Annotated in this window: 49 protein-coding genes and 1 tRNA gene (1 of these 50 running past the window's edge); 42 read left to right on the forward strand and 8 right to left on the reverse strand. The window is 45.7% G+C overall.

Annotated features, from left to right (window positions below):
• The first annotated feature begins 256 nt into the window (after positions 1 to 256).
• From NE665_RS08110 to NE665_RS08130, 5 genes are all read left to right on the forward strand, one after another.
• Positions 257 to 2,575 carry an Ig-like domain-containing protein gene (locus NE665_RS08110; protein ID WP_117442652.1) on the forward strand — a complete coding sequence of 773 codons (2,319 nt, stop codon included), beginning with the start codon at positions 257 to 259 and terminating at the stop codon, positions 2,573 to 2,575.
• 491 nt (positions 2,576 to 3,066) lie between these two features.
• Complete coding sequence (locus NE665_RS08115) at positions 3,067 to 3,909, forward strand: HAD family hydrolase (protein ID WP_117442653.1); 843 nt, start codon at positions 3,067 to 3,069, stop codon at positions 3,907 to 3,909.
• Between the two features lie 239 nt (positions 3,910 to 4,148).
• Positions 4,149 to 4,616, forward strand: coding sequence for a GNAT family N-acetyltransferase (locus NE665_RS08120; protein WP_117442695.1), 468 nt, complete (start codon positions 4,149 to 4,151; stop codon positions 4,614 to 4,616).
• Between the two features lie 146 nt (positions 4,617 to 4,762).
• Entirely contained in the window at positions 4,763 to 5,515 is a 753-nt protein-coding gene (gpmA, locus tag NE665_RS08125; RefSeq protein WP_117442654.1) for a 2,3-diphosphoglycerate-dependent phosphoglycerate mutase, read from the forward strand.
• A 155-nt stretch (positions 5,516 to 5,670) separates the two neighbouring features.
• The gene (locus NE665_RS08130; RefSeq protein WP_117442655.1) at positions 5,671 to 6,156 is read left to right on the forward strand and encodes a VOC family protein; all 486 of its coding nucleotides are present in this window, start codon (positions 5,671 to 5,673) and stop codon (positions 6,154 to 6,156) included.
• A gap of 697 nt (positions 6,157 to 6,853) precedes the next feature.
• Here NE665_RS08130 and NE665_RS08135 read toward each other — a convergent pair.
• Complete coding sequence (locus NE665_RS08135) at positions 6,854 to 7,660, reverse strand: HAD family hydrolase (protein WP_117442656.1); 807 nt, start codon at positions 7,658 to 7,660, stop codon at positions 6,854 to 6,856.
• Between the two features lie 187 nt (positions 7,661 to 7,847).
• Here NE665_RS08135 and NE665_RS08140 point away from each other — a divergent pair, with 187 nt between their 5' ends.
• The 7 genes from NE665_RS08140 (at position 7,848) to ald (ending at position 15,721) form a co-directional block, all read left to right on the forward strand.
• Positions 7,848 to 10,292 (forward strand): excinuclease ABC subunit UvrA, encoded by a 2,445-nt coding sequence (locus tag NE665_RS08140; RefSeq protein WP_178759983.1) that lies wholly within the window; start codon positions 7,848 to 7,850, stop codon positions 10,290 to 10,292.
• Positions 10,279 to 10,737: a helix-turn-helix transcriptional regulator gene (locus NE665_RS08145; RefSeq protein WP_117442658.1), complete on the forward strand. Its 459-nt coding sequence runs from the start codon at positions 10,279 to 10,281 to the stop codon at positions 10,735 to 10,737. The genes NE665_RS08140 and NE665_RS08145 overlap by 14 nt, the downstream gene beginning before the upstream one ends.
• 115 nt (positions 10,738 to 10,852) lie before the next feature.
• The gene (locus NE665_RS08150; protein ID WP_256302525.1) at positions 10,853 to 10,987 is read left to right on the forward strand and encodes a hypothetical protein; all 135 of its coding nucleotides are present in this window, start codon (positions 10,853 to 10,855) and stop codon (positions 10,985 to 10,987) included.
• A gap of 252 nt (positions 10,988 to 11,239) precedes the next feature.
• Positions 11,240 to 13,147: a DUF4118 domain-containing protein gene (locus NE665_RS08155; RefSeq protein WP_117442660.1), complete on the forward strand. Its 1,908-nt coding sequence runs from the start codon at positions 11,240 to 11,242 to the stop codon at positions 13,145 to 13,147.
• A 640-nt stretch (positions 13,148 to 13,787) separates the two neighbouring features.
• Positions 13,788 to 14,150 (forward strand): DUF1232 domain-containing protein, encoded by a 363-nt coding sequence (locus NE665_RS08160; protein WP_117442661.1) that lies wholly within the window; start codon positions 13,788 to 13,790, stop codon positions 14,148 to 14,150.
• A gap of 66 nt (positions 14,151 to 14,216) precedes the next feature.
• Positions 14,217 to 14,405 (forward strand): hypothetical protein, encoded by a 189-nt coding sequence (locus NE665_RS08165; protein ID WP_178759982.1) that lies wholly within the window; start codon positions 14,217 to 14,219, stop codon positions 14,403 to 14,405.
• A gap of 206 nt (positions 14,406 to 14,611) precedes the next feature.
• Positions 14,612 to 15,721, forward strand: coding sequence for an alanine dehydrogenase (gene ald / locus NE665_RS08170; RefSeq protein ID WP_117442662.1), 1,110 nt, complete (start codon positions 14,612 to 14,614; stop codon positions 15,719 to 15,721).
• Between the two features lie 336 nt (positions 15,722 to 16,057).
• On the opposite strand, the gene NE665_RS08175 is transcribed toward ald, so the two are convergent.
• Both NE665_RS08175 and NE665_RS08180 read right to left on the reverse strand, forming a co-directional pair.
• Positions 16,058 to 16,888: a creatininase family protein gene (locus tag NE665_RS08175; protein ID WP_117442663.1), complete on the reverse strand. Its 831-nt coding sequence runs from the start codon at positions 16,886 to 16,888 to the stop codon at positions 16,058 to 16,060.
• 61 nt (positions 16,889 to 16,949) lie between these two features.
• Positions 16,950 to 17,750, reverse strand: a complete 801-nt coding sequence (locus tag NE665_RS08180; protein WP_117442664.1) for a MerR family transcriptional regulator — start codon at positions 17,748 to 17,750, stop codon at positions 16,950 to 16,952.
• A gap of 413 nt (positions 17,751 to 18,163) precedes the next feature.
• Between NE665_RS08180 and NE665_RS08185 the strand changes: the two genes are divergently transcribed.
• The 7 genes from NE665_RS08185 (at position 18,164) to NE665_RS08215 (ending at position 25,893) form a co-directional block, all read left to right on the forward strand.
• Positions 18,164 to 18,457: an NAD-binding protein gene (locus NE665_RS08185; RefSeq protein WP_117442665.1), complete on the forward strand. Its 294-nt coding sequence runs from the start codon at positions 18,164 to 18,166 to the stop codon at positions 18,455 to 18,457.
• Positions 18,458 to 18,492: 35 nt separating this feature from the next.
• On the forward strand, positions 18,493 to 20,001 hold the full coding sequence (locus NE665_RS08190) for a DUF4118 domain-containing protein (protein ID WP_233104576.1): 1,509 nt from the start codon (positions 18,493 to 18,495) through the stop codon (positions 19,999 to 20,001).
• Positions 19,994 to 20,677, forward strand: coding sequence for a response regulator transcription factor (locus NE665_RS08195; RefSeq protein WP_117442667.1), 684 nt, complete (start codon positions 19,994 to 19,996; stop codon positions 20,675 to 20,677). The genes NE665_RS08190 and NE665_RS08195 overlap by 8 nt, the downstream gene beginning before the upstream one ends.
• A gap of 618 nt (positions 20,678 to 21,295) precedes the next feature.
• The gene (gene kdpA, locus NE665_RS08200; RefSeq protein ID WP_117442668.1) at positions 21,296 to 23,014 is read left to right on the forward strand and encodes a potassium-transporting ATPase subunit KdpA; all 1,719 of its coding nucleotides are present in this window, start codon (positions 21,296 to 21,298) and stop codon (positions 23,012 to 23,014) included.
• A gap of 18 nt (positions 23,015 to 23,032) precedes the next feature.
• Positions 23,033 to 25,090 carry a potassium-transporting ATPase subunit KdpB gene (gene kdpB, locus NE665_RS08205; RefSeq protein WP_117442669.1) on the forward strand — a complete coding sequence of 686 codons (2,058 nt, stop codon included), beginning with the start codon at positions 23,033 to 23,035 and terminating at the stop codon, positions 25,088 to 25,090.
• A gap of 11 nt (positions 25,091 to 25,101) precedes the next feature.
• Positions 25,102 to 25,677 (forward strand): potassium-transporting ATPase subunit C, encoded by a 576-nt coding sequence (locus tag NE665_RS08210; protein WP_117442670.1) that lies wholly within the window; start codon positions 25,102 to 25,104, stop codon positions 25,675 to 25,677.
• A 93-nt stretch (positions 25,678 to 25,770) separates the two neighbouring features.
• Positions 25,771 to 25,893 carry a hypothetical protein gene (locus NE665_RS08215; RefSeq protein ID WP_009587526.1) on the forward strand — a complete coding sequence of 41 codons (123 nt, stop codon included), beginning with the start codon at positions 25,771 to 25,773 and terminating at the stop codon, positions 25,891 to 25,893.
• Positions 25,894 to 26,465: 572 nt separating this feature from the next.
• Here the strand turns inward: NE665_RS08215 and NE665_RS08220 are convergent.
• Positions 26,466 to 27,506 carry an FUSC family protein gene (locus NE665_RS08220; protein ID WP_117442672.1) on the reverse strand — a complete coding sequence of 347 codons (1,041 nt, stop codon included), beginning with the start codon at positions 27,504 to 27,506 and terminating at the stop codon, positions 26,466 to 26,468.
• A 156-nt stretch (positions 27,507 to 27,662) separates the two neighbouring features.
• Here NE665_RS08220 and NE665_RS08225 point away from each other — a divergent pair, with 156 nt between their 5' ends.
• Positions 27,663 to 28,100, forward strand: coding sequence for a MarR family transcriptional regulator (locus NE665_RS08225; protein WP_178759980.1), 438 nt, complete (start codon positions 27,663 to 27,665; stop codon positions 28,098 to 28,100).
• Between the two features lie 356 nt (positions 28,101 to 28,456).
• On the opposite strand, the gene NE665_RS08230 is transcribed toward NE665_RS08225, so the two are convergent.
• Positions 28,457 to 29,233, reverse strand: a complete 777-nt coding sequence (locus NE665_RS08230; RefSeq protein WP_117442674.1) for an HAD family hydrolase — start codon at positions 29,231 to 29,233, stop codon at positions 28,457 to 28,459.
• A 194-nt stretch (positions 29,234 to 29,427) separates the two neighbouring features.
• Here NE665_RS08230 and uvsE point away from each other — a divergent pair, with 194 nt between their 5' ends.
• The 10 genes from uvsE (at position 29,428) to NE665_RS08280 (ending at position 40,427) form a co-directional block, all read left to right on the forward strand.
• On the forward strand, positions 29,428 to 30,681 hold the full coding sequence (uvsE, locus tag NE665_RS08235; protein WP_117442675.1) for a UV DNA damage repair endonuclease UvsE: 1,254 nt from the start codon (positions 29,428 to 29,430) through the stop codon (positions 30,679 to 30,681).
• A gap of 44 nt (positions 30,682 to 30,725) precedes the next feature.
• Complete coding sequence (locus NE665_RS08240) at positions 30,726 to 31,355, forward strand: hypothetical protein (protein ID WP_117442676.1); 630 nt, start codon at positions 30,726 to 30,728, stop codon at positions 31,353 to 31,355.
• Positions 31,356 to 31,635: 280 nt separating this feature from the next.
• Positions 31,636 to 31,992 carry an ankyrin repeat domain-containing protein gene (locus NE665_RS08245; protein WP_233104575.1) on the forward strand — a complete coding sequence of 119 codons (357 nt, stop codon included), beginning with the start codon at positions 31,636 to 31,638 and terminating at the stop codon, positions 31,990 to 31,992.
• 12 nt (positions 31,993 to 32,004) lie between these two features.
• Entirely contained in the window at positions 32,005 to 32,946 is a 942-nt protein-coding gene (locus NE665_RS08250) for a transcriptional regulator (protein WP_117442678.1), read from the forward strand.
• Positions 32,947 to 32,995: 49 nt separating this feature from the next.
• A complete protein-coding gene (locus NE665_RS08255) occupies positions 32,996 to 34,459 on the forward strand; it encodes a DUF2779 domain-containing protein (protein WP_117442679.1) in 1,464 nt (487 codons plus the stop codon).
• Positions 34,452 to 35,303, forward strand: a complete 852-nt coding sequence (locus NE665_RS08260) for an EamA family transporter (RefSeq protein WP_117442680.1) — start codon at positions 34,452 to 34,454, stop codon at positions 35,301 to 35,303. The genes NE665_RS08255 and NE665_RS08260 overlap by 8 nt, the downstream gene beginning before the upstream one ends.
• Positions 35,304 to 35,643: 340 nt before the next feature.
• Positions 35,644 to 36,564 (forward strand): CorA family divalent cation transporter, encoded by a 921-nt coding sequence (locus NE665_RS08265; RefSeq protein WP_117442681.1) that lies wholly within the window; start codon positions 35,644 to 35,646, stop codon positions 36,562 to 36,564.
• 925 nt (positions 36,565 to 37,489) lie between these two features.
• Complete coding sequence (locus tag NE665_RS08270; RefSeq protein WP_117442682.1) at positions 37,490 to 39,379, forward strand: YgiQ family radical SAM protein; 1,890 nt, start codon at positions 37,490 to 37,492, stop codon at positions 39,377 to 39,379.
• Complete coding sequence (locus tag NE665_RS08275) at positions 39,376 to 39,729, forward strand: CidA/LrgA family protein (protein ID WP_117442683.1); 354 nt, start codon at positions 39,376 to 39,378, stop codon at positions 39,727 to 39,729. The genes NE665_RS08270 and NE665_RS08275 overlap by 4 nt, the downstream gene beginning before the upstream one ends.
• Positions 39,726 to 40,427: an LrgB family protein gene (locus NE665_RS08280; RefSeq protein WP_117442684.1), complete on the forward strand. Its 702-nt coding sequence runs from the start codon at positions 39,726 to 39,728 to the stop codon at positions 40,425 to 40,427. The genes NE665_RS08275 and NE665_RS08280 overlap by 4 nt, the downstream gene beginning before the upstream one ends.
• Positions 40,428 to 40,511: 84 nt before the next feature.
• Here the strand turns inward: NE665_RS08280 and NE665_RS08285 are convergent, their stop codons facing one another.
• Positions 40,512 to 41,630: a hypothetical protein gene (locus NE665_RS08285; protein ID WP_233104573.1), complete on the reverse strand. Its 1,119-nt coding sequence runs from the start codon at positions 41,628 to 41,630 to the stop codon at positions 40,512 to 40,514.
• Positions 41,631 to 42,330: 700 nt separating this feature from the next.
• Between NE665_RS08285 and ftsH the strand changes: the two genes are divergently transcribed.
• The 4 genes from ftsH to NE665_RS08305 all read left to right on the forward strand — a co-directional run bounded on the left by ftsH (position 42,331) and on the right by NE665_RS08305 (position 46,832).
• Complete coding sequence (ftsH, locus tag NE665_RS08290) at positions 42,331 to 44,184, forward strand: ATP-dependent zinc metalloprotease FtsH (RefSeq protein ID WP_117442685.1); 1,854 nt, start codon at positions 42,331 to 42,333, stop codon at positions 44,182 to 44,184.
• Positions 44,185 to 44,284: 100 nt separating this feature from the next.
• Positions 44,285 to 45,259, forward strand: coding sequence for a zinc dependent phospholipase C family protein (locus NE665_RS08295; protein WP_117442686.1), 975 nt, complete (start codon positions 44,285 to 44,287; stop codon positions 45,257 to 45,259).
• A 110-nt stretch (positions 45,260 to 45,369) separates the two neighbouring features.
• Positions 45,370 to 46,299, forward strand: coding sequence for a membrane dipeptidase (locus NE665_RS08300; protein WP_117442687.1), 930 nt, complete (start codon positions 45,370 to 45,372; stop codon positions 46,297 to 46,299).
• Positions 46,300 to 46,553: 254 nt separating this feature from the next.
• Positions 46,554 to 46,832 (forward strand): hypothetical protein, encoded by a 279-nt coding sequence (locus tag NE665_RS08305; RefSeq protein ID WP_117442688.1) that lies wholly within the window; start codon positions 46,554 to 46,556, stop codon positions 46,830 to 46,832.
• 205 nt (positions 46,833 to 47,037) lie between these two features.
• Here NE665_RS08305 and NE665_RS08310 read toward each other — a convergent pair whose 3' ends face one another.
• Positions 47,038 to 47,457 (reverse strand): DUF1893 domain-containing protein, encoded by a 420-nt coding sequence (locus NE665_RS08310; protein WP_117442689.1) that lies wholly within the window; start codon positions 47,455 to 47,457, stop codon positions 47,038 to 47,040.
• Positions 47,458 to 47,660: 203 nt separating this feature from the next.
• Here NE665_RS08310 and raiA point away from each other — a divergent pair, with 203 nt between their 5' ends.
• The 5 genes from raiA (at position 47,661) to NE665_RS08335 (ending at position 53,424) form a co-directional block, all read left to right on the forward strand.
• Positions 47,661 to 48,197, forward strand: a complete 537-nt coding sequence (raiA, locus tag NE665_RS08315) for a ribosome-associated translation inhibitor RaiA (protein WP_002608556.1) — start codon at positions 47,661 to 47,663, stop codon at positions 48,195 to 48,197.
• A gap of 608 nt (positions 48,198 to 48,805) precedes the next feature.
• Positions 48,806 to 49,666 (forward strand): helix-turn-helix transcriptional regulator, encoded by an 861-nt coding sequence (locus NE665_RS08320; RefSeq protein ID WP_117442690.1) that lies wholly within the window; start codon positions 48,806 to 48,808, stop codon positions 49,664 to 49,666.
• Complete coding sequence (locus NE665_RS08325; protein ID WP_117442691.1) at positions 49,659 to 51,350, forward strand: ABC transporter ATP-binding protein; 1,692 nt, start codon at positions 49,659 to 49,661, stop codon at positions 51,348 to 51,350. Before NE665_RS08320 ends, NE665_RS08325 begins: the two co-directional genes overlap by 8 nt.
• A 107-nt stretch (positions 51,351 to 51,457) precedes the next feature.
• Positions 51,458 to 51,534 (forward strand) — tRNA-Arg (locus NE665_RS08330).
• Positions 51,535 to 51,813: 279 nt separating this feature from the next.
• On the forward strand, positions 51,814 to 53,424 hold the full coding sequence (locus tag NE665_RS08335) for a tetratricopeptide repeat-containing diguanylate cyclase (protein WP_117443988.1): 1,611 nt from the start codon (positions 51,814 to 51,816) through the stop codon (positions 53,422 to 53,424).
• A gap of 287 nt (positions 53,425 to 53,711) precedes the next feature.
• Here the strand turns inward: NE665_RS08335 and NE665_RS08340 are convergent, their stop codons facing one another.
• Positions 53,712 to 54,983 carry an EAL domain-containing protein gene (locus tag NE665_RS08340; protein WP_117443987.1) on the reverse strand — a complete coding sequence of 424 codons (1,272 nt, stop codon included), beginning with the start codon at positions 54,981 to 54,983 and terminating at the stop codon, positions 53,712 to 53,714.
• Between the two features lie 509 nt (positions 54,984 to 55,492).
• Between NE665_RS08340 and NE665_RS08345 the strand changes: the two genes are divergently transcribed.
• The 3 genes from NE665_RS08345 to NE665_RS08355 all read left to right on the forward strand — a co-directional run.
• On the forward strand, positions 55,493 to 56,107 hold the full coding sequence (locus NE665_RS08345) for a recombinase family protein (protein WP_117443986.1): 615 nt from the start codon (positions 55,493 to 55,495) through the stop codon (positions 56,105 to 56,107).
• A gap of 410 nt (positions 56,108 to 56,517) precedes the next feature.
• The gene (locus tag NE665_RS24760; RefSeq protein ID WP_117443985.1) at positions 56,518 to 56,973 is read left to right on the forward strand and encodes a prepilin-type N-terminal cleavage/methylation domain-containing protein; all 456 of its coding nucleotides are present in this window, start codon (positions 56,518 to 56,520) and stop codon (positions 56,971 to 56,973) included.
• Positions 56,974 to 57,344: 371 nt separating this feature from the next.
• Positions 57,345 to 57,671 carry the start of a type II secretion system F family protein gene (locus tag NE665_RS08355; RefSeq protein WP_117443984.1) on the forward strand. 870 nt of this gene lie beyond the right edge of the window, so 327 of the gene's 1,197 nt are visible here — the first part of the coding sequence; its start codon is at positions 57,345 to 57,347; the stop codon falls past the right edge of the window.

Consider the following 57,671-nt stretch of genomic DNA (forward strand, 5'->3'; position numbering starts at 1 on the left):
GTCATCAAAAAATTCAATATATCCTTCAAAATATACAAAAAAAGACAATTTCATTTCGAAAATTGCCTATATACAATAAAAAGCCTATGTCCTTACGAAAAGGTATAGGCTTTTGTCAACAATCTGAGGTGGTTTTTTAAATAACCACCTACTATTTACAAAGGTATACGTATTGATACGGATTGAGGTGATAGGGGAAAAATCAGAGGTTAAGAAGAACATTTCATGATTGAGATATGAAGGAGGGAATTTAACAATGAAAAAGTTTATAACAGCTCTGGCATCGCTCGCATTGATGCTTGGATGTTTAACGCCTACTCAGCTGCTCGCAGCTGATTCAAAATCGGAAGACAAGTTAACTGAGAATACAGTAAGTGGAAAACGCTATGTATTTGCAAATGGAAACGATGTCGTTATCGAGCAGGATACAGATGGCAATACCTACGCAGCTTTAAAAAACGATAAGAATAAACGCATCGTTGTAGACAAGGATACCTTTCTGTTCGCAGGAGCAGAGGAAAATGGCAGCTATGATGAGGTAACCATTGAAATGAAGAGTGGCGTCATTGGTACAATCATCGGTTCAAATAAGGGACCGGGAAGTATTGGTACCTCCAATATTATTATTGACAATGGAACAATTGGCATGGCAATTGGAAATCAGGGGGCAAAGGCAAAGGATATAGTCTCCGGTGGTGGGGCTGCATCGTATGAAAAAAGAAAAGAGCATACCGTTCATACAGTAAATATTACGATGAATGGCGGCTCTGCTCAGGCGCTTGTTCCTGGCAGCTATGGCAATACCTATGTAGAGAATGCGAATGTTACGGTAAATGGAGGTGCAATTGCAGCTACTACATCTCCGATGCAGGCTGGTGTTTTGGGTGGAACGAATGGAGAAATTGGTCAGCTGACAATCAATTTTAATGGAGGAACCACCAAAGATATTGCTCTTATGCAGAGAACGATGGTTACAGGAAAAGCAACCGTGAATGTCAATGGCGGCGTTGTTGGCAATATTTATGCAGGCTCCTACTATGATGACAATGATAACGCATTAGGAACCGCAAATTGGAATAACTGGGGTGCAGGAGATGTGAATTACGGGCAGGCTGCAGCAATTGATGTTAATATCGGAAGTAATGCAGCGTATGACAATATATTCTCCGGATTTCAATATGTTGATAAGAGTGTTTTCGTAAACAAATATAAGAACTGGATTTCTACCTTGGATGGCTCTGAGTCTGCATCACTTACCATTCATATGAATGCGGAGCCTTCATTGGAAAGAGGTGCGACTACACAGAAAGCAACCAGTGTATTTGATTTACAGGGTGATTTTATCCGGATCCCTGTTACCTCCGTTCATATGGATAAAACAGAGCTGAAGCTACAGACTGGTGAAGCAGCAACCTTACATGCCGAAGCTGCTCCAAGCCTTGCAAAAGATAAGAATCTTGTTTGGACATCCAGTGATCCTACGATTGCTACATTTGATGGGGATACAAATAGGGTTTTAGCGCTACGTCCGGGAACAGCGGTGATAACAGCAGCTGCTGGAAATGTGAGTGCAAGCTGTACAGTTACAGTGGATGAAGTGACAGCGGTGATACCGCCGCTCGATACAACAAAGCCTGCGGAAAGGGTAGAAGCTGGACTGAATGATAAAACTGTTATAGAAAAGCTCAATAAAAGTATTGATGTGCTTGCAGAAAGCATTTTGGCAGGAAGAGAAACTTCAATGGTAAGCGAAGAAACAGCTGCTAAAATTAAAAAAGGGCTGGAGGATGGAAAAGCGTTAACGGTTGAGGTTGTATCCCAACGCACAGAAGCATCTGAAATCAGTAAGGAGGAAGCTTCACAGATTGGTGATACGCTAGAACAGCTTTCTGCCAAAAATAATTCCAGCACGGGAATCGCTCAATATCTTGACCTACGGATTGTACTGAAGGTTGGCGGAGCTGTTGTTGGAAATATGCAGGAAGCATCCTCACCACTGGTGTATTCAATTATACTTCCAGAGAATCTGATGAAGGAGGGAAGAATTTTCCATGTTGTCCGCATACATAATGGAAAAGCAGAAATTCTAACTACAAAGCAGAATGAGCATATTTTAAATTTTGAAACCGATAAATTTTCAACCTATGCTGTTATATACGAGGATAAAAAGGCGGATAACGGTGGTACTACCACAAATCCGACACCGGATACCACAATCTATGATGTCGTTTTCGTTGATCACACCGGCGCTGTTTTGAAAGTAGATAAAGTAGAGGCTGGTGCTTCAGCAACTGCTCCACAGGCCCCTGAGCTTGAAAATTATCGCTTTGTAAAATGGGATACAGATTTCACAAAGGTAAGTAAAAATCTTCTTGTAAAACCGATTTATGAAAAAATAACAGAGGATGCAGTAAATACTACTCCAACAGAAGGGGAAAAGGACGATAAGGAGCATAGCTCTCCAGATACCGGTGATACTACCGCAGCAGGCTTATTTTCTGCATTTGCTTTGCTTGGTCTTGTATCCATGGCTATTGTTGTAACAGTTCGTAAAAAAAGCAGCTTGCATAAGTAAGCGGCTATGAATTGAAAAGAAGACGGATTCCGTCTTCTTTTGCGTTGCGGTGGACAATAAAAATAAGGCTGGTATTCAATACGGAGAAGGTGTGCAAGGATAATCTTACGAAGGAATAAGGCTGTAGAGGCTTTTTAAATACTTATCATGCTCTTTCAGTATATAGAGTAGTCTGCTTTCTTTCCTTAATGCATGATAAAAATACAGTAGAGATAGAATCGTGTTTATTTGCAAAACTGTTCTTACAGGCAGTGTACGAGAAGGTTATATACGTGTTAAAACACAGTTGACGATGATTTCCGCATCCGCTATAATCAAACCATACAGAAGGCAGGCAAATCATAATGGCATAGCCAATAAAAGCCAACGATTCTTTGGTTTCTTCTCATCACAGCACTATTTGTTTGATCAGACTTTATCATTGGCGCTTGATGTAAGTGTGCAGGTGTTATGAAGACAATACAGCTCAATACTATGAGGAGGGAATAACGATGTATAATTTAGAAAAAAAGGTCATTCTGATCGATGTGGATGGAACGCTGGTGGATTATGAAAATCATCTGCCGCCTTCTGCAGTCGAAGCGATACGTATGGCCAGAGCGCAAGGACATCTGGTTTACATCTGTACCGGTAGAAGCCGCAGTGAGGTATATGATGAAATATGGAATATCGGTCTGGATGGGATGATTGGCGCAAATGGCGGATATATCGAGCATCATGGAGACATATTATTTCATGCACATTTAAAAAAAGAACAATGCAGTGCAATCGTAGACTGGCTGCATAGCCGTAATCTGGAATTTTATCTGGAAAGCAATACGGGGCTGTACGCAAGTGAACATTTTGAAGAAGCAGGAGAACCTGTCATGCAGAAATACATGCAGCGCAAGGGGAAAGCGCAGGAGAATATCCATATACGTACACAGTTTCCGAATATGGTGTTTGGAGAAAATCTGTATCGAAAGGATGTTAATAAAATCAGCTTTATTTTAAATTCCTATGCGGATGTGACTGCCGCAAGGCAATACTTTCCGGATTTAAAAATCAGTACCTGGGGTGGTAAGGGGGAAACAGCTCTTTTTGGTGATATTGGAATACAGGATATTGACAAGGCGACAGCGATCTCTCTTCTGCTGAATTATCTTCATATGGAGCAAAAGGATACGATTGCTTTTGGGGATGCGGCAGTGGATATTCCTATGCTGGAATATTGTGCGCTGGGAATCGCTATGGATAGTGGAGGTAAGGAAATCAAAGCTATGGCGGATGATATCACTGCTGCCGTGGATCAGGATGGACTATATAAGGCATTTTTGAAATACAAATTGCTTTGATGCGCTTGCAATTCCGATATTGCATCACAAGGCAAACGCGATATGCTAGCGCAGTAAGAATGAGAAGCAGCAGATTTATCATTTTCCGAATCGTTGATTACAAGGCCGTAAGCCTATAGTGTAGGATTCTTGGGATGCAGGAAGCGCATGTGACACCGCGTGAAATAATTCCATACTGTCTTGCAGCCCTGAGAAATACACGAAGCGAAAAGCTTCAGATGGAAGAAGGAGTGGGAAGAATGGAACTTACCTATAGAAAAGCAACAACGGATGATGCGGAGTTACTGCTGGATATTTATAATGCTTCGTTCTATGATGATTACATACGATATGGAGAATGTCCCGGTTACGGGAAAACTAAGGCGGAAATGGAGGCAGCTATCGAAACCTCTAGCAAATATATCGTGTTGTATGATACGGATTTTGTCGGAGTAATTTCTGTGATTGAAAAGGAAAAAGAAATGTATGAGCTTAACTGTCTATGTGTACTTCCAGCATATCAGGGAATGGGAATCGGCACGCAGGCATTTCAATATATGCTAACAGTTTGTCCCAACTGGAAACAAATTACGCTCGTCACTCCTGCTGACAAAGAACAGAATATCAACTTCTATACAAAGAAATGCGGGTTTCATCTGGGCAGAAAAACGATGGATGGTAATGTGGAAATTGTAAGCTTTTATAGGAATCGATTTACTGACTCTTGAGGGCTTCCTATTTCTGTGTGACGATTTGCCGGGATTTGGACCTTTTCATGACAGTGTGGGCAAATGCATTGACAGCACTCCTTTACAAGCATATACTGTTATTAGTTAGATAGAGATAACTTTTAACACCTAAGGAGAAGTCACAAATGAAGCTTGTATTGATTCGTCACGGAGAGAGTGAATGGAATAAATTAAACCTGTTTACCGGATGGACAGATGTTGATCTGAGTGAAAAAGGACATGAAGAAGCCAAGGCGGCAGGAAGAGTGCTGAAGCAGGAAGGATTGGATTTTGATATCTGCTATACTTCCTATTTAAAAAGAGCGGTGCATACGCTGGATCACATTCTGGATGAAATGGATCGCACCTGGCTTCCAGTTGTGAAGTCATGGAAGCTGAATGAGCGTCACTATGGAGCTTTGCAGGGCTTGAATAAAGCGGAAACCGCTGAAAAATACGGAGAAGAGCAGGTCAGGGAGTGGCGGCGCTCCTACGATATCCTCCCACCGGCATTGAACCCAAACGATGCGCGGAGTGCTGTTGCACAGATAATGTATCGGGATGTGGATCCGGATGAGCTGCCGAGCTGTGAGAGCTTGGAAACGACGGTTGCACGGGTGGTACCGTATTTCAACAAGGTCATCAAAAAGGATATGATGGCAGGGAAACGCGTCATCATTGCGGCACATGGAAATTCTCTGCGTGCATTGGTGAAATATTTTGATAAGCTCAGTGAGGAGGATATCGTGAATGTGAATATTCCAACGGGCATTCCGCTGCTATACGAATTCGATGCACAGGGCAATCCTTTGCACCATAGATATCTTGGTGATCCGCAGCTTTTGAAGCAGAAAATGGAGGCTGTTGCCAATCAGGGAAAAAAAGCAATCGGCGTGTAAAGGAAAACGGTTTGATCCTATGCATCGGAAAACAGGGCATTTCGCTTTATATACCATGGAACATAAAATCGCTCAATTCCAACGGATGTCTTCTTTTTACAATTCCTATTGACGGCCCTCTGGTATAATGGCTGTATTCACAGGGAGGCAGCGATATGAAATACATGGGAAGCTTATATGCAGTAGATGATAAAGAACGCACGATTGCTTTTTATAAGGAGGTGTGCGGTCTTCGCGTGATACAGGATTTTGGTACAAATTTCACGATGACAGGAGGTATATCCTTTCAGATAAGAGAAAGCTGGGCGGATTTTCTGGAGAAGGAGCCTATGGATGTTCATTACGGCGGCAATGATGCGGAGCTGTATTTGGAATGTGAGGATCTGGACGCTTTTGTAAAGCTGTTAAACAGTCGTACGGATATCGTGCAGCTTCATCCGGTAAAGGAGCATGACTGGGGACAAAGAGGCATTCGTTTTTACGATCCGGACATGCACATCATCGAGGTCAGTGAACCACTGCCTGTTGTCGTCAGCCGCTTCACACAGCAGGGGATGAGCCTTTCACAGATTTCTGAGAAAATGGGATTGTCTGAACGCATGGTGAACCGTATGCTGAAAAGGAACGAAAAAAATTTATAGTACAAGGGCTGTCCTGCGGCAGTCTTTTTTACATAAGAAAAACAAAGCTCGTCCGAAGGTTCAGGCTTGCGTATTTTGTATAATCGCATCAACTTCGTCTCGTGTATCAGCTTTTTATTGACCTCCCTGCGCCTGTGCTATGGGGTACGCACTGCGGGCGAGGTATCATGAAAAAAGATAGATATAGGCGAGCGATGACGTTAAAAATACTAGTAGGAAATAGCACGCTGTGATTTGACAGCGCTGGACTATGTGCATACGCAGTAAGGGATACAGCACGGGAAACAGCAGGTGCATCTTCCTTATATTATATGCAAATATAAGCAAAGCAGGATGGAACATCATGCATATTCGGGGATTCCTTGTCACAATAAAGGAGGACAAGGTATGCGCCCTGTGTGCATCGTAAAGCCTTCCTGTGGAAGCTGTCCTGTTTGCGAATTGCAGGTAACCAGAAATGCAGGAAATAAAATACAGGACAACGGGAATAGCTGTATGAAAAGGGATATATGAACGTCATATACATAGGGTGACAAGTGCATGAGGATAGCATGATCGTACAAGGGATTGGCAGGTTCAAAGAAATAAAGCGAGAAAACAAAAAAGCCGATGCTGCAGGTATATCACCTGCCGTATTGGCTTTTTCATTCCCTCTGTTACGTATTCACAGGAATTCACGCGGTAGATTGCGGACTTGTTATCTGGCTAGAATATGCTTTTCCAGATACCAGGCCACACCGTCCTCCTCATTGGAAATTGTCTGGGCGTCCGCATGGGCAAAGGTATCCATGGTCCCGTTGCTCATCCATACGCCGTGTCCGACTTCCTTCAACATCTCGTTGTCATTGCTCGTATCACCAAAGGCGAGCACCTCATCCATCGCGATACCAATATCCGCACACAGGTGTCGAAGCCCGCTTGCCTTATTCACCCGCTTATCCACAAACTCAAACAGGGTAGGATCGGAACGAAAGGCTGCACAGGTCGTAAGATTCAGCTTTTTTGCACGCTGCTCTACCATATCCATATCCTTCGGCTGACATTCTACAATCAGCTTTTGTCTTGGTCGGTCACAGAGCGCATACAAATCTGTGATCTGTTCATCCTCATGATACAGAGCAGCCTTGGCACGGGTTGCCGCAGTTCCCGTATTCACATAGCGCTTTTCCTTTTCAAAGATCCAGAAGCGCACGGGCATATCCTGATATTGATCCATGATATGCTTCAGCAGCTCTCCGTCTATGGTATAAAAGTTCTTCTGCGTATCCTTTGCTTTATCATAAATGCATCCGCCATTCATACCGAGTACATAATCCACGAGCTCCTCCATTTCCCATTGCTTTATGAGGGAGAGAATCGGATACAGCGGTCTTCCACTGGCGATTGCAAAGGACATTCCCTGTTTCCTTGCCTTGCGGATTGCTTCCTTATTTATACTGCTTACAAATTTTTGCTCGTTTAACAGCGTCCCATCTAAATCACTTACCATTAGCTTATATTTCATATCATCACCTGCGGGAATCATACCATAAAATAAGAAGCAGGAAAAGATGACAAAGCAGCTCTATTGTTATATCCGCCTGAAGGGCAGCGCGTTCTTTGTTATGTTTGGTTGACAAAATGCTGTCTTGCGTTGATAGCATTTCCTTCTGCATTCCTGTATAGTATAGGTATATGATGAGGTGATGAGGATGAAGGATATCGTGATAACACATGCCACACAGGGAAATCTGAAAAATGTCAGTGTATGTATACCGCATGGGAAGCTGACAGGAGTCATCGGTGTTTCCGGTTCAGGAAAATCAACACTCGTAATCGATGTTTTGTATCAGGAATGTCAGCGGCAGTATCTGGAGGCGATTTCCTATCAGGGAATTGCTAAGCCAAGGGTGGAATCCATACAGCATGCGGCTGCGGCAATCGTGATATCTCAGGATTATAAAAATATGAATCCAAGATCCTCTCTTGGTACCATGACGGATATGTATACAGATCTTCGTATGCTGTTTGAAAAGCTGTCTGTCTATCCATGTCCCTGCTGTCACATGCCTGTCCATGCGCCTATGCTCAGCGAGGAGCTGGTTAAGGAGCATGAGGAATATAGTGTTTATACCATATGTCCACATTGTAAAAAACGCTTTGAAAAGCTGACGCGAACACATTTTTCATTTAATACCGCAAGAGGAGCCTGTCCCCACTGTGAGGGGATGGGGACGGTTTTTGCGCTGGATATGAACCGCCTGATACAGCCGCAGCTGTCGCTGCAGGAAGGAGCGATAACCCTGTGGCAGCACCGATATCTGGACTATCGCCTGCAGCTGCTTGCGAAGGTGCTGCAGCCGGTTTCCCTTTCTGTCCGACCGGATGTACCATTTGCTTCGCTGCATCCGGATGTGCAGAAAATATTGATACATGGCAGTGCAGCGGTAAAGGAGCGCTATCCAAGCCTTGCGGAATTTGAAGGAGCCGTTCCAAATTTCTGGCGGAGATACAAGGAATCGGAGGGAAGCTTTTCGGGAAAGCGTCTTCTTGTGTCAAAGGAATGCCCGCATTGTCACGGAGAGCGTCTGCAGAAACGAAGCAGAGAGGCTGTCCTCTGTGGGAAAACACTGCCGCAGCTGGCACAGCTGTCCCTGCAGGAGCTGCTGGATTGGGTGGAAGTCTTCTTTACAGAGCAAAAGCAGCTATCGCAGGATGCGCAATCCTATCTGCTGGATTTGAAAACGAAGTGCTCCCGATTGCTTCGCATCGGACTGGGCTATCTGCATCTGGATCGTACGATGATGAGCTTATCCGGTGGAGAAAAGCAGCGTGTTCGTCTGGCAGCGAGTCTGGACAGCTCTCTGACGGGGATGATCTATATACTGGATGAGCCGACACTCGGTTTGCATCCCAGAGATAACGAGGGAATCATTACAGTTATGAAGCAGCTGCGTGATCAGGGCAATACGGTCATCGTTATCGAGCATGATAAACATGTGATTCAGGCATGCGACTATCTGCTTGAGGTAGGCCCCGGCGCTGGGATGCTTGGCGGGGAGATATTGTGCTCGGGAAGCATGACAGAAGTATTGAAAAATCCCAAATCCCTGTATGCAGCGGCCTTGCGGCGACGACATGGGAAGCTACCTCATACAATATCCAGTATCCAGACCTTTGGTATCCGGCATGCCAGTATGCATAATCTGAAAAATCAGAATGCCGTCTTTTTAAAGCAGGCGGTAAATGCTGTCAGCGGGGTATCCGGCTCAGGGAAGAGCACACTGCTGTTTGATTGCCTGTTGCAGGATGATACCAATATGCAATGCAACGATATGCAGCGCTTTGGATTTGAAGGCATTCAGGATATTGTAATGGTACAGCAGCAGCCGTTGCACACTATGAAGCGCTCTGTGGTCGCCACATTTACGGACGTCTGGGATGAAATACGAAGGCTGTTTGCTAAAACTGAAGACAGTAAACAGCTGCATCTGCAGGCGCAGGATTTCTCCTTCAATAAGGGAAGCGGCCGCTGTCCGCGCTGTGAGGGATTAGGAACAATTACCAGCAGCATGCTGTTTTTTGAGGATGTTGAGCTGCCCTGTCCAATTTGTAATGGCAGGCGATTTCAGGATTCTGTTTTACAGGTACGCGTACAGGGGCAGACGGTGGATGACATTCTCTGTATGCCGGTAGCTCAGGCGGCAGTTCTGTTTCAAGAGCATCATAAGCTGACCAGAATTTTGACACTGCTTCAGGAAATCGGTCTGGGTCATCTGTGTTTGGGACAGCGGCTAACAACCTTGTCAACCGGCGAACAGATGCGGCTGAAGCTGGCAAGGGAGCTGCTGCGCAATACAAAGGCAGAGGCTCTTTATGTGCTGGATGAACCTACGGCGGGACTGCACCCGCAGGATGTGGAGCAGCTTATGATGATATTGCGGAAAATGGCAGCGGAAAAGAATACCATAATCGTAATTGAACATGATTTGCAGGTGCTGCGTCAGGCGGACTGGATCGTTGATCTGGGAGTCGGAGGAGGCGCTGCCGGTGGAGAGGTATTATGCTGCGGTCCTGTGAAGGATATCATTTCCTGCACACGCTCAATAACCGGGAAATATTTGAAAAAGGAGATGGAAGTATATGGAGATGTCTGAGAAGCTATATCAGCTGCGCAAAGAAAGAGGCTGGTCACAGGAAGAAGTGGCAGTTGAGCTACAAGTGAGCCGGCAGACGGTTTCAAAATGGGAGAGCGGCGCGACGATGCCAGATACAAAACGGTTAAAACAGTTAAGCGATCTTTATGGTATTGGTGTGGAGAGTCTGCTGAAAGGAAGCGCGCTGCCAAATGCACAGCAGCCCTTTGATACTGCCAGTGACCTAATTGACTGGACATCTGCATGGGCAAAGAAATATCCTATCCTACAGGAATATAAAACGATGGAGGATATACATAAGCATCAGGAAAAAATAGATATATGGTTTCAGCGCTTCCAACAAGTATATGGTACGAATGATCTGGACACCTTTCTAATATTAAAGGATATGCTGTATCAGAGTTATCTTAAAAGAAATGAAAAAAATAAAGCTGATAGGGAATAGAAGCCTTTACTTCTTTGAGCTTGTTAGGAATACATTTACATGCTGATGCATCTTTTGCTTTCCATGCTGGTGTATCCTATTCATTTTTGTAGAGGGTACCGCAAAGCAGCTGTTTATGGAGCACTATGAAAATCTTGAAAAATTATCCAAAATAGAAAAATACCGCCAGCGGAATCCCTCTACCTACTATGAAACAGAATGGAGTAAGGTATTGCTGCATAGAAATCATGAGGAAGACAAGGAAGTCTGAGCTTTTACACATCGTCTTTTATTCTTCCGGCAGAGGTTGTGTGCAATGTATGTTCGGCTGCTTTCACGAAGGAATTCTAAAACAGCATTCCCTACTTATGAAAGGCTCCTGTATCCTTCAAGTACATATGCAGAGCCGCTTCTATAAGCTACTGTTTGGATTTCATAAAGATAGGTATATATTTCGTAAATATGATATATATGGAAGGAAGAGCTTCTGCAATCGCTGTTATACTGATACAGGGTGATGGCAATGAAACAGGGTAAAATGAAAATATTCTTCGGATATTGTGCAGGTGTGGGAAAAACCTATGCCATGCTGGAAGCTGCCCATGAGCGGAGACGGGAAGGCATGGATGTGGTTATCGGCTACATCGAAAAGCATGATCGATCAGATACGATTGCATTGATGCAGGGACTGGAGTGTATACCGTTAAAAGCGATTATGTATCATGGTATTACACTGGAGGAATTTGATTTGGATCAGGCATTGCAGCGACATCCGCAGCTGATACTGGTAGATGAGCTTGCGCATACCAATGCACATGAATCGCGGCACCCTAAGCGCTATAGTGATATTCAGGAGCTGCTGCATGCGGGAATCGATGTGTATACGACTGTGAATGTACAGCATTTGGAAAGTCTGCAGGATGTGGTTGCAGGTATTACGAGAGTGCAGGTACAGGAGCGTATTCCGGATGCTGTATTTGATGAAGCAGATCAGGTGGAGCTGGTGGATATAGAACCGGATGAGCTGCTTGAACGTCTGAAAAGAGGGAAAATCTATCATAAGACCGCCGCACAGAAGGCGATGCATAATTTTTTTGTGAGAGATAATCTCATCGCACTGCGTGAAATAGCCTTGCGTCGTTGTGCGGATCGGGTAAATATGCGCGTCAGCCTGAAGGATCGCAAGTCCACACGGGAGCATATCCTTCTCTGTCTGAGCCCGTCCCGCAGCAATGCGCTGGTTATTCGTACCGCTGCACGCATGGCAAGTGCTTTTTTCGCAGAGTTCACGGCACTGTATGTAGAAAATGTAAACGAGGAGCCGCTTTGTCGTGAGGATTTGGAACAGCTGGAACAAAACCGACGTCTTGCGCAGCATTTTCATGCGAATATCGTATCTGTGGCAGGAGAGAATATTGCACAGCAGATCAGTGAATATGCCAAAATCAGCGGTGTTTCCAAGATTGTTATCGGCCGTACCTCTCCCCGTCCGCACTTCCGTGCAAAAACACTGATCGATCAGCTCACTCTGCTGGCTCCCGATCTTGATATCTATATCATTCCGGACGCTAATGTGAAGCCTGTGAAAAAGAAAAGGCGAAGGCGGATACAGCCCCATGTATTCCATCATCGTGACTTCATGCTTGCAGTATTCTTGTTTCTGGGAGCGACCGGAATCAATTTGCTCATGTATCATTTTCAGCTGCCGGAAGCAAATATCATCATGGTATATCTTTTGGCAATCGTTTTGATTTCCTATAGCACCAGCTCCCGCGTTTATGGATTGAGTGTTTCTCTGCTGATTGTCGCCGTATTCAATTTCTTTTTTACAGCACCCCGCTTTTCCATGGAGGCATACGATCCTGCATATGCAATGACCTTTGCCGTCCTGTTTATCGTTTCCTTTATCATCAGTACCCTGACCCGAACAATGCGCATGCAGCTTAAGGTAAATGCCATGCAGGCACATCGCATGGAGCTGTTGCTGGAAACCTCACAGCAGCTGCAGCTGGCAGAGAACATGGCACAGCTGGGTGAGGAGGCAGTCCGACAGCTGTATAAGCTGCTGAACCGTACCATCATCATATACAGTGTAAGGAATAAAACCCTACAGGAGCCAATCATTTATCATGAGCATTTAAGTGAGGAAGAGGAACAGAAATATCTTACGGATAACGAGCGTGCTGTTGCACAATGGGTGTTAAAAAACAATCGCAAGGCCGGGGTTTCAACCAGTACGCTGCCCTATGCAAAGGCCCTGTATTATTCCATCCGAAAGAGGGAACAGGTCTATGCTGTTATTGGAATAGCTCTGCAGCAAAAGGAGGTATTGTCACCGTTTGAGCGCAGTATGCTGGCAACCATGCTGAATGAGATTGCTTTGGCAATGGATTCTATGCGCAAGCAGAATCGCAGAAGTACGAATCATTAAGAGCTATATGGAACAACAGGGCAAAGAATATCTGTTATCGGCTCCTTGCTTTCGGAAGGAAAGGGGAGGCTTACAATAGACCTCCTTTTTATATCCGGGCTTTGCATAAGCCCTGTGCAATCCATGCTATGAACTTACGGGAAAGCATGGAAAAGGCATGACGCAGCTTACCTGGGATGATATAATAGGCATAGAATGCTTGCAATACATACTGTGGATTGCCGGTATATTACATAGGAGGCGGTAGCTGTACATGCATCCGTGTTGCCACCGCTGCGCATAATAAGAGGATGCAGTATACTTTACAGCAAGAGGGTTTCAACCTTGCGGTGTGATTTCTTAAATAGTCCCAAGCTTGCCTATAAGCTAATGCTTTCGGAAGAACGGATGTTTTTAACATAATTGTATGAAACTGAGCAGAGAGTGCAGTATACAGAAGGGATGAGAAAGCATGCGGAAAAATTCAGAAGCTCTGTGCCTGCATTCGGGTGTGCTGGGCGCTGTATGAATCCGAATTTAAGGATATCCGCCCTATCGTGTGAGCGGGTACACAAAAGCTTACAAGCAATGGGGTTCTGTGGAGAAAATCGCGAAGAAGCGTAAGGCAGGGTGAAGGAAATTGAAAGAGAATTCGTTACGTATGGTTTTGAAAAAAAGGGCAAGACAGCTGAAGCAGGATTTGCCGATTATTTATCTGGTATGGAAGGATAGGGATACGCCGATGTTAGCGAAGGTGCTTGCGGCTATGACGGCAGTATATGCACTTTCACCGATTGATTTGATTCCTGATTTTATACCGGTGCTCGGCTTGCTGGATGATGTGATTTTGTTACCGGCGCTGATTGTATTGACGTGTAAACTGATTCCTGATGAAATCTGGAAGCGAAATCGCCGGCAATGCGAAGAAAACCAGGAGAAGAAGCAAAAGAAATGGTATTATGCGGTTCCGATTGTCGTTATATGGCTGCTGATTATCTGCCTCATTGTTAAAGCGGTGTTGTAGGGATAGCTTCTGGATTGGATATAGAAAAATTGCGGATACCTGAGAAATGAAAAAGGAGAATGAAGGATGTACAGTGGTTTTGAGGATACACAGGAAGCGGTGATTAACCCGTGGGATATTGTAAAAAGAAGAGAGGATTGTCCAAAGGTTGCTGTGACCTGCTTTGCACATAATCTGATTGCATATGCAACTGAAAAATATCAAGCGCAGGTTTATGACTATTTGCATACAACAAACGGTGATAAGCCTATTTAACAGGCAGCAGCTCATATTTATATAGAATACAGGAAAACACGTATAAATGATACAGATTCCGGATTAAGAATAGTATGAGAAAAAAGGCTGGTCATTTTTACAATTCATGAAAGATGTTACAGAAAACTTTGTGATTCAGGAAGACAGAGCATGGAAACCTTTACCAAAAAGTGTTATAATGAAGCACATAAGGAGTGTGAATCATTATGAAGATTGGAATCCCTAAAGAAATAAAAAACAACGAAAATCGTGTATCCTGTACACCTGCTGGTGTATTTGCATTATGCAAGGCGGGACATGAAGTTTATGTGGAAACAAATGCCGGAGCAGGAAGCGGTTTTCCGGATAAGGAATATGAAGAAGCCGGTGCACAGATCAAAGCGGCCGATGAAGTATTTGCTTTGGCTGATCTGATTGTGAAGGTCAAGGAATATCTGCCACAGGAATATCATTATCTGCGTGAGGATCAGATGGTTTTCACGTATCTGCATATCGCAAATGATGAAGCCTTTGCGAATGCATTGCTGGAATCAAAGACAACCTCCATTGCCTATGAAACAGTACGTGACAGAAAAGGCGGACTTCCACTGCTGACACCGATGAGCGAGGTTGCGGGACGCATGGCTGTTCAGGTCGGAGCAACGATGCTGCAGAAAAACAATGGTGGACGCGGCTTGCTGCTGGGGGGAGTTCCCGGTGTGTTCCCGGCAGAGGTTGTGGTGATCGGCGGAGGTACTGTTGGTCTGAATGCGGCAAAAATTGCCTGCGGCTTAGGTGCAATCGTAACAATATTCGATATCAGTGCAGAGCGTATGGGCTATATCGATGATATTTCCGGAGGAACGATTCATACAGCCTACAACAATGAATATAATCTGCGCAGAGCGCTGCGTACAGCGGATCTCGTTATCGGAGCAGTGCTTGTGCCTGGCGCAAAGGCACCGAAAATCGTAACTGAGGATATGGTCAAAACAATGAAGCCGGGAAGTGCGATTGTCGATGTGGCGATTGATCAGGGTGGCTGTATTGAAACAAGTGATCATATCACAACACATGATGATCCGTATTTTGAACGCCATGGTGTTATGCATTATTCTGTAGCTAATATGCCGGGGGCGGTACCTCGTACCTCAACGATGGCGCTTTCCAATGCTACGCTTCCATATATCTTAAAGCTGGCGGAAAAGGGAATGGATGCTTTGAAGGAGGATGCAGGCTTTTTAGCAGGATTGAACACATGCCAAGGGCATATCACCTATCAGGGAGTCAGCGATGCCCTGCGATTGCCGTTTACTGATCCCAAGGAGCTGCTGTAGGCCCTGCAAGCGATAAAAAAGCATTCCCGATATTGCTGAAACGGTTGTAATAGTATATCGTAGCTTCACAAATAGCAGATAGTATAAAATAGGAGAATTCAACTCTGAGCATAGAATTGAAATTCTCCTTTTTTGTGGAACTATGACAGGAATAGAGGAAGGTTTTATAAGTCTTCACTTTATGCTGTAAAAGGAATACAGACATATATTTCGTGAAATCCTTCAAAGGTCAGTATAATCAAACAGAGGAAGAATTTCAGATAATATCCATTTTCTGCATACTTTGATTACAACGGTAGCGTGAGGAGCGCTGCTGCATAAAGGCGCTTATCAACTCTACGCAGCCGCCGCTTTCATTAGATTCATGAGAATCTGATCTGTATACGCGCGTATAACCTCCTGCTCCACCTGCTGAATTTTATCCAGCTGTATATTGGCGGGATTCCCGCAATAGCCAAGCGGTGTCAGCTGCTTGGCACTGCTTCCTCCCTGAATCCACTGCTTCATATCACACAGTTTCAGCTGTGTCGGCTGCAAGGCCTTTGCACATTCCATATCCACAAGCTGCTCATATTGCAAAGCCATCCAGCTGGTTTCCATTGCTCCTGCATGGATATCGATGCAGGAGGTTTCGATCGCTATCGTATCTGGTGACAGAGAAACCGGTATCAGACAGTCTGGAAGAGGAGCATAGCCAAGCTGCTGAAAGATGCTTTGATCGGCGAGGTATGCAACCGGACTGCTTTTTGAATGCAGCTCGATAACCGTCTCTGCCAGCATCCTCATATGACGGAAATCGCCATGAAAGCTAACAAGAAAAATATGTTGAAAGCCCCAGCTGTCCAAATTCTCAATGATTTCCTTTAACAGAGCTTGAGCGGTTTCCTTGCGAATGCTAAAGCTTCCGGTAAAGCCATCCGTTATGCTGTTGATGCCCCAGTAAAACGGTGGTGCAATCACAGTGCTTTTCCCCTGCTGCTGCAGCTCATCTCTGATTTTTCGGCATACGACCCCGGTCAGGTACATATCAGTTCCCGTGCATAAATGCGGACCGTGTTCCTCGATTACGGATACAGGCAGTAAAACGGCTGCCTGCTGCTGTATGGCTGCCTCAATCTGGGGATAGCTCATTTCTGCCATAGTTCCTTTAAATACGGACGTATTCATATTCATATTCCTCCTTGTATAGCAGCAGTATAAACGTTGCCCCAGGGGAAAGGTCAAGTGCTCAGGAGCAGATTTTAAATTGATATTCGCTGATGTAATTCTCTTCACTGTTGGTAACTGCCTCATTTATATAATAGATGATAAAGACATCCTCCTGTGTTTGCAGACATCTGTTTGTAAGCTCCTGTCGTAAGCATTGCAGCTGGAAGCCAAGATTGGCATAGGAGCCTTTGACGGTGAAGCAGGCATAATCTCCCGCAGGAAGAAGATAATCACAGGGGGAGCGCAGTGTACACTGTGTGCAGAAGGATACGGTTGTCATCTGTGCCTTTGTAGAGAGCAGCAGGGAGGGAAACATGGATCCATCCTGTGTCTGTTCCTGTGCAATCTGCTGCTCCAGCTGCAGAAATCCATCGGTAAATGCAGCTTCTGACAGTGGAGAGGTTGAGGCGAAGCGCAGCTGCCGTGATGGAAACCTACGAATTGTAAGCTCTGCAGGCTGCAGCTCTGGCAGCTCCTTTTGTATACGGTGTATGGTATCCAGACGCTTTTGCAGAAGCCTCTGCTCCTCATAGAGCCGTGTTTCCTGAACAGCGAGCTGCTGCTTCAGCTGGTCAAATGCGACATGCTGCTGATCGATCTGCAAAAGCTCCTTCAGCTCCTTTAGTGAGCATCCTAGCTCCTGCAATCCTTTTATGACGTGCAGCTGAGCAATCTGCTTTCTGGAATACAGGCGGTACCCGTTTTCCGGATGAAGCTGCATCGGCTTCAGCAATCCGATTTTATCATAATGGCGCAGTGTTTTGGTGCTGATTGCACAAAGCTCTGCGATTTCTCCGATTGTCAGCGGCTTCTCTTTCACACGATCACCCCGTTTCTAGTCTTCATCGTAGCATATCGTACGAAATAGTCAATAGAAAGCCTGAGTCTCCTGAACGTTATAGGATTTCTCTGCGTGCATCCAAAAAGCAATCGATTCGAGGGGACTGCTGTCTGTCCATTCGTATAGGAAATCGTGCCGACTTTCTATAATGGAGCAAATCTGCGCAATTATGAATAATCGTTCCGATTTCCCATAATAGCTTTATGTCTTGCTCTCTGCATAGCTTCTTAACAAAAAAGCTGCAAAATCTTTATATCCTTAATGGAAACGCCGGCACTCTTTATGCAGTCTTCACACATTCTTAACACCGGCTTTGGATTGCTTACACTGTCTTTATATGCAACCTGCTAGTATATAGGAGATAAGAGAGGCTAAGGCAAGAGGTGTTCCTGATGTTTATAAGAAATCATTTCAGAAATCAGAAGGTGCTGGTTGCGGGCTTTGGAAGATTTGGAGCCTGTCTGGCAGCATTGAGTAAGGCAGGCTATGCTGTCGTGGTGATAGATAAACTGAAAAGTGCCTTTCAGCATCTGTCGGACAGCCTTCAGGGCTTTGTGATTGAGAGGAGTGCGGCGAATGTGCATGTGCTGGACTCCTGTCAGGCTGGAAATCTAAGTTGTACTGCTTGCGGCAGCAAGGCTGGTAAAGATATCCGCAGCTGTGTAAGGCGTAGGAAAACCACATGAAATCTGCTATAATTGGTAAGGAAATGAGGGGTCTGATGAAAAACAGTCATATATGGAAAAATCTATGCATCACTGCTGTGATTCTGTTTCTCTGCACACTGGTATCCTCTGTCTTTGATGATATAGAAATCCGTACGGAAAACATCATGCTGATTTATTTGATCGGAGTATTGCTGATCGTTGTGGAAACCAGAAGCTTTCTGTGGGGCATCACCTCCAGCCTTCTGAGTATTCTTACCTTTAATTATCTGTTTACCAATCCGACATTTTCGTTGCAAATTGATGATTTCAATTATATTATCACGATTATCGTGTTTCTGATTGTTTCCTTTGTGACCGGCTCTCTGGTCAACAAGCTGCAGCAGCATGCCCATAAGGCCAGAAGCAGTGCCCGTCAAACCACTGCCTTATATGAAATTACGAGAGCCTATCTGACTTTGTCCGGTGTAGATACGATTTTACAGCACACGATTCGCTCACTGTATACTGCCCAGCAGACCATCTGTATTGTCTATTATAAAGATAAAGAGGCACTAAAGAAGATACAGGAGCCAGTGGATACCATCGCTGCGCCGGATGACGGTATGGCGGCGTGGTGTATGGAAAAGGATTGTGACTGTGGTGGGGGAACCTCCTATTATGAAGCGCAGCCCTGGACCTATCATCCCATGCACTGCAACAATCAGCTGCTGGGTGTGTATGCGCTGTATGAGGAAACCTCCCTGCGGGAAGAACAGCGTCTGTTTGTCCATACACTGATTTCACAGATGGTAATGGCGGTGGAACGGGAGCTGCTGTATGCGGAGCAGGAGCAAAGCAGAATCGAAATAGAAAAGGAAAAGCTGCGCAACAATCTTCTGCGCAGTATCTCTCATGATCTTCGTACCCCTCTGACTGGGATTGCGGGAAGCAGCACGCTGATCTGCGAAAATTATCAGGATCTGGACGATGATACCATCTACCATCTGGTAAAGTCCATCAGCAGTGATGCCTTGTGGCTCAATCAGCTGGTAGAGAACTTATTGAATATGACAAGGATTCAGGATGGGAAGCTGCTGCTGAAACAGAATGAGGAGGTCGTGGATGATATCATCTGTGAAGCCGTATCACGATGTGAAAGCAGAAAGCGGGAGCATACGCTGAGGGTGACGCTGCCGGATGAGGTTTTGCTTGTGGAAATGGATGGACGGCTGATCATACAGGTGCTTGTCAATATGATTGATAACGCCATTAAGCATACACCGGATGCGACAAGTATCGATATTCGCTGCTATAAGAATCACGACTGGGCGGTGTTTGAGGTCATTGATCAGGGAGAAGGCATTGATGAATCCATCCGCGAGCATTTGTTTGAAAGCTTTGTGACCACCAAAAGTGAACGCAGCGATTCCAGACGCGGCGTGGGTCTTGGCTTAACCATATGCAAAAGCATAGTAGAGGCACATCACGGGGAAATCTTTGCCTATAACCGGTTGGATGTGCAGGGCGCAGTGTTCGGCTTTCAGCTGAAGCTGGCCGCAGAAAGGAAGGAATACCATGCATGATAAAATATTGCTGATTGAGGATGATGCCAGCATTATTCGATTTCTGAGTCTGTCCTTGGATAAGAACGGATATAAGGTGATAGAGGCACGAAACGGCATTGAGGGAATTTCATTATTCATGAGCGATAATCCGGATTTGATTCTCTTGGATCTGGGACTGCCGGATATCGACGGCAGTGAGGTGCTGCGTCAGATTCGTTCCCAAAGCGAGGTGCCGATTCTGGTAGTATCTGCCAGAGGGCAGGAAAGGGAAAAGGTGGAGGCACTGGATCTGGGGGCGGATGATTATGTCACCAAGCCGTTTCATATCAATGAGCTGCTTGCCAGAGTACGCGTAGCACTGCGCAAGAAAACACCGCGCGTTGTTAAGGAAAAGGTGTTTGTGCTGGATGGTCTGCGGGTGGATTTTGAAAAATACAAGGTCTATGTGGAAGACAAAGAGGTGCATCTGACGCCAATCGAGTTTAAGCTTCTGGTATTGCTGATCGAGCATGCAGGCAAGGTGCTGACCCACAGCTTTATCATCCGTAATATCTGGGGGTACAGCTCCTGTGAGGATTCACAGTCCCTGCGCGTTTTTATGGCGAATATCCGCAGAAAAATAGAAAAGGACAGCTCACATCCCCGCTATATACTGACAGAGGTAGGCGTAGGATATCGCTTTGTCGATGAATGACCGGTACAAACCGGTTTTTTCATTGCATAGGCATATTGCTAAACCATACCAGCGCGCTGTAAACCTTCATGCAAACATACGTCGTGTGCAATATCCATATAACTGGGGCTATGACAAAGCTTCGCACAAACAATCGTATTGCGCTATAAAGGATGCAAACTGATGACGGATACAAAGGACTGCGCAAAGCTAAAGCTGTATAGCAACCAAACAGGAGTATGCAGCTTGCGCGAAATTGCATAAAGAGATTTTAAAAACCGTATTTTCAAGCGTGAGGATAGGGATAAACAGCATCCATATCATGAAGAGGGGACTGCCGTGGTTTACCGCAGCATTCCCTCTTTTTTTTCAATATTTTTTCGATTGCATCCCCTCTCACGATACCTTCTTCCTTCCATTTGAGCGAATCGTCAGGCGCAATCGCTTTCATCAGAAATCCTTACAGCTTCTTAACATTTGCTCCCTGTTCTTCACACCTGCTTTATACGGGATTCGCTATAATGGAACTCGTTAAGAAAGGAAGGGTTTGGATATGGAAATGATCGTTATATTGTTTTATGGCGTTGCCATTGTCCTGTTAGCATATTTGTTTTACATGCTGTTTAAGGGTGAATCCATATGAACAGCGCATGGATTTTGCAGGATGTCGTTTATGTCGTGGCACTGCTTGCCATCGGATATCCGCTTGGCTGTTATATCTACAAGATTTATAACGGGGAGCAAGTAGCTCTCATGCGGGTTTTTGCACCGTTGGAGCAGTTGCTGTACCGTGTGATGGGAGTCGATGAAGAGCAACAGATGCATGCGAAAAAATATGCATCCAGCGTTTTGTGGTTTTCCTTTTTCGGATTTCTGATCGTCATGGGGCTGCATCTGGTGCAGGCATGGCTGCCGCTGAATCCAGAGCAGCTGGAAAACACCAGTCTGCATCTCGCCTACAACACAGCCGCAAGCTTTGTATCCAATACAAACTGGCAAGCATATACCGGGGAAGTCACACTGTCCTATCTGACGCAGATGGCAGGACTTACCGTACAGAACTTTGTATCTGCGGCTACCGGAATCGCTGTTTTGTTTGTCCTATGCAGAGGCTTTGTGCGCAGGGAAACGAAAAATCTCGGGAACTTCTGGAGTGATCTTGTAAAGATTACATTGTATATTCTGCTGCCGCTGTCTGTCGTGGTATGCCTGCTTCTGGTCAGTCAGGGTGTTGTACAGACACTGGATCCGTATGCATCCTATACAACACTGGAAGGTACACAGGGCGTGTTGCCGCTGGGACCTGCGGCCAGTCAGATTGCCATCAAGCAGTTGGGCACCAATGGCGGCGGCTTCTTCGGTGTCAACGCAGCATTCCCGTATGAGAATGCAACCCCGCTGTCCAATTTTATTGAAGCGCTCTGCTTACTGCTGATACCGGCTGCTCTGTGCTTTACCTTTGGAAAAGCGGTTAAGGATACCCGACAGGGAAAGACGATTCTTATCGTTATGACGGTGATCTTTGTTGCTGCATTGGTGGGTCTGAGCTGTGCGGAAATCTTCGGTGCTCCATCCTGGGATAGCGTAGCATCTCTTGGCGGAAGCATGGAGGGGAAGGAAACCCGCTTCGGTGTCGGTGGTAGCTCCTTGTGGGCTGCGGCAACAACTGCCGCAAGCAATGGCTCGGTAAATGCAATGCATGATTCTCTGACTCCCCTTGGCGGGATGATCACCATGTTTCTCATGCAGCTGGGTGAGGTCGTTTTTGGCGGCGTGGGCTGCGGCTTGTATGGCATGCTGGCCTTTGCCCTGCTGACGGTGTTTATGGCCGGGCTGATGGTCGGACGCACACCGGAGTACATCGGCAAAAAGATCAATGCCTTTGATATGAAGATGGTCTGCATCATCCTTCTGGTACCGCCGCTGTGTCTGCTGCTGGCAACCGCAATCACCACCCTTTTCCCGGCTGCACAGCAGCTGCAGGCTGACGGCGGATGGCTGAGCAACACCGGAAGTCACGGTTTCTCAGAAATTCTGTATGCCTACACCTCCATGGCGGGGAACAACGGAAGTGCCTTTGCCGGTTTTCAGGCTAACACGGTGCTCACCAATGTGATGGGCGGTACGGTGATGCTGCTGGTACGCTTTCTTCCCATGGTTGCGGTTATCTATCTGGCACAGAGTCTGGCCAGTAAAAAATACGTACCGGCCGGCTCGGGAACGCTTGCGACAACATCCCCGCTGTTTGTCGGATTTCTGATTGTGATCGTGCTGATTGTCGGAGCACTGACATTTTTGCCGGTGTTGGCGCTTGGGCCGCTTGCGGAATTCTTTACGCAGCTGCATGTACTCGGTTGAAAGGGCAGGTGATATGCTATGAAGCAGGTAAATAAGCAGGCAGTATACAAGGATTCCATACTGCAGGCATTAAAAAAGCTGGCACCCAATGTGCAGGTGCATAATCCGGTTATGTTTATCGTTTATATCGGGGCAATCTTTACGACAATATTGTTTGTCGCTGGTATAGGGGGGATGCAGGACGAGCCCTCCTGGTATGTATTCGTCATTGCGCTGATTTTATGGTTTACCGTGCTATTTGCCAATTTTGCGGAGGCAATCGCAGAGGGCAGAGGACGGGCACAGGCAGAGAGCTTGAAAAAATCAAGGAAACAGGTACTTGCACATAAGCTTTCAAGCATTGCAGAGAAAGAAGCATATACCGATGTATCCTCCTCTGATTTGCAGGTGGGTGATATCTGCTATGTAAAAACAGGAGAAATTATCCCGATGGATGGGGAAGTGATAGAGGGAATCGCTTCTGTCGATGAATCGGCGATTACCGGAGAAAGTGCGCCGGTAATACGGGAATCCGGAGGCGATCGCAGTGCGGTGACCGGAGGTACCACCGTTGTGAGTGACTGGATCGTACTGCGGGTTACGGCCGCAAGCGGTGCGTCCTTTCTGGATAAGATGATTGCCATGGTTGAGGGAGCGGCACGAAAAAAGACGCCCAACGAAATTGCTTTACAGATTCTGTTGATCACTTTGACCATCATCTTTCTGATAGTTTGTGCAACGCTGCTTCCGATTTCCCGGTATGTGAGAGATATGGTGGGACAGGGGGCGGCAGTATCCCTGAGCAATGTGGTTGCCCTGCTGGTGTGTCTTGCTCCGACAACGATCGGCGCCCTTATGTCCAGTATCGGAATTGCCGGCATGTCCAGACTGAATCAGGCAAATGTACTGGCAATGAGCGGACGTGCCATTGAAGCAGCCGGGGATGTGGATGTTCTGCTGCTGGATAAAACGGGAACGATAACGCTGGGGAACCGGCAGGCAGTTGCCTTTCAAAGCGTATCGGGGGTGCAGGAGCAGGAGCTTGCGGAAGCAGCTCAGCTGTCCTCCTTGGCGGATGAAACCGCCGAGGGAAGAAGTATCGTCGTACTCGCAAAAAAGAAGTTTCATATCCGTGAGCATCCCATGCAGCAGCTGCATGCTACATTTATCGAATTCTCCGCAAGAACCCGTATGTCCGGCATCGATATTGCCGGCGGTATGGAAATTCGCAAGGGTGCCGCAGATGCTATCAGAAGATACGTGGAGGCTGGTGGAAACACATATCCGAAGGAGTGTGAAGCAGCTGTTCAAGCCATTGCCGAGCAGGGAGGAACACCATTGGTTGTCGCTAAAAACCATAGGGTGCTCGGTGTTATTTATCTGAAGGATATCGTAAAGGACGGCATACAGGAAAATTTTGAAGCGCTGCGCAAAAGCGGAATCAAAACGATTATGATAACCGGGGATAATCCGATGACCGCCGCAGCCATCGCAGCGGAAGCAGGCGTGGATGATTTTGTCGCTGAGGCAACCCCGGAAACCAAGCTGGAGCTGATTCGGGAATACCAAAGAAAGGGGCATTTGGTTGCAATGACCGGAGATGGAACAAATGATGCACCGGCGCTTGCACAGGCAGATGTCGCTGTGGCAATGAATTCTGGTACACAGGCAGCAAAGGAAGCAGGCAATATGGTGGATCTGGACTCCAGTCCGACCAAGCTGATTGAGGTTGTTCGTATCGGAAAGCAGCTGCTGATGACGCGCGGGGCACTGACCACATTTTCCATTGCCAACGATGTAGCGAAGTATTTCGCCATCATACCGGTGCTGTTTATGGGAATCTTTCCCAATCTGGCAGCGCTGAATATCATGCATCTGACAAGCGCGACCACGGCCATTCTATCCGCGGTCATCTACAATGCCGTTATTATCATAGCTTTGATTCCCTTATCCCTGCGCGGTGTGAAATATCGGGAGCTTCCAGCGGATAAACAGCTGCGGCACAATCTGATGATATATGGCGTCGGGGGAATCATCCTTCCATTTATCGTCATCAAGCTGATCGATATGGCACTTACCATGTGTGGCATTGCTTAGGAGGTAGAATGATGAAAAAAGGAAAAAAGACATGGATTGCGGCATTGCTCTGTATTTTATCAATGACGCTGATTTGCGGATTGATCTATCCGCTGGTTATGACTGTCTCGGCATCGCTGCTGTTTCCCGAACAGGCCAAGGGCAGTCAGCTTACGGTGACAAGAAATGGCAAAACACAGAATGTGGGATCAGCCCTGATCGGACAGTCCTGGACAAAGCCGGAGTATCTGATCGGACGTCCGAACAGCGGTGCACCGACAAACCGCAGTGCAGTATCCGATGAGCAGCAGCAGGCGGTTGCTGATTCTGTGGCATGGTGGAATGCATTTGATCCCCAAACCAAGGGAAAGGATATACCAGAGGATCTGGTGACGGCATCCGGCAGCGGTGTCGATCCGGAAATCAGTCCGCAGGCTGCCTATTTTCAGGTAGAGCGAATCGCCCGTGTACGTAAGATATCACAACAAAGTGTTCGCAGGATTATCGATAAATACACCACAGGCAAAACCCTCGGATTTCTGGGTGAGGAACGCGTCAATGTGTTAAAGGTCAATCTGGAGCTGGATGGCTATACAATCAACGATTAAAGGTATTTGCATCATCTTAACAATACCTCCTGCCTGCTAACGGCACATTAACCTGACCGCTGTTAGAATATAGGTGTAAGGAAGGTGATGGATATGTTGAGTACCATCGATATCGTAATCAGTGCAGGAGGTATTCTGCTTGCGGCCGGTTTGCTGTATGCAGCATATCGTCTTATGAAATCTGCCGTCGATACCAAGCAGTGCCATATGCACTAAAGAAAAGCATGCAGAAACAAGTAGCAGCGATGCAAAGGAACCTACGGTACCTGTAAAAGAAGCGTGTGAGCACACAGTGTTCTACATGCTCTGCAGGTACCGTTTTTTCTATTTGCTGCAGCTACATAACAGTACTTGATATGAGACACCTCCTGCCTTGCTGCGGTTGGAGAACAGAGCACAGAAGCAATCGCTGGTGCTGCGTCTGTAAAAAAACAGGAATAATCAAAGTTCTGCAAGGAGGCAGCAAGGGCATGCAGGCGAGCGGGATGATCGCTTATTGTATCCAGCCTGAGCATCCGGTGCAAATTTCAGGCACGATGCATCCATCGCTGCATAGGAAATGTCTCCTCCTTATACGCGCCAAGCTCTGTTGTCTTGTGGCTTTTTTGCGGTGGTATATGCTTTATACTTTCGGATTACAAATACTCTGAGTTCACCTTTGCCTGCATATGGTAGTTCTGCACCATAGCTTTTCATACTGAAAATGCTCTCGTCAATTCCATTTTTTTAATTGAAAAAAGCACCGGATGGTGTCGGTGAATTCGTTCACCGCACGTACAGGTGCTGATTTAAAACAGTGCTGCAGTTTCCTTGCTTTTTGGATGATCATCTGCCATGGCGGTATGCACGCTCCAGCGCTGTATTCGATGGACCTTGCGTGCTATATGTGCGAGCATGTAGATCACGATCACGATAACGATACCCAATACAAGGCAGAACAACCGGTTTTCGATGGCCGTTTTGGTGTCCAGAATGACAAGGGATGCATTCAAGGCTGAAATGGCGTTGATCACCTGCTTGTATTTGTATTCGGGTAGAAAGAAGCCGATATAACCCAAAAGCATGATGACCAGCATCGCATACTGCTGGGGAATCAGCAGCTGGAAGAAAACGAAGAACAGCACGATTCCGGCCAGTGTACCGATGAAGCGATGCCGTATTCTTTCCAGCGTTTCGGAAAACTCCAGCTGTGTCAGGGACATCACGACAATGCTGATCCATAACGGCTTGGATAGCTGGAAGATGGAGGCAATGAGCATGGCAATCGATATTCCCAGCGACATCCGAAGAATATAGCTGCGATGCACCTTACTGCGCTGAAACTGTTCTTTCAGGGTACAGCCGTTTCTGCCAATGCCCTTTCGTTTCCAGTTTAGGACGATGCAGCCGCAGATCAGCAGCGCACCAAAGCTCACGCATGCCAAACGTGCAGGAAACTGCGTCCATGGAACATAGGTGGATTGTGAAAATACAAAGCAGAGCAGAAAAGAGATATTTGCCTTCATTTCCATTGGCTCACTGATGAGCACCAGCAGCAATACGAGAAACCAGAAATTGATGAGGAAAGCGAGCGCGGGGTGCAGCAATGCACTCTGCGCAGCGATTCCCCCACCGATATACAGCAGCAGAACAATGCAGCACATAGCGCCGGGGCGTATATGCAGCTCACTGTTGGGAAGCATGGTGAAGCCTACCCCCAGTGCAACCGCAGTCAGCGTATTTTCTGCATGAAAAATCATTTGAAACAAAAAGATAAAGCCGACATTGATAACAAATCGAAAAGCATTGTAGAGCGCTTCTTTAGCAAAGGATATACTGATTTTGCGCATGATATCACTCCTTTTTTCACCTTTTCTTGCTTTTTTACAAAGTTTCCGTTATGATGTGCATATAGTAAATATAAATGAATAGTACATAATTATGTACTAATTGTATTGTATCCGTTTTTGAAAATATGTCAATACCAAACGAAGGAGGATATCACCATGAACCACACAGCTTCCATGCAGGAACTGATTCGTCTGCTGCCGCACTGGCACTATAAAGTAGAGCGCAGCATCCGGCGGCAACAAAAATCAAGACAGATCAGCTATGAGACTTATTTCTGTCTGATGACGCTGAAAAACTGCGGACAAATGAAAATGGGAGAGCTTGCGAAGGCAATGCGTCTCAGCAAGCAGCAGGCTACCCACATGATTGACAGTCTGCATCGCTATGGTCTTGTGGAGCGAAGCGAAAATCCCGGAGACCGTCGCAGCATCTACATAGGGATCACCACACAGGGCTCCTGCTTTCTAAAGGAAAATGCGCTGGATACCACAGCGTTATACGAACAGATGCTGCAGAAGCTGAGTGACAGGGAAATCGCGGCATTTGAACAAGCCGTACATACCATGCTGGAGGTACTGACAAAGCTGGAATAACAGGAAATGTGCTGAACACAAATAGGCACAGTGCAGCATTTCCATACATATAGGATAGCATCAAAATGAATTGCTTAAGTAAGCCATGACGTACTTTCATATCGTCCTATGGGGAGGACAAAACTGATCATTGGTGCATTTCCATAAGGCATCTGCTTCTTTTGGACTGCAGCTGAATCATTGCAAGCAAGAAGCTTTCACCACGATGAAAACAAAAGAAAAAGACTATTTCACAGCAGGAAAAGAAAGGGGCATAAAAAGCAAGCACACAGGCAATCGATAAAGCAAAAGAAAAAAGGCGCTTCGTGATTTCAAATGAAACGCCTTTTTGGAATGCTGTTTGATACATCGAAGTCCTATGCAATCCATCCGAATTTCAAGCATGCCTTATAGATTCCGTCATCCACATTGCGCTCGGTAACGTAATCCGCCTTTTTCTTCAGCGCATCACAGGCATTGCCCATAGCGATACTGAACCATGCATCATCAAACATAACCAGATCATTATAATCATCCCCAAATACGACAACATCCTCCACGGAGCCGCCAAGACGCTCCATCATATCGAGAATGCCTTGCTTCTTGCGGTCATGCTGAAACATCAGATACGCCTCGACAAAGCGAAGATTCCCCAGCGTATCTTTTTTCGTAAGTCGGTGCTCCTCCTCTTTGGGAATAGATATGTAAAGCTTATAAATATCCTTTACCTGATCAATATCAAAGTCTGCATTAAATATGTAATTGGTTGGTTCCTTCCGCTCTCCGCACTGCCGCAGGAAACGATCATCCACATCGTACACATCAATGGAATCATCCAGCATCACCAGTGCACCATAGCCCAGATTGCGCGCCTCCTTATAAACTGCGATTGCTTTCTGCCGGTCCAGCGGTGTATTTATGACCAGCTCATCATTGATCACCAGAGCGTTCCCTCCACAGCATACCATGTTATGCAAACCTACAGCCTCCATAAAGCCCCTTGCTTTATAGTGAGCTCTTCCTGTGGCGATTGCGACAAAATGCCCGGCCTCCTGCAGACTGTCCAGTGTCTTTTGGGCACTGGGAACGATTTCTTTCGTCGCATTATCCGTCAGCGTACCGTCAATATCGAAAAACATATACTTTTTCTTCATGAATTTCCATCCTCCTTTATCGTCTTTATCATAACGGCTATCAGGGAAATTGACAAGAAAAAATGATGTGGTGCAGTGATTGCATGCTGCCGGCTTTTTCGTAACGTTCGCCATGGAGCATCCTGTTTTTCAGCGTTTGCTCATAATTCTTCTGCATATGCACAAGCTAAGGAAAGAGAAAAGGAGTTGTGTATATGAAAATCGGATATGCCTGTATATGTCTTGACCCGCGATTTCATTTTGAAACCTGCATACAAAAATTTGCGACTGAGAGCCGGCTGCGCAGTATTATCCGTGCAAATCTGACAACGATGCAAAAGCTGCTGGAATATAATGCAGGACACAGCATCCGTATGTATCGGCTGTCCTCTGACCTGATTCCCTTTGGCTCCAGTCCGGTCAATACCGTTCCCTGGCTACAGGAATTTGCTGCACAGTTTCAAAGCCTGGGGGACTATGTGCGAAAACACGGGATGCGTGTATCCCTGCATCCGGGGCAGTATTGTGTGATCAATTCACCGCGTGAGGATGTCGTAGAGCGCAGTATCGATGAGCTATGGTATCATGCGTCCATTCTGGAAGCGATGGGATTGGATGCGACACATAAAATGGTATTGCATGTCGGTGGCATCTATGGCGATAAGCAGGAGGCGATGCAGCGCTTTGCTAGCGTATACAAGCGTTTGGATCCCATCATTCAAAAGCATCTCATAATAGAAAATGACGATCGCTACTATACAATAGAGGATGTGTTATATTTATCAGCGCAGCTATCCATCCCGGTGGTATTTGATAATCTGCATCACGCCATACTTCCTCCGGCAATAGAGCGTACACAGCTGGAATGGCTCACGCTTGTATCCAACACATGGAAAAAAGAGGATGGCATCATGAAAATACATTTCTGTCAGCAGGATGTGAAAAAGCGTAAGGGTGCTCATGCAATGCACATTGATGCTGATACATTTCTGGCGTTTATCCGCGAACGGGAAGGGTTGGATCTGGATATCATGCTGGAGGTGAAGGATAAAAACATATCTGCAATCAAATGCAGGAATCTATTAGCGAAATCGCTGCAGGATGCGCAAGGGGAGTGGAAGCGATACTGGCTGTTGTTTTTACTCGACAGTACCCGTCTGTATGAGGTCTGGAATACGCTTATGCACAGCAGCTGTGAGATTCAAAGTCTTGATTTTTACCATGTATGCGAGGATATCGGAAGAAGAGTGCACAGTGCTTCGGATGTTTCGCGTATGCTGCAGCATGTAGTACAGAATATGGACTGGACACAGCGTACAGTCAATCTGCTGCAACGTGCTATAACGGCATACGAAGCCGGGGAAAAAAGTCTGGAGCAGCTGCTGGACACCTTGCTTCGGGCATGCGAGCGTGAACAAACGTATGACCTGTATGATGCGGTGCTGCTTCTGAAAACCTATGAGGTATAAAACCGTAAGGATGAGACATACTACCTATGACAGGAGGCTGGAATATGAATAAACTACTACAGAAAGCAGCATGCATCGCGCTTTTGGCGGCACTGATGGGCGGCTGCAGTATGAATGACAAGAAGGATGCAAATACAAAAACCAATGAAACCAAGGAAGCTGCGGAAAAAAGCGTAAAGGACGCAAAGAATAAGACGGAAGACAGCATTGATAATGTCATGAATTATTTCAAGGATAAAGGTCTGAAATATGAAAATTCCAAGGCGATTACTGATATTGACTTTGCGGCTTATGAGGGCAGAAGCTTTGATTACAATGGCAGCACTGGGTATTTGTATCGTGTAAAATCCGATGATGACAATATGAAAAAGGTTCTGAAGGAAGCAAAGGATAACGGTAAGGTGAAGGTCAGCATCAATAATAAGGAACAGGAATACGGTGCCAAGGTAAACGGTGATTTCCTATTCCTGTATGATACCAATGCGGACTGGAATGATGTTGTCACGGCATTCCCAAATTATACCTATGCTGGTACGGGCACAACCGGAACAAATGGAACAAATGGAACAAATGGTGTGAGTGAGCCCTCCAATCCGGGGACTACGAATAATGCAAATGAGCAGAACAGCAATGTCAATACACCGAATGATGCCAAAAACGGTATGGAAGACTAAACAGCTTATGGAGAAAGGCAGGTTCCTTGTGAATCTGCTTTTTTTGCGAGCTCGCGTAGGAACGCTATCAATCATAGGATAGGCAAGCTCACTTGTCGTCAAAAAGATCTGCTTCCTTTTTTTGTGTGCAATACAGGCTGTATAGGACAGCGTATAGGATCATCCGCTATGCTGATGTGATTGCTGTGTTCCCATATTTTTATAGATAAATTGGATTGTTACATGTATAATGTAACAATAGGGCATATCATAAAGACATCAAGAAAGGATGTGCCTTATGATGAGTGATAGAAAACTGGCAACAATGATGTTGAATGCTGTATGGAATGAGGATGTCAGAGGTCTGCGTCGCGTACTTCGCATGGGAGCGGATCCAAACTGGATATTCAATGGATATCCGATTCTGATTCATGCTGTTTTCACAAGAAATGAAAAAATTATGATGCTGCTGATCAAGGCAGGGGCCGTGCAGGTTGAGGAAGCACTGGGCTTTGCACTGGATCGCTGTGTGGGAGAGATGATATTTCCGCTGGCATTTCTGGGAATCGTGCCAAAGGAGGAAGAGGTCAAGGAGAAGTTCGGACCTTACCCGTCCCGGTACTGTCCGCTCGATTATCCGCTACCTGCACGAGCATAGACGGGAGGAATTATGAAACGATGTGCTGCCTGTATCCGTATGCTTCAGCTTTTGCGTTCCCGCGGGTTTATGACGCGTGAGGAGCTGGCACAGGAGCTGGATACCAATGTCAGAAATATTCTGGAATACCGCAAGGAGTTAGAGGAAGCGGGCTATGTGATTGAGGGGACAACCGGAAAATACGGCGGTTATCAGCTGAAATCCGGAACGCTTCTTCCGGTGGCGGGGCTGTATGAGGAGGAGCTGCGCTCCCTTCAGGAATCCAGACGCTATCTGGAAAGTCACCGTGACTTTCTGCCTTATCCCGCATTTTGCAGGGCAATCGATAAATTTCTGGCAACTACCACGCTGCAGGTGCGTGAAAGCGGCGTGTACGTGGAAGAAAGCGCGGATGTAACCAGTGCGATGATTTCGATGATCCGCATCTGTGAGCAGGGAAGGGATGCCCTGTTTGCGGTGGAGCTGCAGTATAAAAGTCTGCATGCTTCTGAATTTGAAACCATCGTAATTCAGCCCTATGAAATCATCAATGTAAAGGGCAGCTATTATTGTCTTGCATATTCGCTGAAGGCCAGAGATTATCGAAACTTCAAATTCAGTGAGGAGCGTATGCGAAATGTACGCCTGACCAGACGTCCGTTTGTGCGGGATGCGGCCTTTCACATCCGCGATTACATCGGGAAGACCGGACTGATCCGTGATGAAATCATCGAGCTGAAGCTGTATGTCTATGGGGAAAGTGCGCGCCTAATCAGTGAAAAAAAGCCCGGTATTTCCCCGGTGCTGGAATGGGTGGATGAGCAGACACTGTATCTGACCACCATGATGGAGGGAAGAATCAGTGCGCGTAATTTCCTGTTGTCGCTGGGAAATCAGTGCCGGCTTGTCAGTCCGCAGGACCTGAAGCAGGAAATTCATGCGATTGCAAAAGATATGCTCTCTTTATATTCCTAATTTCTCTTACATCTGGTATAATTTTACCTGGAGAGTGAGTTGATACGCGATGCTGCATCTTACAGATATAAAGAAATATGAGCGCTGTCCCAGAGCATTCTGGCTGTCACGGCGCAAAAAAAAGGAATTCGTTCCCTTTGTAAATTATAATGAAAGCATGAGTGAGCTGGTGAAACAGCTGCTGATGATTCGTGAAGAGGAAGCGTTTATCGGGCAGGCGAATGACAGCGGTGAGCTGGCATTGCAGGCACTGCGTGAGAAAAAAGTGCTTATCCATGCCCGCTTTGTTTATGAAGATTTAAGAATCAATGTACCGTTTCTGATGCAGGAGGATGGCAGGCGTATTCTATATTTCACCTATCGCAGCTGTTATCCCAAGGAGCATGAGGCTGTCCGTATCGCACAGTATCTGGCGGTGCTGGAAAAGCTGGACGTTTCGATTGATGAGATATATGCCATTCATCTGAATGCGGCGTATGTTCGAGGAAAAGAGCTGGATGTCAGGCAGCTGCTGATCATTGATGAATATTTATACAACGGTAAAAACAAGGCACACAAAACGATTCGGGAGTTGCTGGCAAAGCAGGAAATCGATCTGGACAGCATACTGGAAAAGCTGCATGCCTGTGAGGCTATGGACGATATTCCTGTGAAGCGAAGTCATGTCTGTACCCGCGGTGGCAAGTGTATGTATTATGATGATTGCTTCCCGGAAGAGCTTGCGGATGATTCTATTTTAAATCTGGTGCAGGCTGCCCAAAAATACGATATGCAGGAGGAGGGAATCACCACCCTGCGGGATGCGGATATCGATCGAATCGAGGGAACACGGCATCAGTACGCACAGATTATGGCAGCTCGCAATCACGGGCTGTACGTGGATAAGGGAGCGCTGCGCTGCTGGAAGAAGGCACATATTCAGGCACCGATATCCTATCTGGATTTTGAATGGGAAACCTATGCATTCCCTCCATATGAAGGGATGAAGCCGTTTGATGTGCTTGTTTTCCAATACAGCCTGCATATCGAGGAGCAGCAGGGGCTGCGCCATGTTGGCTTTATCGGTGAGAAAGACTGCCGCAAGGAGTTCATTGAGCATCTGCTTGCCAATCTGCCTAAGACGGGGACGGTTCTCGTTTATAATATGGAGGGTGCGGAAAAGCTTCGACTCGTACAGCTGGCACAGCAGTTTCCGGAATATGAGGAGCGCCTTAGAGCTGTGTGGGAGCGTATGGTCGATCTGTCCCTTCCGTTTTCTACGGGTAACGTCTACGATATACAGATGGCAGGGCTGTATTCCCTGAAGAAGCTGGTCCCTGTTTTCTCTGATTACAGCTATCAGGATTTGGAGATTTCCTATGGCATGGATGCGGTTGAAAAATGGAGAGAATACTGTACGGCGGATGATGCCAAAAAACAGGTGATCTACGAGCAGCTGGAGCAATACTGTGCCATGGATACCTATGCTGAATATATCGTGTATCACGCCCTGAAGGATATGATGCGTGACTAAACGTCCTATGGCTGCCTATCTGTGTGCCATGCTGCTGTTTGGTACACTGGGGCTGTTTGTCCGTCAGGCAAATGCAGAAAGTGATGTGCTTGCCTTTCTGCGTACGCTGATCGGTGCTGTCTTTCTGGGCGGTCTTCTTCTGCTGCAAAGGAAGCGGATCCAGAAAATCGGTGGCAGACAGCTGTTGTATGTCCTGCTGTCCGCCGCCTTTTTGGGCTTTAACTGGGTCTTTTTGTTTGAAGCCTATGCTGCGACTACGATTTCCATCGCAACTGTGATTTATTATACTGCGCCGGTGCTTGCCCTTCTGGCCGCGGTTTTCCTGTTTCATGAGCCAGTGCACTGCCGCACGGCACTGGGAATCGTGCTGACGATGGGTGGGCTTTTGTGCATTACGCGCGTAACAGGAGACGCTGTACAGCTCAAGGGAATTTTGTTTGCGGCTGCGGCTGCGCTGTGCTATGCGGGTGTGTTGCTTACAAACCGGTTTCTTCATAATATCGACGGTTTGTACTTTACCTTTTTGCAGCTGCTGTGCTCTGCGGCGATTCTGTTTGTGTATCTGTTGCTGGAAGGACGTATCCAGCAGGTATCGCAGCTTCCTGCAGACTCATGGCTGTGGATCGTATGTATTGCCGTGGTGCACACCGGAATTGCCTATGCACTGTATTTTACATCACTGCACCAGCTTTCCAGCTCGCAAGCAGCCATCGGCAGCTACCTTGATCCCTGTGTAGCGCTTGTGCTGTCAATTTTCTTTCTTCAGGAGCCATCCACCCTGATACAGGGTATTGGAATTGCTGCCATCGTAAGCGGTATTATCCTTAGTGATTCATCAGCATGAATGGTGTCTGATGAATTTTTTTATTGCCGTAAGCCTTTCTGCCGCCGTTTTTCTGTAGTAAGCTATGCGATAGAGTGAAAGCAGCCTGTGTGTTTCTATAGATGAACTTGATTGACGAGCTGCTGCTTAAGGAAGGGAGCCAAAAGAAAAACGGGCTGCCAATGCTGATAACAGGAGCAAGCTGCCGCATGGGGAATGCACGGTCATTTCGGTGCTGTAACAGAACGTTATTTCGTATAAGCACTGCGCTGTATTCTTGGAAAAGGGGAATGAGGCGCACAGGGATTCTCTTTCAAAACCACACAGACCTGTGGTACAATAAGCAAAAGGAAGTGAGCATATGCTGTATGATCTTTACCGAAAGCAGGAGACTTCCCCGCAGGAAGCAAAGGAAGGTCAGTTTTTGCTTGGCATATACAAACAGGAGGAATGGAAACCGCTTGTGGAAGCCTTCGGATTTTCACCGGCAACGCTTTTGGAGTTGGAACATATGGAGCAAAGCCGCACGCTGCATAAGCTCGACAGCTATTACGGCTACTGCTTTGGCTTTGTGCATCCGCTAAAGGTCCTAAAGCAGTCCCCCGCAGGTATCGGCATATATTGCCGGCAAAGGGAGGTTATTCTAATCAGTGAGAATACCGAACAGCTGCTGGATTTTTATCGCCTGCTTCAGCAGCTGCCAACAGCACAGCTCAGTGCTGAGCATGTTCTTTCGCTGCTTTTTGAATATCTCTTGAAGAAGCATAAGGAGGAGCACGATCAGCTGGAGGATTTGATTGAGGAGCTGGACAATGATGTTCTGAATGATCATTTGCAGAATTTCAATCAGCGAATCACCGGAATACGAAACAGGATTCGCTACCTTCTGCAATATGACGAGCAGTTCAGCGATGTATGCGAGGAGCTGCTGGAGGATGAAAATGATCTGTTCGCCAGAGAGCATCTGCATCATCTTCGCATTTGTTCTGACAGAGTGGAGCGACTGGGACAGCACACGCGTATCCTGCGGGATTACAGTGTACAGGTTCGTGAGTCCTATCAGGCGCAGGTGGATATCCGCTTGAATCGCATGATGTATATATTCACAATCGTTACCGTGATTTTTCTGCCGTTGACGCTGATCGTCGGCTGGTATGGCATGAATTTCATCGGAATGCCGGAGCTGCATTGGAGGTATGGATATCCCTTTGTCATCATCCTTTCCCTTGCTTCCATCGGCATCTGTGTGTGGTTTATTTATAGGAAACGGATACGAAAATAGGGGCAATTCGAGTGTTTTGAAACGATCGATGTGTCGTTTTCCTGTTGAAGCCTTCCTGCCATATGCAGGAGATATCGGCTATATACATATGGGAAGGGACATAGCGGCATATGGAAATCGTTCATGATTCCTTGTACAGGCTGTGGACAGAGATAGTCATAGCGATCATCAGAGAAAACGGCAGGGGCTATGGTCTTCGAAAATCCGTCCGGTATAGGAAACGTGTATGGTATGCTCAAACGTACACAAGTGAATCACCGCTATAATAGGAAAGATAAGGCGGGTAAGGCTTTACCTTATCGTATGCTTCTTCTTTTCCACGGTATGTTTATACTGCTATGATTTACGTTCACGAATGCTCGTGCTATTCTGTTTATAAAGGACGATTTCCGGTCCTTCTTTTCTTATGCTGCTGAGGGCTGTTTTTCTAATATCAGAAAATATCATTTCATCCATAAAATGCAGCGCTTATGTACTTAAAAGACATATCCTGTATTTTTTTAAAAATAAAAGTTGACAAAGGCTAACACATAGTGTATTCTATAGGGGAAGAAGTTAGATAAAACTAACAAGACTGCAGAGCGTTCCTTTCTCACGTACTGCTGAATTGTTTCCTCTATAACTTTACAACCAAACATATCATCATCTGACTTCTATTCCTGAAAGGCGGTTTCCTCGACCGTCTTTTTTAGTCCTTCTCAATATTGGATGACAGCGGTATGGAAACTGTGCTGTATCTTTTTCGCGAAGCTTGTGGGTCAAAATAGAAGCTATCGCATCGCTAAGAACTGCCACGCTCTTTCTTGGACCTAACGGGTAAGTGTAAGGGCTATCTTAAAAAACATCGGAAAAACACGTAAAATCCGATGGGAGAAGCGGGAAAAGTATGGTAAGATTATAGCGCAAGTGAGGAGTGTGTGTTGCTATGGCTTTTTTACCAACGACCAGAGAGGAAATGCTGGAGCAGGGATTTGAGAGTGTTGATTTTGTTTATGTGAGCGGGGATGCCTATGTGGATCATCCATCCTTTGGCTGTGCAATCATAACTAGGACACTGCAGGCATACGGCTACAGCTGTGCTGTTTTGCCGCAGCCCGACTGGCATAATGATGATGAATTTACACAATTCGGGGAGCCGCGTCTGGGGTTTCTTGTTTCTGCCGGAAATATTGATTCCATGGTGAATCATTATTCTGTCAATAAACGAAGAAGAGATAAGGATTCCTACAGTGATGAGGGCGTTATGGGAAAGCGTCCCGATCGTCCGACCATTGTCTATACGCAGATAGTAAAGCGTCTGTTTCCGCATAAGCCGGTGCTGATTGGCGGTATTGAGGCAAGTCTGCGACGTCTTTCTCATTATGATTACTGGGATGATAAGGTACGCAGAAGCATCCTCATTGATTCGCAGGCTGATTTATTGATGTATGGGATGGGAGAAAACACCATCATCGAGGTTGCCGATGCATTAAACAGCGGACTGCGGGCGGAGGATCTCTGCTATATCCGGGGAACCTGCTGGAAAACCAAATCTTTGGAGTATCTGAGCGATTATGTGCTGCTGCCCTCCTATGAAGAGGTGTGTGCCGATAAGCATACATATGCAAAGAGCTTTCACATACAGCATGAAAATATTGACGCCATCGCTGCCAGTGTGCTGGTGGAGCCGTATGACGGCTGGTACGTCGTGCAGAATCAGCCTCCGCTGCCACTGACGCAGGAGGAAATGGATTTCACCTATTCTCTGCCGTATGAGCGCACCTATCATCCGCGCTATACATATATTCCTGCAATCGAGGAGGTACAGTTTTCCATTGTCAGCAACCGCGGCTGCTTCGGCTCCTGCGCGTTCTGTGCCATCACGCATCATCAGGGACGTGTGATTTCAACAAGAAGCAAGGATTCGATCGTCGATGAAGCGAAGCGTATTACAGAAATGCCGAATTTCAAGGGATATATTCATGATGTCGGAGGACCGACTGCCAATTTTTCAAGAGAAGCCTGCGATAAACAGCGGGAATACGGTGCGTGTAAGAATCGGGAGTGCCTGTTTCCCAAGGGCTGTGCAAATTTAAAGGTGGATCACAGCCGCTATCTGGAAATCCTTCGCGCAGTGCGCACACTTCCAAGAGTAAAAAAGGTGTTTATCCGTTCCGGTATTCGCTATGATTATCTGATGTATGATAAAAATGATGAATTTTTCGATGAGCTTGTCCAGCATCATATCAGCGGCCAGCTGAAGGTGGCTCCCGAGCATATCAATGCAGCGGTACTGGATAAAATGGGAAAGCCGAGAAAAGAGCTGTATCTGAAGTTTGTGGATAAATTCAAGCAGAAGAATGAGCAGTTCAACAAGAATCAGTTTATTGTTCCTTATCTTATGAGCTCCCATCCGGGCAGTGATCTGCAGGCGGCAATCGAGCTGGCCTGCTATCTGAAAAAAATCCGGTATACACCGAAGCAGGTTCAGGATTTCTATCCGACACCGGGGACACCGGCAACCTGTATGTATTATACCGGTCTGGATCCGAAGACGATGCGTCCGGTTTATGTTGCGAGAACCTATGAGGAAAAAGCGATGCAGCGGGCATTGATGCAGTTTACCTATCCGCAAAATTATGATCTTGTCTACAAGGCATTAAAGACAGCCGGCCGTATGGATCTGGTGGGAAATTCACCAAAATGTCTGATACCGTATCGCAAGGGGCATACCGGAAATGGCTTTGCCGGCGGCAAGCAGAAAGAGCAGCACAGAAAGCCCTATGCGAAAAAAGCAGGCGGACATCAGCCGGAGCGAAAGGGGAAACGCTCATGAAAATCTTTCGTGAGGTGCTTGTGATCTTCGGACTGTATTACGCCGGAGAGCTGATTAGTAAGACGCTGTCCCTGCCGCTTCCCGGAAGTCTGGTGGGCATGATCCTGCTGTTTGTTCTGCTGCAGCTGCATATCGTAGAGCTAAAGCAGATTGCGACGGTTTCCGATTTTCTGCTGGGGCATCTGCCGTTTTTCTTTCTTCCTGCCGGGGTGGCGCTGATGGCGAGCTTTTCTGCGATGGAGGGCTTATGGATCTGGATGCTGGTCATCTGTCTGGTGACGACGATGATTACGATGGGCTGCAGCGGGCGCATCATTCAGCATATGATGGAAAGGAAATCGAAGCCATGAGGGAGCTGCTGGAAAATCCGATGTTCGGGATTCTGCTTTCCTTAGCGGCCTTTGAGGCAGGGCTCTTGCTACAAAAGAAGACGAAGCTGATTTTCCTCAATCCGCTGCTTACCGCAATCATAATGGTCATCGCAGTGCTGCTTCTGAGTGGAATCAAACTCAAGACGTATCAGCTGGGCGGTGATATCATTTCCTTGTTCCTTGGCCCTGCCACCGTGGTTCTGGCAGTTCCGCTGTATCAGCAGGTGCACAGCCTGAAAAACTATTTTGTTCCCATCATGGTGGGCATTCTCTGCGGCATTGCTGTCGGGCTGGTATCCACTCTGCTGTGTGCATGGCTTGTACGGATGGAGCCGGCAATCATTGCCAGTCTGGTGCCAAAATCCATCACCACGCCGATTGGCATGGAGCTGAGTGCTGAACTGGGCGGTATTCAGGCAGTTACCGTTCTCGCAATTCTGGTCACCGGAATCATCGGTGCCGTTGTTGCGGAATTTGTCTTCCGCATATTTCGCATCGAGCATCCGATTGCGCGGGGGATTGCACTGGGCTGCAGTGCCCATGCGATCGGAACCAGTAAGGCTTTGCAGCTGGGACATGTGGAGGGGGCGATGAGCTCGCTTGCCATTGGTGTATGCGGAATTCTCACCGTTTTTCTGGCACCGCCGATATGGAGTCTGGTATCCTCTGTGCTGTAATCAACAGAAAGCAATCGCGTTCAATATGTAAAAAGTCAGGTAAACGCTTAGATTCGCGCGCCTGGCTTTTTTGTATTGGTATGCTTATATGGGAGGAATATTTAGCTCCTCACTGATTTCAAGCAGTAATCTGCAGTCACGATCATGCAGAACACCATCAATGGGAAGCGAGAGCAGCCTTTGAAATGCACATACATTTTCTGTAAAGGAAGCATTGTCTTGGGTCTTGTGATAGACCTTCAATACCTTTCTTAGCAGTGCCTCTACGTCGGATTCCTTCAGCTGTTCACGTAAGACAGGGGGCTCACGCTTCAGAATATCGGTATCCTGCAGCCTGTGATACAGGTTCTTTGCTTCTTTTTTCAAACACTGTGTCCATTCCGCTTTGGAAACGGCTGTCTGGCTGCTTTGGCTCTGGGAGAGCCAGGCATACAGCAGCGACTTTCCAAGAAACAGCTTCAGTATTTCATAGCTGCCGGTTGTCTCTTGCAGCAGCAGCTCCCACGCATCCCATGGCAGCAGCTGTACAGGCTCCTTTGGTAGAGCATTTACAAGAGCCTGCAGTGCGCGCTTCCTGCTGTTGATTTTATCCTTGGCAGCGGCACTGTCTGTTGAAGTGACTTCCATATGAAGCTGATTGTATAGCGCAGCTTCCACGCTGTCCTGTTCATCTGCTGTACAGACGGGAACACAGGCCTGAAGAAAACGCTGCCACTGTCCTTGCTCGAGTGTCGGGGAAGAGGCTGTCCTACAGGCAGCATCCGACACAGAACAGGACGTATGCTTCTCGAAAACCTCCGCAGCGATTTTGTAAATGCGCTGATGAAGCAGGAGCCATGGCGGCAGAAAGGCCGGGCTTGTCTCCCTTGAAAGCTGTATCCAGATCTCCTCCGCGCGCTGACGGAGCATCTCCGCCGGCAAGGTAGGATTCAAATAGCGCAGAGAATACAGGAAGGCTTCAAAGGAAAACGCCGGTTTGTTTTTTTCATGCAGCTTGTATGGTGGTGGAAGCTGCGGCTGCGTGTGCATATGCAGCTCGGGTATCATGAAAACGATAAGCTCGCTGTGTACGCCCGGATACAGGGGAAGGACGATATGAACGGCATGGAAGTGCTTTGCACGGATATCGATTTCATATCCGGCAGTCTGTGTTTCGTCCACATACAATGGGATTTCGGGTGTTTTTCCATCTTCCCCTGTCATGAAGAAATCTTCATAGACAAGAACACTGTTGTGCTTCATTGTAATGCGGAGCATGGCATTCGGTATATTGAAAAGTCCCAGACCACAGGTGGCATGGATTTGTAACGTACCTGTTGCGATAGTATCACCCCCTACTTTACGGTATGTGAATGCAAAGAAAGGGCATGGTGGTTTCGCCTACATCTTTATGTGAATTATGGGATGATTGCATAGAATTATGGATTTCAAAGTACAGCTGTTGACCATCCAGGGCTTCCGTATTATAGTATGTGTAAATATTTCATGTATGAAATATTACAGCAAAAGAAATGTGGTTTTATCGTGGATGAGAAAGGGCTGCAGTGTATGCTACTACGCATCCATGCCAGTGTGATGAATGCCCTAAAGTATACGCTGCATGGCATAGGATCTCAGCGGTGTACAGTAGCAGATCATGCGGTAGCGTGAGGGATTGAGCATGAAGGAACTGATGAGCGCATGCTGATGAAGCCATCGCATTCAGCGCATTGCAAAGTGGATAAAATCACATGGTCTTATACAAAGAAGACGCTTTGACAGGGGGAGCGAATTGTTTGCGTATCCTATATATGACAGAGAAAGCGTAAAGGAACATGCTTCAGGCTGTATGCTTCATGACTTGATGAACGGCAAGTCACGCAAATCTTGAAGCTTCTGGAAGCCGGCATCAGGAGGTGCACACATGAATAAACAAAAGAAACCCTTATATTTTTATTATCTGTTGATACTGATTGTCATTGTTGCAGGAAATATGCTGTTCTCTGCAATGGAACAGAATCGAATCAAGGATGTCAGCTACAATACCTTTATTCAACAGACAGAACAGAAAAAGATCGACAAGGTGGAAATCGGTGATCAAAGCATAAGCTATACGCTGAAAAAGGATGAGAAGACGATTTATCAGACGGAAACGATGGAAACGGATACCGCGCTGTCTCAGCGGCTGTATGATGCCGGGGCAACCTTTACCAGGGTACACACAAAGGAAATGAATCCATGGCTGTCCTTCCTGATAACGGGTATCCTGCCAATCATTCTGCTGTTCTGGTTCGGCAATCACATGTTTAAGAAGATGCAGAAGAAAATGGGCGGAGATGCCATGAGCTTTGGGGGAGGCGGCTTAGGTGGCTTTGGAAAGAGCGATGCGAAGATATATGTAAAATCACAGACAGGGAAAACCTTTCTGGATGTGGCCGGTCAGGAGGAAGCAAAGGCAGCGCTGCAGGAAATGGTGGAATTTCTGAAAAGTCCCCAGCGCTATACCCAGATTGGGGCACAGATGCCAAAGGGTGCTCTGCTTGTCGGTCCTCCCGGTACCGGGAAGACGCTGCTTGCAAAAGCGGTGGCAGGAGAAGCAAATGTACCGTTTTTCTCAATCAGCGGTTCGGAATTTGTAGAGATGTTTGTCGGGCGCGGCGCTGCCAGAGTCCGTGATCTGTTCAAGCAGGCTAGAGAAAAGGCGCCGTGTATCGTGTTTATCGATGAAATTGACACCATAGGAAAGAAGCGTGACGGGGCAGGGGTCGGCGGTAATGATGAACGTGAGCAGACGCTGAATCAGCTGCTGGCAGAAATGGATGGCTTTGACGGAAGCACCGGTGTCATCATTCTGGCTGCTACCAATCGCCCGGAATCTCTGGATCAGGCCCTGCTTCGCCCGGGTCGCTTTGACCGGCGCATACCGGTGGATTTGCCGGATCTTGCCGGACGTCAGGCCATTTTGCAGGTACATGCCAAGGATGTTCGCATGGGCAAGAATATTGACTTTCGTGCAATCGCAAGAGCAACTGCCGGTGCGAGTGGCGCAGAGCTTGCCAATATTATCAACGAAGCTGCTTTGCTTGCGGTTAAGGATAACCGAACGCAGGTCATCCAAAAGGATTTGGAGGACAGCGTGGAAACGGTGATCGCCGGATATGAACGTAAAAATGCTGTCATATCCACGAAGGAGAAGCTGATTGTATCCTATCATGAAATCGGCCATGCACTCGTTGCGGCCAAAGCGAAAAACAGTATGCCGGTAACGAAAATCACGATCGTACCGCGAACAAGCGGTGCATTGGGATACACCCTGCAGGTTCCGGAGGAGGAAAGCAACCTGATTACCAAAGAAGAAGCATTTACCAAAATCATGACCTGCTGCGGTGGACGTGCGGCAGAGGATCTGGTGTTTCATTCCATCACCAGTGGTGCCAGCAATGATATTGAGCAGGCAACCAAGATTGCCAGAAGTATGATTACGCGTCTGGGAATGAGTGAAACCTTCGGGATGACAGCTCTGGAAACTGTGAATAATAAATATCTGGGTGGCGATACCTCGCTTGCCTGCAGTGATCAGACAGCAACCCGTGTCGATGAAGAGGTCGTCAAGCTGATACAGCAGGCCTATGAGGAAGCACGCCGCATTCTGGAGGAGAACAAGGAGAAGCTGCATGAGCTGGCAAAATTCCTGTATGAGCGTGAAACGATAACAGGAGAGCAGTTTATGGAGATCGTCAATCGTGTTCCTCAGCTCGAAACAGCACAGGATTTGTAGAAAGAAAGCGAAAAGCAGCGCTTTCTTTTGCGTTATCAAAGGCGTGCTGTGCTATAATAGAAACGTAGTATAAACGTGAAGCAAGCACGAGGAGGGTTCTATGCCAAATATTATTACACATAAGATTTTTGCGGAAGAAGTGCTGAAGAGCATGACCAAGCACGATATCCGTTCTATGATAGAGCGTCATCCGCAGATTTTCTACATCGGCAGCAACGGTCCTGATTTCCTGTTCTTTTCTCATATCAAGCCATGGGAATCCTATAAAAGTCATGCGCTGAACAGGCTGGGCAGTGCCATGCATGCCCATGGCATCAATGCATTTTATGAAACCGCAATCGAATGTATCCGCGCACAAAAGCATGCGGATATCAAAGAGCTGATGAGCGTCTATCTGTTCGGTCATCTGTGTCACTGGGCGTTGGATAAGACAACGCATCCCTATATTTTCTATCGGACAGGAAACTGCCGGGGTGTCAGTGCAGGTCTGCATCACCGCTTTGAATCAATGATGGATACCATGATGCTGGAAAAATACCGCGGATTAAGCATACGGGATTATCCGTGCTATGAAATCTGCGCATATGATGAGGATATCTTGAAAGCGATTGCCCGCATATATGTACCGGCTGCCCGCAAGGTTTATCATCATGAGGTCAAGGTTCACGATATCAGGGAAACGCTGAATTCCTGGTATGATGTACAGAAGCTGCTGTACGATCCTAAAAATATCAAGTATCCGCTGTTAAAGGGCTTTGAGACAATCGCCCGCAAGCCTTGGGCTGTCAGTGGCAATGTTGTCCGTCCGTCGGTGGATGAGCGCTACGATGTATTGAATGAAGAGCATGCGATCTGGAAGCATCCGTGTGATGATACGATTACATCCAATGCTTCTTTTATCGACATGTTCAACGAAGCAATCGAAACCGCTGTTCATGTGGTTGATAAGGCATACGGCTGTATAGAATATGGAGCTGACAGCCATACCGTACTTGATCTATTGCAGGATGCCGCCTACGATACCGGTATGGACGGCAAGCGGGATATGAAGTATTTTGATATTATCTACGATTGAGGAACATAGTAAGATGGGCATGTCCGCAATGTATGCGTGCGGCATGCTCTTTTCTATAGGAGAGCTGTAAGAAATCGTGCATATACTGAAGGAAGAGAGGAGAATGTACTATGAAGCTGTTTGATTTACATGCGGACATCGGATATGATGTTATGCAGAAGAAGCTCACGGAAACAGATATACTGAATCGCTTTCACGTGCAGAAGTTTTTAGAGGGGGAGGTTTTTTATGTCGGTATGGCATCCTTTTTTGAGGGAAGTGAAACGTGGGACTATATGCAGGATATGGTGCTGTCCCTGAAAAAGGAAATCGAGCATTGCGAGATGATCGATTTAGTGCTCTGCGCAAAGGATATGAAGGAAAACGGACATATCAAGGCAATACTTACCGTAGAGGGAATGTGTGGTATCAAGGAGCATGCCAGAGAAAAAATCGAGTGGCTGTATGCGCAGGGGGTACGGATTGCCTCCTTTTGCTGGAACGAGGAAAATCTGCTGGCAACCGGCGTAAAGGGAAATCCAGAGCATGGCCTTCATCCGCTCGGGGAAGAGGCATTACAGGCAATGATTGACTGCAACATGCTGGTGGATGTATCCCATGCCAATGAGCGAACCTTCTGGGATATTATGGCGCATCCCTCAGCACGCGTCATCGCCACGCATTCCAATGCACGAGCATTGTGTGATCATCCCCGTAATCTTTGGGACGATCAGCTGCAGGCTATCGCTAAGCGCGGTGGAATCATCGGCATGAACAGTGCGCCGGCGTTTGTCCATGCGTGTCCTGAAAAGCGCGATATTCCTCATCTGGTTGCTCATATGCAGTATATAAAGCAGCTGACAGGAATTGAAACACTGGCACTGGGGCTTGATTATATGGATTTCTATGAGGGCTGTGAGGAGCTGCATACCAAGCATCTGGAGGATTGTTCAAAGAGCCAGCGGCTGATTGAGGAAATGCGCAATCAGAATTTCAGTGAGGAAGAGGTAAGGCAGATCGCCAGTGAGAATGCATTGCGCAAGCTGAAAGAGGTTTTGTAATAGACGTGGACATAAGGAAGAAGTGTCGCAAATCAGGCTCTTTCCCGCTTTCATATACAAGCATAAGCTATAGAAGAAGAAGTAAAATTCCTGTGGAATCAGGAGCTTTATTTCTTCTTTTGCTTTTCTTACAACGTAATGAATTATCTAGTATCAAGAGCATTGGTTGCTGTACTCCAGCTTGAGCTATCTCTGTTTTTCTTGTCTTCTTAACAATCAGGAAATAGAATCGTATCGTAAGGAGAATAGCAGCTATGAAAAAAATACTACTATTCGTTTCGTTGCTTCGTGCCTGCTCAGCAATAGGAAAAAAGAGCGATAAGAAAGAGATTCAGACTACTCTGAAGAACGATAAGAATACAGAACGTGTAAGTCTATGCAAAGGACAGGCTAGCGGTGATGAGCATCACAACCTGAGCAAACAGAAAGACAGCGATGAATTTGATTCTGATGTTGCGAAGGTAAAGTCACAGATAACAAGTTCACTCATACATCGTATTCTACATGAGGTCTTCTTGAACAATACGATTTAGCATACAGTGGAAAGCAGTACAGAGAATTTTTTTCAATAGCTAGCGCAGAAGCCAGCTGAAAATTGGCATTGCAGCTACTGTTGCATAGACATACCGGATGCTCCTGAAAGCAAATAAACATACCTTTTTCATGGAGCTACTGAAATGCAGAAAAAAGAGATAGGAATAACGGAAAGAGAAAACCAGTAAAGAAAAAGAACGCAGGCTACGCGTTCTGCATGCTTTTCATTTCGGTGACCTTTTTGCGAAGCAGCTGTTCCGCCAGTTCTGGATCATTCACATCCATAACACACGCTTCCATCGGGCACATACCGGTTTTGGTCCGGTTGATGATATAGGGGACCTGTTCGTCATAGGTTACCGGTAGGTTGTACTGCTGAAAGATTTCCAGTGCATGTGAGGAAATGACACAGGCATGTAGCTGACGTACCTCTCCGCGCACCATTAACAGCGCTGCTGCTTTGCCAATGACTTTGTCAACCAGCTGAGCACCCTGCAGCTGTCCCTGATCCAGCAGATGCAGGATGGGGAGGATGCCGTTCGCATGTTCCTTGTACAGCCGCTGCTTCTGTAATACGACACAGGTAAGCTCCTCCGCTTTCAGAATTCTAATAAGTTCATCCATGATTTTCTCCTTTTTGTTGTAAAAAAATAGGTCATTTTCCTTGCTTTTTCAATAAAATCGTGAAAATGAAACTGTATGAAAAAAGACGATATTCATCATCGCCCTTACAATACTAGTCTATCACAAATCCATTGAAAATGTAAGCCTGTTAAATCTAATTTTTTTGCGTATAATAAAGATATACAAACAAGGAGGGATTTTATATGAAAGTCCAGATCTACGGAAAAAACATTACAGTAACTCCAGCGATTGCTGAAAAAATCGAGAAAAAATTGAACCATCTCGAAAAGTATTTCATAATTGATGAAAACGTGGTCGCTAATGTGGTGGTACGGGTGTATCCGAATAAACAGAAAATCGAGGTTACAATCCCTACAAAATTTGCAGTATTGCGTGCAGAGGTTGTACAGGATGATTTATATGCAGCGATCGATTTGGCGATTGATAAATTAGAAGATCAGATTCGTCGTCAGAAAACAAGACTGACAAGAAAAAATAAAGAGAAACTGGCATATGCGTTCATTGAAGAGGAGGAAATTGAAGAAGAATTTGACGATACCGATAATGAGCTGGTACGTACAAAATCACTGGTTCCGGATACTATGGAGCTGGATGAGGCGATCATGCGTATGGAAATGCTGAACCACAGCTTCTTCATTTACCGTGATGATGAAACGAAGGAAATAGCGGTTGTCTATAAGCGTCATGACGGCGGTTATGGATTGATTGAAACTGAATAATAGAAATCAAGCAGGCGATGTGCAGCAACTGGCACACCGCCTGTTTCTGTATATATCCGTTACCCTCATGATCATTTCTATCAAGGAACAAAAAGAGGAAGCTATCAAAATTTACATCTAACCTTTTTTTGACGCAATGATAATCTCGATATGTAGACAATTAAAGAAGGACTTTCTCCTCACGATAAGTTAGGCCTTTATATATGCAGGAAGGGAAGGTATACCGATCGTACGATTGTGGCGCAATGCATTGCGTACCCTGAGAATTCTCGATTGTGAAGGCTATGGATTGACACGGGATGATGTTGTCATGATTGCTGTCTGCGGCATTCACAAGCGAAATCGGTATCCTCCGTTTACATATAGAAACGGATCGTACGATGGATGAAGAACGCATGAGCACCTCCACTGAAAGATAGGGGTGATGAATCCTGCATAAATTGATAAGCTTTATACGCGAGCGATGAATCAGAAATCGAGCCGCTATGCCAGAGCATGCGAATATGGATATCTGCTTTTACAACCTATGGTTGATATTATCCACTTTCTATCCATTGTTATCAACTGATGCTTTATTTATAATGGAAATGTAGAAAGGTTGTGATCATATGGAATTGACGCTTGGAGGCAGAATTCAGACCCTGCGAAAGCAAAGAGGAATTACACAGGAGGAGCTGTCCAAGGCTATGCAGGTATCCACACAGGCAGTATCCAAGTGGGAGTGCGGTGGAACACCGGATGCTATGCTGTTACCGAGGCTGGCGGATTATTTTAATGTTTCCATCGATTATTTGTTTGGTAGAGAGGAACAAGCGCCGGAAAGACTAAGCGATCTGGTGTTTCAGAAGCTAAAGGGGCTAGAGCGTAGCAAGCAGCTGGAGCTGGCATTTGAAATCTGTTATATGATGGAAAATGCAATCGGTAAAATTCCGCATCATGAGGCGCTTCCCGACCAGGAGAGCTTTATGATGCAGGAGGGTGCAGAGCCCCTGCTGTATCAGGTGCTGTATGATGATGTGTATTCCTGCATGCGGTTGAACGAGGAATTTCATTATTTTCTATACGTACCGCAGCCGTCCTGTGGCTTTCTGCATGCTCTTCCTGCGCAGGAGGAATTTGAGGAGCTGCTGGCTTTTTTAAATAAACCGCATTGCTTTGCGATGCTGTTTCAGCTATCGAAGTGTCCGCAGGGAAGGGGCTTTCAGGTAGAAGGGCTCGCAAAGAAATTGCATATTGAAGGAAGCGATGCCGCAAAGATTTTACAGGATTTAAAAAAACGGCAGATCGTTACTGAAATTCAGCTGGAGAAGGAGAATGGGGTGGAGCCAATTTATGTACTGAGTGAAAAGCCGGGTTTTCTGCCAATGCTGCTGTTTATGGCTGCCTACATACAATCGGGAGTAATTTACGGCTATTTCGCCATGGATCGTGAGCTGCCTATATTGGATGAGGAGGCATCTCATGAGTAGCATCAAATCTGCTGTATACAAAAAGAACCGTATGAATTTTATATTAGCCTTGCTGGGCTCGATTGGCAATGCAGGTATAGCGGTAGGAGTTGCCTTTTTATTACGTGAATTTGTTGATATAGCAATCAGCGGTTCTATGGATGCGCTTTACCATATGCTTAAACTGTTTGTTCTTCTATTGCTTGTGATGGTGCTCGTTGACAGTATCAGCTTCGTATTTACCAATCGCTTTATCTGCCGGGGGATGCGTCAGTATAAGCATATGCTGTTAAAAGGGCTGCTGCAGCGTAGTATTTCCTCCTTTCAAAAGGGGGCGAGTGCACAGTGCATGTCTGCATTAAGCAATGATGCAACGGCGATTGAAAACAATCATTTAGAAGCAACCTTTGAGCTGTATACCTATGGTATGATGCTTGCGGCCGGTCTTGGCTCTATGCTGTATCTGGACAGCTATGTAACATGCTGTGTGATTGTGGCAAGTATGATTCCCCTGCTGGTGTCCGTGTTGTTTTCTCATGCTTTGCAAAATGCAGAGCGCTGTACATCCAAGCAGTATGCAGGCTTCACGGGGCTGCTGAAGGATCTGTTCAGCGGCTTCACGGTCATCAAAAGCTTTCAGGCAGAAGCTGTGATACTCGATGCTTTTGAACGGGAAAATGAAGCGCTGGAAATATCAAAAAAACGTCGCAGGGATCTGATTTCCATACTGATGCTGCTGTCGCAGATATCCGGATTTCTCGTGAATCTGGTTGTATTTGGTCTGGGTGCCTGGTTGTGTATACAGGGGAGGATGACCGCAGGAACCGTGATCGCATTTGTCCAGCTGCTGAATTACATTACGATGCCGATTGAAAAGCTTCCTGCTCTGTATTCGGCAAGAAAGGCGAGCGTTGCCCTCATGGAGAAAGGAGAAGCCCTTTTACAAGCAGAGGATGAAGCGCTCGATGCGAAAACTGTAATGGATTTTCGGCATGCGATTACATTGGAGCACGTGAATTTCTCCTATGAAGACGGGAACCAGGTCTTATCCGATATCAATATTTGTTTTGAAAAGGGAAAACGGTATGCTGTTGTTGGGGCCAGCGGAAGTGGAAAATCCACCCTGCTGCAGCTATTGCTGGGATATGAGCGAGGCTATGAAGGGAATATTTTTCTGGATGATACAGAGCTAAATACATTGAGCAGAGACAGTCTTTACCATCTGGTATCTCTGGTTCAGCAAAATGTCTTTGTTTTTCATGCGACGCTGTTGGAGAATATCACGATGTTTCAAAGCTTTCCTCCAGAGGTCTGTGAGCATGCCATGCATTGCAGTGGTCTGGATGCACTTGTACGTGAAAAGGGGACCGATTATCTGTGTGGGGAGAACGGATGTCAGCTTTCCGGAGGCGAAAAACAGCGAATCAGTATTGCACGGGGTCTGATTCGTCATGCGCAAATCCTTATGATGGATGAAGCGACGGCAGCATTGGATCATGCAACGGCTCGTTTCGTAGAAGAGTCGATTCTGCGGCTAAGTGATGTGACCGCAATCGTCGTCACCCATAAGCTGCATGCGGATATGCTGAGGCAGTATGATCAGATACTCGTTATGAAGGATGGACGGCTGGAAGAGGCTGGCACATTTGAAGAGCTGTACAGGAAGAAGGGCTGCTTTTATTCACTGTATTGCTTGCGTGTCTGAATATAGAAAGGATCTCTTACAGAGGTTCTTTCGTGCGTTTTACATAAAAAAGCAAAAAACAGTTGAAATCCGAAAGAAAATTTGATATTATTATTAGGCGCTAAGATGTCTACATAGCTCAGCTGGATAGAGCACACGCCTTCTAAGCGTGCGGTCGCAGGTTCGAATCCTGCTGTGGACGCCATGTATAAAATAACCCGGTCATGCCGGGTTTTTTCTTCTTTTCTTCATGTATTCTCTGTCGTGGTTAAAAGATGAATACAGCACAACGGCACCTATAATATCTTACAAAAAGGCATTTCTTACAGGAAGTGCTCAACTGCTTCGGAAAGGCTTGTATACCTGTAATTTCCTATATTTTCTTATAGCTTACAGCATCAAGCGATTTGAAAATGTGAAAACAGCGTGTAAAATTATAAAAAAGCATTTATAATAGAGGCATGAGCGATGGGAGAGGATTTCTATGGATAAAAATTATGAAAGCTGGAGTCTGGAAAAAATACAGGCTGAAATCATGCAAGTGCGCCTTATCGATTTGAAGCGGGAATATGAGCTTTGTATGATTTTATCAGAAAAGGCAAAGCTGTTTCATGACGTATATGCACTGGCCTTTTCCTATACCTTTATCAGTGATTTTTATCTGGCCTCAAAGAAAAATAAAGAGTGCATCCGTTATCTAAGGCGTGCGAAAAAGCTGTGCGAATCCACAAATTACACCGAGCTTCTAGCCAGAATATATAATTTTTACGGCATGTATTATAATTCAAATTATGAGGAAATCAATGCTCTGGAGGCATATTTAAAGTCACTGGATGCTGCTGAAAAATGTCAGAATCTGACACTGATGTCAAGTGCATATAACAATATTGCGACATGCTTTGAACTAAAACGCAATTATACGGAAGCGATTCAGTATTATGAAAAATGCTATGAGCTCCTGCAGCAGATGGATCAGGACAGTGCATATTCAAAAGCTGTTGTTTTATCAAATCTGTGCAACTGTGAGTATAAATTAAAAGATGCTGCAGCATTGCGTGTTTATTTTTCCCGTTTTGACCAGATGGATCGGTGCAGCTTTGTGGAAGCGATGAAGCTTTTGTATCTTTTCTGCAAGCTGATGTATTTGCGTCTGCAGGATGCAGCATCGTTACAGGCTGTTATGGAGGAGCTGCTGCTTGAACAGGAAAAGGTGGAGAACCGTTTGCTCGTTTATCAGATATTAAAGAATATATGCTCGATTATGCTGGAAATAGAAAATCAGCCGTATTCAAAAAGGCTGCTGAAGATTTTGCAGGCTATTGAGGATGAGGATGATATTAAGTCCAGAAGAGAGCTTCAAAAGCTGATTGTCAGCTATTATGAGAAATTCGGAACAAAGGAAGAGCTGCTGCAGGCTTATCGGGATTTCTATACGATTATACTTACGATAGAGGATACAGACATGGAGGACAACAGCAGCGGTCTTACAGCGGCTTTGGAGCTTTACCGAACCAAGGAAAGGCAGGTATCTCTGGAAAAAGAAAATGAACAGCTTGAACGGCTTATGAATATCGATGATCTTACCAGCATCTTCAATCGCCGCTGCTTCAATGAGGATATCACCGCTTCCGCTTTGCAAAAAGAGAAAGCCGTGGCAGTGGCTATGCTGGATATTGATTATTTCAAGGAATATAACGATATGTACGGACACCAGATGGGGGATCAGGCGTTGGTGGAGGTAGGCAGCTGTATGAAGCGGTATGAAAAAAAGGGGGAGATTCAGTTTTATCGGTATGGCGGAGATGAATTTTCTGCTATTTTTATCGGGCAGTCAGAGGAAGCTGTACGGAAAACAATGCTGGCACTTACGAATGATATCCGCGCAAAAAAGATTCCCCATAAAGGCTCAAAAACAGAACAGATTTTGACTCTGTCCTTCGGTTATGCATTCCATTCACAGGAGCTTGTGGATATGACGCTGCTGATCAAACAGGCAGATGAACAGCTGTATCAGCATAAAAAGCTGCGCAGGCAGCGGTATAATACCACAGAAGCAGTAACTGAAAAGCCAAAGAACTGCGAGAAGACAGCGTAGCTATGCGAAAGCAAACAAGCGCTTTCAAAGCGATTGCGCTGTCTGCTTGATTTGAGAAAATAAGCTGGTCGTACAGGGAGTGCATGCGTTCCTGAACTTTTTCCAAATTGCATAAAAATGCTCATGATCATCCTTTCGCATAATAACCGGCTTTCTGTAGTGATTTTGTTGTGGGATCACAGAAAGGCTAGGTGCCACCTTCAGGTAAAAAAGATAAAAAACCTGCTTTTTTATACATGTAAAGCAGGTCTATTTTTTTGTTTATGTTGATAGTGAAAACAGCTGTTTCACAGCATATATTCGGCTGCTGCTACATATGGATTATCAAGCAGGGAGAAGAATTCCTCCATTGGCATAGGCTTGTAGAAATAGAAGCCCTGCACGGCATCACAGCCGATAGAGGCAAGAAAATCAACGTCTTCTTTTCTCTCCACACCCTCCGCAATAACCTTCATGCCGATGCTTTTGATCAGATGGATAATCGTTTTCAGTATTTCCTTATTCAAATCGCTTAATTCATCGACAAAGAAGCAGCGGTCTATTTTTATAATATCCAGATCACATTCCTTTAAAATCTCAAAATTGGAAAATCCGTTTCCAAAATCATCTAGTGAGCAGGAAAATCCCATTTCATGAAAGATGCGTATGTTTTTCTTTAAAATATCCTTGTGGATGTCTATATTTTCCATAAACTCGATTTCCAGATACCGGGGATCGATTGCATTTTCCTTAACGGTTTTCGCATACTCGTCAATATAATAGACGTCCTTGAAAAAAGAATTTGAAATATTAAAGCTGATTCTGACGTTTTCCTTTTTTCTGTTCTCCCGCTCCTTTAATTGCTCAACAACGGTTTTGAATACATAATAATCAATGATGCGGATAAATCCGTTTTTGTTAAGCATGGGCAGAAACTCCGATGCCGGCAACAGGTTCTCATGATCCTGCAATCGCAGCAGCGCCTCTCCTCCGATGATTTTCCGTGTCTTCAAATCAATTTTAGGCTGTATATAAACACGGTACATGCCCTGATCCTTGGCCTTTGCCGTATATTCCTCTAAGTAACAGTTTCGTATGTATTTATCGTAGGTAGCCTGCTTGTAAATCTCATAGCTGAACACCCGGCGATCCAGACTATCGCACATCAGCCTGCAGAAGCGGGCCTTTTCAAACGCCTCCGCAAAGGGAACAGTCGCAGATTCAATGAAGTATATGCCAAAGGAGGTGTAAATATTATGATAAACATATTTGTTATCAATATCAAAAATCAAATCTACCAGCTTATACAGCCAAATCCTTTCAAGCTCCTGGCGGGACGTGTAAGAGACAAGCAGTATGAAATCGTCTGCCTCCTTGCGTGTGATGATATCGTCAGGCTGTAAATAGGCCTGTATCAGTTCTTCCACATCCTGCAGAATTTTATCTGCTTCCTCTCTGCCATACACATGATTCATATAGCGAAACTTTTTTATATTCATATTGATCATTGCATAGGATTTTCCGGATGCCATTGCCCGGCAATAGAAATCCTTACAATCGGATACAGCAGCTGTACGCATGGCGACACCCCTTTGCTTGATTTTGTAAACATTATATCACAAATAGTTTCAACTTTATCCCGTAAAATAGAAAGCTTCACAAGAGGTCATCAAAACAGCAGCCGTATGCAGGGGGGATGAAGAAGGTGTTCACAGTTCTTCCAACAGCTCCTTTTCATACACAAATAGCACAGAAATAAGCGATAACTACAGCGTTTTCTTCGGATGCGCAAAGGGAAAAGCACCCCTTTGAAAAAAAACACCTAAAATTGCTGAAAATGTCAAAAAAATCTATATGAATTACATATTTTGTGTTATATTTTATTATAAAACGAATCCTGATATCACGTAGGAAAATCAGGTGTTTGATGCATAGCGGGCAATACGGCTTTACCTCCCGTTTTCCTATCCTAAGCGTATCAAAGCGGGCAATTATGTAAAATATTTCCAGTAGACATACAGAAGAATATGATTAAAATATATCATTGTTTTATGAAGGTATTTTCAATCGAAGGAAAGGAAGCGCTACGATGGAGTATGGATATGCACGTGTATCGGCAAAGGATCAGAATCTGGACAGGCAGATTTTATCATTGATGGATGCAGGAGTGAGTAAAAACAACATCTTTATAGAGAAGGTTTCCGGAAAGAATTTTGAGAGAAAGCAGTATAAAAAGCTGTTGAATCAGATACAAAAGGGAGATGTGATCTTCATCAAATCCATAGACCGTCTGGGAAGAGATTATCTGGAAATCATGGACCAGTGGCGTCTGATCAATCGGGTGAAGGAGGTTGACATCGTCGTACTGGATTTTGATTTACTGGATACGCGCCAGTATATCAGCGGACTGACCGGTCAGTTTATAACCCACCTTGTGCTGCAAATCCTAAGCTATGTTGCACAAATCGAACGTGAGAATATTTTAATCCGACAATCGGAGGGTATCGCATGTGCGAAAAGAAAGGGAGTGAAATTCGGGCGTCCCAAAAAGCCGATGCCTGAAAACTTCGAGGAGATCTACCGAGACTGGAGGAATTGCAGAATCAGTATGCGGGAGGCAAGTCGCAGATTGTCCACAAATCCGACATTGTTTTCCAGATGGGTGAACGACTTTGAAGAAAGTCTTGCAACAGAACACGAATAGCTGAAAGCCTGTACGCTTATCAGCTGCGATAAGAGAAGAAACCGGGAACAGATGCTCCTGGCTTTTTTTTTGTAAAAACAGCGCTTTTTCAGACCTTCTAAGGATTGTAAACTTTCTGAATGGAAAATTATGTAAGAAAATGTCATAAAACGTATACATTTCATAACACACGAGTATTGAGAAAAAACTACAGGAAATGTAGGCTTTTTCCGCTTTTTAGTATTATAACACAGGTTTCACAAAAAGTATGCTTTTTATAACAGGCGATGCAATAGCATTGACGATTCAGAGGGCGGGTGTATAAACGAAATCAACTAGATACATGCTTGTATCTGCATAGCAGATCGGGTTTTCAACCCTTTAAAATTCATATTCGGCAATATCAAGTCAAAGAAAAGGAGAACTTTCAAATGAAAAAACAAAGTCTTAAAAAAAACAAAAAGGGATTTACACTGATTGAAATCATCGTTGTTTTGATTATCATCGGCATACTGATTGCGATTGCAGTGCCTAGCGTATTGGGATACATAGGGAAAGCGGAGGATGTGAAGCATGAAGCAAACGCGAGAACCGGCTTCCTTGCGGCACAGACCATCCTGGTGAAGAAGAATGCAAAAAATCAGCCTGTTGCGACAGATGATTTTAAAGCAGCTAAATTAAATGAAGAAGCGAATGCAGATAATGTCATTGATGCAGCTGCGTGTTCACTTGATAGCGGCGCTGTAGGGAACAAAAAAATCACAGTGTGCTACATCCGTCCGACGGGCATGGATGCGGATAAATATGTGAAATTCACAACAGATGATGAGGCTGTTGTCGTAAAGGGGACGACATTAACCGATGGTACTGTTCCTTCCGGATCATAAAAAATAGAACGGATGAACGGGAAGACAGGGGGCAAAAGCCTGCCTTCAGTCTTCCCGCCCTTGGTTTCACAACGTCTAACCTGTGCAGCTTTTGCACCGATAAAGGCTTGAAAAGTCATATCCATGTGTATCCCAAAACAGGTCTGATACATTTGCACCAGCAAAGGTGCAGGGCACAGGATATGTCTTGTAGGGATCAACCAACATGCTTCATCACACTATAATACGCCTGTAAGTGCAAAACAGGAAAGTAGACAAACACCTGCATCCTGCAAAGGGAGGCAAAGGCTCTTAGCTCTGCTGGAGCGCACAATCATCGTATGCAATTCTGAATCTCTGCCAGCTTTATAAGATATGAGGTGAAACTGTATATGCCACTGTATAAATATACTGCGAAAGATCTGGATTCTAAAAAAATAAGCGGAAAGCTGGAGGCTGCAAGTGAAAAAGAGCTTGCATCTTTTCTGTTTTCAAAGGAACAGTATCTCATCAGATGCAGGGATGTGACAGAAGAGGAAACACAAAATTATAAAATGAAATTGAAGGAGCTGTCTGATTTTTCCCGCCAGATTGGTACCATGCTGGGCTCCGGCGTAAGTCTGATCCGTGCAGTTTCCATTCTCGTACAACGGGAGCGAAAGCCGAAGCTAAAGCAGATTTATACGAATCTTTACCGTATGCTGCAGCAGGGGAAAACA

This window comes from Clostridium sp. DFI.1.208 (assembly GCF_024463855.1).
In the GTDB taxonomy this organism is placed as follows: Bacteria; Bacillota_I; Bacilli_A; order Erysipelotrichales; family Erysipelotrichaceae; genus Clostridium_AQ.

Excerpts from the sequence above, each read along its gene's own strand:
- NE665_RS08155 (WP_117442660.1), top strand. The coding sequence starts at position 11,240 with ATGAAACAGGGTAAAATGAAAATATTCTTCGGATATTGTGCAGGTGTG.
- NE665_RS08150 (WP_256302525.1), top strand. The coding sequence starts at position 10,853 with ATGGAGCACTATGAAAATCTTGAAAAATTATCCAAAATAGAAAAATAC.
- NE665_RS08120 (WP_117442695.1), top strand. The coding sequence starts at position 4,149 with ATGGAACTTACCTATAGAAAAGCAACAACGGATGATGCGGAGTTACTG.
- kdpB (WP_117442669.1), top strand. The coding sequence starts at position 23,033 with ATGAAGCAGGTAAATAAGCAGGCAGTATACAAGGATTCCATACTGCAG.
- NE665_RS08310 (WP_117442689.1), bottom strand. The coding sequence starts at position 47,457 with ATGGATGAACTTATTAGAATTCTGAAAGCGGAGGAGCTTACCTGTGTC.
- NE665_RS08225 (WP_178759980.1), top strand. The coding sequence starts at position 27,663 with ATGAACCACACAGCTTCCATGCAGGAACTGATTCGTCTGCTGCCGCAC.
- NE665_RS08110 (WP_117442652.1), top strand. The coding sequence starts at position 257 with ATGAAAAAGTTTATAACAGCTCTGGCATCGCTCGCATTGATGCTTGGA.
- NE665_RS08240 (WP_117442676.1), top strand. The coding sequence starts at position 30,726 with ATGAATAAACTACTACAGAAAGCAGCATGCATCGCGCTTTTGGCGGCA.
- raiA (WP_002608556.1), top strand. The coding sequence starts at position 47,661 with ATGAAAGTCCAGATCTACGGAAAAAACATTACAGTAACTCCAGCGATT.
- NE665_RS08270 (WP_117442682.1), top strand. The coding sequence starts at position 37,490 with ATGGCTTTTTTACCAACGACCAGAGAGGAAATGCTGGAGCAGGGATTT.
- NE665_RS08280 (WP_117442684.1), top strand. The coding sequence starts at position 39,726 with ATGAGGGAGCTGCTGGAAAATCCGATGTTCGGGATTCTGCTTTCCTTA.
- ftsH (WP_117442685.1), top strand. The coding sequence starts at position 42,331 with ATGAATAAACAAAAGAAACCCTTATATTTTTATTATCTGTTGATACTG.
- NE665_RS08185 (WP_117442665.1), top strand. The coding sequence starts at position 18,164 with ATGTTTATAAGAAATCATTTCAGAAATCAGAAGGTGCTGGTTGCGGGC.
- NE665_RS08245 (WP_233104575.1), top strand. The coding sequence starts at position 31,636 with ATGAGTGATAGAAAACTGGCAACAATGATGTTGAATGCTGTATGGAAT.
- NE665_RS08175 (WP_117442663.1), bottom strand. The coding sequence starts at position 16,888 with ATGAATACGTCCGTATTTAAAGGAACTATGGCAGAAATGAGCTATCCC.
- NE665_RS08195 (WP_117442667.1), top strand. The coding sequence starts at position 19,994 with ATGCATGATAAAATATTGCTGATTGAGGATGATGCCAGCATTATTCGA.
- ald (WP_117442662.1), top strand. The coding sequence starts at position 14,612 with ATGAAGATTGGAATCCCTAAAGAAATAAAAAACAACGAAAATCGTGTA.
- kdpA (WP_117442668.1), top strand. The coding sequence starts at position 21,296 with ATGAACAGCGCATGGATTTTGCAGGATGTCGTTTATGTCGTGGCACTG.
- NE665_RS08305 (WP_117442688.1), top strand. The coding sequence starts at position 46,554 with ATGAAAAAAATACTACTATTCGTTTCGTTGCTTCGTGCCTGCTCAGCA.
- NE665_RS08210 (WP_117442670.1), top strand. The coding sequence starts at position 25,102 with ATGAAAAAAGGAAAAAAGACATGGATTGCGGCATTGCTCTGTATTTTA.
- NE665_RS08190 (WP_233104576.1), top strand. The coding sequence starts at position 18,493 with ATGAAAAACAGTCATATATGGAAAAATCTATGCATCACTGCTGTGATT.
- NE665_RS08340 (WP_117443987.1), bottom strand. The coding sequence starts at position 54,983 with ATGCGTACAGCTGCTGTATCCGATTGTAAGGATTTCTATTGCCGGGCA.
- NE665_RS08165 (WP_178759982.1), top strand. The coding sequence starts at position 14,217 with ATGTACAGTGGTTTTGAGGATACACAGGAAGCGGTGATTAACCCGTGG.
- NE665_RS08145 (WP_117442658.1), top strand. The coding sequence starts at position 10,279 with ATGGAGATGTCTGAGAAGCTATATCAGCTGCGCAAAGAAAGAGGCTGG.
- NE665_RS08220 (WP_117442672.1), bottom strand. The coding sequence starts at position 27,506 with ATGCGCAAAATCAGTATATCCTTTGCTAAAGAAGCGCTCTACAATGCT.
- NE665_RS08285 (WP_233104573.1), bottom strand. The coding sequence starts at position 41,630 with ATGACAGGGGAAGATGGAAAAACACCCGAAATCCCATTGTATGTGGAC.
- NE665_RS08230 (WP_117442674.1), bottom strand. The coding sequence starts at position 29,233 with ATGAAGAAAAAGTATATGTTTTTCGATATTGACGGTACGCTGACGGAT.
- NE665_RS08250 (WP_117442678.1), top strand. The coding sequence starts at position 32,005 with ATGAAACGATGTGCTGCCTGTATCCGTATGCTTCAGCTTTTGCGTTCC.
- NE665_RS08300 (WP_117442687.1), top strand. The coding sequence starts at position 45,370 with ATGAAGCTGTTTGATTTACATGCGGACATCGGATATGATGTTATGCAG.
- NE665_RS08275 (WP_117442683.1), top strand. The coding sequence starts at position 39,376 with ATGAAAATCTTTCGTGAGGTGCTTGTGATCTTCGGACTGTATTACGCC.
- NE665_RS08130 (WP_117442655.1), top strand. The coding sequence starts at position 5,671 with ATGAAATACATGGGAAGCTTATATGCAGTAGATGATAAAGAACGCACG.
- NE665_RS08320 (WP_117442690.1), top strand. The coding sequence starts at position 48,806 with ATGGAATTGACGCTTGGAGGCAGAATTCAGACCCTGCGAAAGCAAAGA.
- NE665_RS08215 (WP_009587526.1), top strand. The coding sequence starts at position 25,771 with ATGTTGAGTACCATCGATATCGTAATCAGTGCAGGAGGTATTCTGCTT.
- NE665_RS08335 (WP_117443988.1), top strand. The coding sequence starts at position 51,814 with ATGGATAAAAATTATGAAAGCTGGAGTCTGGAAAAAATACAGGCTGAA.
- NE665_RS08325 (WP_117442691.1), top strand. The coding sequence starts at position 49,659 with ATGAGTAGCATCAAATCTGCTGTATACAAAAAGAACCGTATGAATTTT.
- NE665_RS08295 (WP_117442686.1), top strand. The coding sequence starts at position 44,285 with ATGCCAAATATTATTACACATAAGATTTTTGCGGAAGAAGTGCTGAAG.
- NE665_RS08115 (WP_117442653.1), top strand. The coding sequence starts at position 3,067 with ATGTATAATTTAGAAAAAAAGGTCATTCTGATCGATGTGGATGGAACG.
- uvsE (WP_117442675.1), top strand. The coding sequence starts at position 29,428 with ATGAAAATCGGATATGCCTGTATATGTCTTGACCCGCGATTTCATTTT.
- NE665_RS08135 (WP_117442656.1), bottom strand. The coding sequence starts at position 7,660 with ATGAAATATAAGCTAATGGTAAGTGATTTAGATGGGACGCTGTTAAAC.
- NE665_RS24760 (WP_117443985.1), top strand. The coding sequence starts at position 56,518 with ATGAAAAAACAAAGTCTTAAAAAAAACAAAAAGGGATTTACACTGATT.
- NE665_RS08265 (WP_117442681.1), top strand. The coding sequence starts at position 35,644 with ATGCTGTATGATCTTTACCGAAAGCAGGAGACTTCCCCGCAGGAAGCA.
- NE665_RS08255 (WP_117442679.1), top strand. The coding sequence starts at position 32,996 with ATGCTGCATCTTACAGATATAAAGAAATATGAGCGCTGTCCCAGAGCA.
- gpmA (WP_117442654.1), top strand. The coding sequence starts at position 4,763 with ATGAAGCTTGTATTGATTCGTCACGGAGAGAGTGAATGGAATAAATTA.
- NE665_RS08140 (WP_178759983.1), top strand. The coding sequence starts at position 7,848 with ATGAAGGATATCGTGATAACACATGCCACACAGGGAAATCTGAAAAAT.
- NE665_RS08160 (WP_117442661.1), top strand. The coding sequence starts at position 13,788 with ATGGTTTTGAAAAAAAGGGCAAGACAGCTGAAGCAGGATTTGCCGATT.
- NE665_RS08345 (WP_117443986.1), top strand. The coding sequence starts at position 55,493 with ATGGAGTATGGATATGCACGTGTATCGGCAAAGGATCAGAATCTGGAC.